This window comes from Salipiger sp. H15, assembly GCF_040409955.1.
Classification (GTDB): Bacteria; Pseudomonadota; Alphaproteobacteria; order Rhodobacterales; family Rhodobacteraceae; genus Salipiger.
On sequence record NZ_CP123386.1, the window covers coordinates 338,297 to 395,690 of the forward strand.

The following is a 57,394-nucleotide window of genomic DNA, read 5'->3' on the forward strand; positions in this document are numbered from 1 at the left end:
ACGATCTATGGCAACGGCGGGGACGACTTCATTGCTGGCGGGCTCGGCGATGACAAGCTCTACGGCAATGCCGGGAACGACACGCTGCTCGGACAGGGCGGCGACGACCTGCTGACCTCGGGCAGCGGGCACAACACGCTCGTCGGCGGCGCGGGCGCCGACCGCTTCGCCATCACCGGCGAAAGCGCGGCGGACAAGGTGATCTACGCCGGAGCGGCCTATGACAGCATCTCGACGATCGAGGATCTGTCCTTCGGCGAGGGCGACGTGCTGGTCCTGCGCAACGCGTTCGGCAGGGTGATCTCGGAGATGGGCCGCGGCTGGTTCGCGACCTTCGACACGCTGAAATCGCTCGTCGATCGCTACGCAATCGACGGTCAGCCCGCCGTCCTGCTGACCGCCGACGACGGCACCCGCCACGTGATCGATCTGTCGGGCTACGGGGATCTGGACGCGCTCTTCCCCGAGCTGCCGCCGCAGGATCCTTACGCGATCCCCGAGGACGCGCTGAAGGTCGAGGATCGCGCCTTCGGCACCAGCGGGGACGACGTCTACCTAGGCTCCGCCGCCGCCAACGTGATCTTCGGCGGCGCGGGCAACGACTTCATCGCCGGTGGCGACGGCGCGGACAGGCTCTTCGGCGACGCGGGCGACGACACGCTGCGCGGCGGTGCCGGGGATGACGTGCTCAAGGGCGGGGACGGGCGGAACGTGCTGATCGGCGACGACGGCGCGGACCGGTTCTGGTTCGAGGCCGCGACGAGCGAGACCCGGACCGAGCTGGCGGGGCAGATGTTCGACAGCGTCACGCTGCTGCCCGATCTCGACTTCGGCGAGGGCGACAACCTCTACTTCGCCAGCGGCTTCGGGCAGGCGCTCGCCGCCGCCGGCCTTTCGGGCACCAAGGTCTCGACCGCGCAGCAGCTGGACAAGCTCGGCACGCTGGGGACGGTGTCCGAGGACGGGACCACCTACGTGGTGCTGACCGGCGACGACGGCAGCCGCCACGCGGTCGAGCTCGCGCTCGACACGCTGCTCTGACGCCGGGGGTCCGGGCCGGATGGCCCGGGCCCGCCCACCCTCAGGCGAGCCGCCCCCGCAGGCCTTCGATCGCGTAGACCAGCGCCGAGACCGTCATGCTCGAGCGGAACTCGAACTGCACGAGGATCGGCACCTCGATCATGCTGTGCAGGATCGACATGGCGCAGAGCGCCGCGAGCAGCATGACCCCGCTCGACCGCGTCCGCACCGCAAGCACGAAGGACGCGAGGAACCCGCCGTAGAGCAGCAGGATCTGCATTGCCACGCCGACGACGCCGATTTCCACGGCGTTCGAGATGTAGAGGTTGTGGAAGTGGAAGCCGGTCCGCGCCTCGATGCCGAAATCGCGCCAGATGGTCTCTGCGGGCCCGTAGCCCTGAACCCAGAAGGCCTGGTAGCCGACGCCGAGCAGCGGCCGCTCCGAGATCAGCTTCAGCGCCTCGCTCCACAGCACGGTGCGCCCGGTCAGGGTGATGTCCTTCTGCAGCAGCGTGAGCACGTAGTAGATCACGTCCGAGAGGTTGAGCAGCACGAAGGTGACCACGATCGCGACGACGAGCACGAAGATCACGATCTGCACGACGCGGGTCAGCGGCGACACCGTCGAGAAGACATAGCCCATCCAGACCACCGACAGGACCATGGGCACCAGCACCCAGGTTCCCGCCGATTTCGCCAGGATCACCGCGAGGGCCGAGCTCAGCAGCGCGAGCAGGGCCAGCGCCTTGCGCCAGCGGGATTCCTCGGGGTCGATCAGCAGCAGCACAGCGGCGACGAGCAGCACGGCGGTCGCCCCGGCCAGCGCGTTCTTGCTGCCGTAGACCCCGATCAGCGCGCCCGTGTAGGGGTTGATGTTGCCCGAGGCGAGGCTCAGCAGCGTCGTTGCAAGGAAACTGCCGACGATCAGGAAGCGGATCTGCCGGACGCTGAGGTTGCGCGCCGCGAGGATCGCGAAGATCACCGTCACCAACAGCTGGATGCCGTGGCGCAGGCTGGCCGAGGGGTGCAGCGACCAGAGCGTGCTGGCCACGCAGTAAAGCGGCAGCACGAGGATGAACCAGTAGCGCAGCAGGAAGTTGGTCGAGGCCACCGGCCGCGACAGCAGCATCCCCATGCCGCAGGCCAGCAGGCCGACGGCAGCGAGCTGGCCCACCGCGTAGGTCAGCGCCACCGAGACGACGTAGCCCGAGGCGAAGAGCTGCGGTGCCGAGGGCATCGCGACCCGTCCCTCATCGGTCAGCGCAAGGTCCGTCACGTCCGTTCCTCCGTCCGCGGCACCGGCTCAGCCCGGCTCCGCGGGGGTGATGCTGATGCGCTCGATGCGCACCTCGCGCCCCTGCCCGCGGCCGCCGGTAACGACCACCACGCGGATCTCGCCCGGGCCGTCGGTCGTGATCGTCCCCAGCAGGTCCTCGCCCTCGGCGCCGTCGATCAGCACCGCGCCGTCGGCATCGGTCACCGCCACGTGCCCGGGGTCTTGCCCCTGCCTCAGCCGGACGTCGACGCGCCACTCGCCCGCCGGAAGCTGCACGGGAAAGGCGGCGATGCCGCGCGCCCGACTGCCGTTCGAGACCAGCGCCCGCCCCTCCTCGCGGCGGAAGCGCGCGTCGTTGAAGAGTTCCATGCGGCCATGGACCGGGCCGGAGAAATCGCCGCCAAGGAAGAGTTCCGGCAGCGCCGCGGCGCCCTCCGCCTCATCCGAGGCGATCTCGTAGGCCGCGGCCCAGTCCACCTCCATCCGCACCGGCAGCGCGGCGGGATCGACGCTCCCTGGCCAGCGCCCGCCGATCCCGAGGTTGAGGATCATCTGCATCGGCTGGTCCAGCTCGCCCGGAAGTGAGACGGTGGTGGTCGGCTTGCGGTCGATGAAGAAGGTGACCTGCTCCTCGGTCCAGAGCACGCCGTAATTGTGGAAACCCTCGTCGAAGCCGTCGAAGCGGAAGCCGCCCATCCCCGCCGAGGCGTGGGTGGTGCCGTCGCCGGTGCCGTAATGCACGGCTTGGTGGATGTCGCCGCGGACCATCTCGAGGAAGTCGATCTCGCCCACCTCGGGCCAGCGCACCACCGGGCCGTCCTCGGGCTTGTAGTTGAGCCCGACGAGCCAGAGCGCGGGCCAGGCCCCCTCGAAGCGCGGGATCTTCGCCCGCACCTCGAAGAAGCCGTGCTTCTGGGTGAAGCTGGGCCAGGACGAGAGCTGCCCGCTGTAGTAGTCGAGCGCGCGGCCGTCGCCGGTGTCGCCGATCATCCCGGGCGTGATGCCCGCCGGGACGCGGTCGGCGGTGATCGTCAGGATCGAGTTCTCCACCGAGAAGGGATCGAGCCCCAGCGGCGCGCCCGTTGTTCCCTCGAAGGCGGGATCGGCGTAGAAGGCCTGCTGGTCATTGAGCAGGCGCAGGTGGATGCTGTTCTCGGGATCCTCGGGCGGATAGGGCCGGTAGGCGCGGTGCGCCCACCTCCCCTGCCCCGGTTCGAGACTGTCGAAATCGTCGAAGAAGGTCCGCCGCAGCTCCACCCGGCGCGACACGCCCGGCGCGGCGGTCATGACATCGGGGCGGAAGCCGGTGTCGGGAGCGCCCAGCGACAGCTGCTCGGGCGCCTCGGCAATTGAGGTCTCGGCGGCGCGGCCCGGAAGCGCCCCGGCGCAGCAGAGCCCCAGCACCGCGACCAGTCGCGCAAGTCTTCGGAAGCGCATCAGAGATCCCCCATGAAGGCTTCGTAGCCACCGGCCGAGTAGGTCCGCAGCTTGCGCAGGTTGGCGCGGTTGAGCACCAGCCCGTCGACGTGATCGGCGAACTCCGGGCTGAGCTCCATGTACTTGTCGATCAGCTTGCGCGGCGTTGCGCCCCAGGCCGCGACGAAGAGCAGCGTGTCAAAACGGTCGACGTTGAGCCGCGCCTCGTTCGAGATCACCAGCGACGGAAGGTCGACGATGATCAGGTCGTGATCCTCGAGGCTGAGCTCGACCTGGTCGAGCACGTCGCTGCAGGTCTGCGGCAGCGGCAGCTCCGCGTCGTCGAAGCTCTGGTGGGTGATGGCGCTGAAATCGCGCCCCTCGAAGCGCCGCAGCACGCTGTTCCTCAGCGCGAGGTCGGCCTGCGGTGCGGGGGCGCTGTCGATCAGCTTGCCCTGAAGCAGCGTGCTGAGCCCGGCGCGGTGTCGGTCCGCGTCGACGACAAGCGCGCTCAGGCCGCGCTCGACCGCGCGCGTCGCGAGGCAGGCGGCGAAGGTCGACTTGCCGTCGCCGTCCAGCATCGACGTCACCCCGACGACGTGCCCGCGCGACGTGCCGGCAAGGCGCGAGCCGATCAGCGACAGCGTCTGGTCCAGCGTCTCCTCGACCAGCAGAACGGCGCGGCGGTCGCCCTTGCGCGCGGCGCGGCGGCCCGGCAGGCAGAGATCCATGACGCGGGCCATCGACGGCACGTAGCCGAGGAAGGGCGCGTCGAGCTTGCCCATCAGCTGCTCGGCGGTGCGCAGCTTGTCATCCAGCAGCTCGCGCATCGCCGCGACGAAGACCGCGAAGAGCATCCCCACGAGCGTGCTGAGCACCACCCACTTGGGCAGGCTCGGCGCCGAGGGCGAGGTCAGTTCCTTCGGCGCGTCGAGCACCTTCACGCCGCTGAACGGAACCGCCTGCTGGCTGCTCACGAGGCTTTCGTAGGCCTCGGAGGACGAGGTCTGGAGCTGTTCGATCGCCGCGCGCCGGCGCAGCAGCGCATCCACCGCCGCCGAGGCCTGCCCGCCGCCGGTCCGCCGCTCGATGATCTGCCGGTCGATGTCGGAAAGCGTCTGCTGCAGCATGTTCTGGCGCTGCTCGAGCCAGGCCAGCGCCTGTTCCGCGGCCTCTTCGCTCGCGTTCACCGGCGCCGCGATATAGGCCGACAGGAAGGCGCGGAGGATCTGGGTCGCCAGCGCCGGGTCGTGGCTCTGGTAGCTGATGTTGATCGCGTAGCCGCGCCCCACCTGAACCACCCGCAGCGCGCTGCGCAGGTCGTCGGCGGCCTGCGCCTCGAGCGCCTCGCGCGTCGGCGGCGCGGAACCCGCCCCCTCCGCGTCGGAGCCGGAGGGTTTCAGCACCGAGATGAGGCCCGAGATCGCCGACTTCAGCCGCGCGGCGCCCGACACCGGCGGGGAATTGAAGGCCGCGTTGTCCACGAGGTCGAGATCGCGCACCACCCGCAGCGCCAGTTCGCGCGAGTTCAGGACCGCCACCTCGTTGAAGAAGCCGGTCTCGTCGCGCACGAAGGAGGGCGCCACGTCGATCTGGTCGGCCAGCTGGCTCAGCCGGTCGTCGACCAGCACCATCGCCTCGGCCTCGTAGCTGTCCGGGGTGGTTGTGTAGATGAAAAGCCCGAGTGCAAGGAACAGCGCCACGGTGGCGCACATGGCCCGCCACTGGCGCCGCACGGCTCCGAACAGGCGGACGATCGTCAGCTCGTCGTCGTTCGCGTCGCGCCGCCTGCGGCGGCGTTGCACCGAGAGCGAAGGCGCGGCGCGTTCGTTCTGCCCCGCATCAAGGCGCGCTATCGTTCCGCGCTTCTCCTGGGGGCTGGCCGCTTTGCTCTCAATAATCATGTCTTCGTGCTCCTGGGGAGGGGCCAAGTCTACCGTTGGTCAAAACTCGTGAGGGTGCGCCGACCGCGCGCTTGGAGCCGGGGCGCATGCCCGGCCCGGCCTGTCAGAACGAAGGACTTCCGCGGAACGCGCAGCGGCCGCAGCGGCGATGAAACGCCCCTGCGCCCGCGGGTCCGCTGGTCCGGTTCAAGCTCATCCGGGCTCAGTACCCTGACCGGAAGAGGACTGCGCCGACGGTCCGCGACAGGATCGAGAGATCCGAGCGCAAGCTGAGCGTGTGGAAGTACTCGCTGTCGAGATCGACCCGCTCGTCGTAGCTGACCTCGTTGCGACCGGAAACCTGCCAGAGGCCGGTCACGCCGGGGCGCAGCGCGAGATAGACCCACTTGCGGCTGCGGTAGCGCTCGAGCTCGGGCTCGGTGATCGGGCGCGGACCGATGAGGCTCATCTCGCCGCGCAGCACGTTCCAGATCTGCGGCAGCTCATCGAGCGAGGAGCGGCGCAGGAAATCGCCCATCGGCGTCACGCGCGGATCGCAGCGCAGCTTCTGGTCGCGCTCCCATTCGGCGCGGGCCTCGGGGTCGGTCGCCAGCAGCTCCTCGAGGCGTTCCTTCGCATCCGGCACCATGGTGCGGATCTTCCAGCACTTGAACAACTCACCGTTGCGGCCGACGCGGGCGTGGCCGAAGAAGCCCGGCCCTCCGTCCATCCGCGCAGCCACGTAGAGGCACAGGATGACCGGCGCCAGCATGGGCAGCATCAGCAGCGAGAGGACAACGTCCAGCCCACGCTTGACCGCGTCGCGGTAGGTGACCGACTGACCAATCGCCGGAGAGAGCATCGACGGAGCGTCGCCGGGGTTTTGGTCGTAGGGGGCTTTGGGCATCTTGCGTATCCCTGTCACTGAAAAAGGTCTTTAGTTCCAAAAAATCACGCACTCACAAAACTCACCGGAGGAAGCTGCGTGGCACCGCCACCGCGATCTAGCCGCCTCCAAGCCTCGGCCGTACTTATTACGGGTTAACCTCATTTCCATGACAACCCGTCGGAAGAGCAAGGTCCCGCCCACCGTGGCACGTCCCTGTTCGACCAGAGTTCGCGTGAAATTACCACGTGATATAAGACCGTTACTCCAACTGTGGCGGCATCCCGCCCAAGTCGTGGCGGAGATTTTTCTGCACTGCAGTATCTTTTCATGCGTAAATTACCCGCAACGACCAAAATATAGCCGCTGAGTGTACGTGCGGGCTCAGGGAGGGCCCCCCGGGGCAAAAGAAAACCCTGCCCGCAGGGTCTCTGCAGGCAGGGTGAGTCGTTCACGGGCGAATCAACCTAAGGGGTAGCTCCCCGCGGCTGCTCCGAAATCAGGCGCCGATTTCCTGCGCCGAGATCTCATAGGCGAAGCTCGGCGCGTCGAGCTCGTCCTGCTCCACGCCGTCGATCTCGGCCTGCGGGTACATCAGGAAGCCCACCGAGTCCCGCGACGAGCCGGGCAGCACGACGTCATGGCCGAAGTTGAAGCCCGCCCAGTTGCCTTCCCAGGCGCCGAAGAGCGCGGCGCGCACCGCGCGCACCTTCGGATCGTCGAGCGCCAGATCCTTCGGCGGCTCTTCGAGCATCACCTTGCGGACATCCGCCGGGTCGACCGCGACCCAGCCGTAACCATCGAGGAAGACCTCGGCCCGGCAGTGCTGCGACTTGGTCACGTCGGACGACCCCGCGCCAAGGCTCTTGTAGCCGAAGGCCGAGGGCGCCACGCGCAGGCCGTAGACATCGCGTGCCGGAAGCCCCGCCGCGCGTGCCAGCCCGACGTAGAGCGCGTTGAGGTCGGCGCACTTGCCGGTCAGGTCGCCCATCTCGAGCATCGAGGCCACGTCGCCGATGCCGCAGCCGCGGGTCTCGGGGTTGCGCTCGGTGCTCTCGACCACCCACTCGTAGATCGCGCGGGCCTTGGCGAGATCGCCATCGGCCTCGGCGGTGATCATGTCGGAGGTGGCCTTGACGATGCCGTCGGTCGGGATGAGCCGGGTCGGCGCGGTGTAATGCGCGCGCTCGGCCTCGGAGAGCGTGGCCCCCTGCCCCGGCTTGTCGAGGTCGGTCGCGCGGTCCCGCGTCGAGACCACGGCCGCGACCTCCAGCTCGGCGCTCGGCTGGCCGCCGTTCCAGATCGCGTGCACGAACTGCGCGCCGCTCTCGGGGTCGGTCTTCAGCTCGGCGCTGTCGGCGTTGCCGGTGAAGCTCGGCGCCTCGGACTTCATCCACTCGGCCTCGTTGACCGAAGGCACCGGGATCCAGGCCTGCACGGGCTTGCCGTCGGCCGGGATCGCGACCCGGGTGGTGATCTCGAAGCGCCGCCAGTCGGCGGGCGTCGGGGTGAACGCGGCAGACGCGCCGCGCGGCAGCAGGGCCGACAGCGAAAGCGCCGCGCCGGTGCCGATGAAATGTCTCCGATCCATGTGCATCGCGTGCCTCCATGTTCGTGGGCTGGTTGGTGGGATCCGCCGTCCCGGTCTTGATGCCCGCAGATACCCCTTTGCCCCCAGCGGCTCAAGAACCAAGCAGGCACGGAATCGCCCAACTTCAGCGACGGAAAGAGAAAGCACAAAAATTTTGACGGACCGCCGTTCTCCCCGCGTAAATTGCGGTCTATTTGGAACCCATGGATGTCGTCATTGTCACTGCGGTCATTGCATCGCTCTTTCTCGTCATCGCCGCGGCCGAGCCGCTGGCGGATCGTCTCCGTCTGCCCTACAGCGCGATCCTCGCGCTTCTGGGCATATTCATAGGCAGCGCCGCGATATTCCTGCTGCGCACCGACATCACGGATGCGCTCAATCCCTTCGCGGCGGCGATCATCAACCTGCCGATCAGGTCCAACGTCTTCCTCTACGTGTTCCTGCCCACCCTGCTCTTCCAGGCGACATTGGGCATGAACCTCAGGCGGATGCTCGACGACTGGGTGCCGATCCTCGTGCTGGCCATCGTCGCGGTGGTCGCCGCCACGCTCTTCGTCGGGCTGGCGCTGTCGTGGACAAGCTCGCTGCCGATCATGGCCTGCTTCCTCGTCGGCGCGATCGTCTCGACCACCGACCCGTCGGCTGTTGTCGGCATCTTCCGCTCGATCGCCGCGCCGCGCCGGCTGGTGCGCATCATCGAGGGCGAGAGCCTGCTGAACGACGCCGCCGCCATCGCGCTCTTCGGCCTCTTCATGGGCTTCGTGATGGAGGGCGTGCCCGACCCGACCGCGCTTGGCGCCATCGCGCAGTTCCCCAAGCTGCTCGGCGGCGGGGCGCTGGCCGGCTGGCTGGTGGCGCAGGGCGCCATCGGCGCCATGGCCCTGCTCGCACGCTACGAGAAGGCGCAGCTCTCGGTTTCGATCGCCCTGCCCTACCTCGCCTACATCGGCTCCGAGCAGGTCTTCGGCGCCTCGGGCGTGATCGCCGTGGTTGTCTCGGGCCTGACGCTGAACCTCGTCGGCCCCGGGAAGATCCCGCCCACCGCCTGGGCCAACCTCAAGGACGTCTGGGACATCCTCGCCCACTGGGCCGGGGCGCTCATCTTCATCCTCGCCGCGCTGCTGATCCCGCGACTGCTCGAGGATGTCCATTCCCGCGATTTCGTGCTGATCCTCGTGGTCGTCGCCGCCGCAATGGCGGCGCGCGGGGCAATCCTCTCGGGGCTGCTGCCGATCCTGCGCATACTCCGCCTCTCGCCCCGGATCGAACGCCCCTACCGCGTCGCCATCCTCTGGGGCGGGCTGCGCGGCGCGCTCACCCTGGCGCTGGCCCTCGCGGTCACGGAAAGCTTCCGCGTGCCGATCGAGGTCAAGCGGCTCGTCGGCATCCTGGCCACCGGCTTCACCCTCTGGACGCTGCTGGTGCAGGGCACGACGCTCACCTGGGTGATCAAGAGGCTCGGCCTCGACAAGCTGGCCCCGCTCGACCAGGCGCTCAGCAACCAGGTCGTCGCCGTGGCGCTGCAGAGCGTGCGTGAACAGGTCTCGACCACCACCGACACCTACGGGCTCGACCGCGAGATTGTCCGCGCCGAGGCCAAGCGCTTCGGCAGCCGGCTCGACAAGGCGGTCAAGGCCGCCGAGGAAGGCGACGAGATCCTCGACCGCGACCGCATCACGCTCGGGCTCATCGCCCTTGCCGGTGCCGAGCGCGACGCGACCACCGCCCGCATCCGCGAGCGCACGCTCTCGCTGCGGCTGGCGCAGAAGGCGCTGTCGGATTGCGACCGGCTGATCGAAGGCGCGCGCAGCGAGGGCCGGACCGGCTACCAGCGTGCCGCCCGCGCCAGCACCCGCTACGGCGCCCCCTTCCGGGCCGCGCTCTTCGCCCACAACCGCCTCCACATCTCGGGGCCGCTCGGCCGGATGACCGCGGACCGCTTCGACCTGCTGCTCTCGCAGCGGCAGATCCTGCGCGACCTCGACAGCTTCATCGACGGGCGCATCCGGCGCATCCACGGCCGCCGCGTCGCCGACCTGCTGCGCGAGCTCCTCGCCCGCCGGCGCGAGGCCGCCGAGACCGCGCTCGAGGGCCTGCGCCTGCAGTATCCGGGCTACGCCGAGGAGCTCGAGCGCCGCTTCATCCGCCGCACCGCGCTGCGGCTCGAGGAAGGCGAATACGAGACCATGCACGACGACGGGCTCATCGGGGCCGAGCTCTACACCGCGCTCAAGCAGGACCTGTCCCGCCGCCGTGCCCGCGCCGAGGAACGCCCGCCGCTCGACCTGTCGGTGCAGCGCACCGAACTCGTTCGGCAGTTCCCGCTCTTCGCCGATCTCGAGGAGAAGGAAATCCGCTCTCTCGCCCGCACCCTGCGCACCCGCTACGCCGCGCCCGGCGACATCATCATCCGGCGCGACAGCACCGCCCGTTCGGTCTGGTTCATCGCCTCCGGCGCGGTCGAGCAGCAGGCCGGCGGCCAGAGCTTCCGGCTTGGCCGCGGCGAGATGTGCGGACAACTCGCGTTGCTGATGCCCATGCGCCGCCGCCGCTCCGAGGTGCGCGCCATCGCGCCCTCGACCCTGCTGCGGCTCGACGAGAGCCGGTTCAAGCGGCTGCTGAAGCGCTCCGAGAAGCTGCGCGAAGCCGTGCGGCAGAGCGCCGAGCGTCGCGGGCTCGACGTATCGTCCATCCTCGGCGAGGACGCCTGAGGCCGGACCGCCGAAGGGCGACGGCCCGCGGAAGCACCGGACAACGGGCTTTCCGCGGGCCGCCCCGGACGGGCCATCTTTCAAAAAACCGAGCCTCCGCCTGACGGGCCACATGGCTGGACAATTAGTTCAGCCATGTTAACTATCTTGCTTACCCATCGGGCTGTGCCTGCCCCGCGCTTTGGTGTTCCAGCATTGGCCTCGGACAACGTCGCTGCCGCTGCCGCGCCCCACGCGACCGGAACACCTGGGGTCGCGTTCGCCGATCCTGCCTGACGGCCTTAGGCCACGACAAAGGAGACCGCGACATGCCGAGACGCCCCACCGATCTCCAGCCCGAGGCCGCGCGGCTCACCGAGACCCTGTCCGATCTCTGGGCGGCCATCACGACGGCGTCCCGCTCTCGCGGCCAGCCGTCTCACCTTGCCCCGACCCAGGCCCGCGCGCTTCAGATGATTGCCGAGAACGACGGCATCACCCCGGCGGCGCTCGCGGCGCAGCTCGAGATGTCCCGCCCCCAGCTCAGCGAGGTCCTGCGCAGGCTCGAGGACGGAGAACTTGTCCTGCGCATGAAGTCCTCGACGGATGGCCGGTCCTTCATCCTCACGCCCACCACCGCGGGACTCGCGGCACTGGGCCATCTGCGTCACGGCCCGGCCGGTGCGGTGGCCGAGGCGCTGTCGTCCCTGCGGGAAGAAGATGCGCGGAAGATCATCGCCAGCCTCCCCGCGCTGTCGCGCCTCGCCGCGGCGTTGTCCGGTATCGTCGACGGGGATGTCGCTTCCTAGGTCACGCCCTCGCGGCGGCATGATGTGGAAGGACCTGGGAACCGTTGTCCGCGGACAATCTTATATTTGGGGACTCGGGTTCACTGCCCTGCTTCGGAACGGGGGTTTGCGCAACCTTTGGCGTTCGACGCATTTCCCGGACGGTGCCTTCATAGCTCGAACCCGAAATGACTATCTCGCCTCAGTCTAGTCGAGCGCTCTCCTAGCGGCAGAAGATGGCAGACCCCGCTTCGCAGTTCGGTTGTTCGCAGCGGCATCGCGGGAACCCGTTGATGTGGTCTCCGGATTCCAGAGTGGTCTGACCACAAGCGATTCCTGAACGCAAAACCCTCAAATTGTCCGCGGACAACTCGGCGCAGTCTGCCTCGCCAGGGACCGGATCAGGCGCGCAGGGTCGAAGCCCGCGCTGCGCGGTCCAAGCGTCAGGCTCCGGAAATAGGCTCCGAACCTGCCGATCCGGTCCTGCATCTGCACCATGGCCCAAATCGTCAGCGCGGCCGATCGAATGCCGATCCGCTTCTCGGCCTCGGCGTAAAGCTCGGGGCTGATCCCCAGCATCGGGGCAAGCGTGCGTCCATGGCGGACGAGCTGGTGCTCGTCCTTCACCGGCTCCTGGGCAAAGGCCGCTGCCTCGGGACAGGCCTCGACGACATCCTGTGCCGAGATCGTCCGGGCCTTATCAATATTTTCTTTTGTTGACCTATGATGGTGCCGGACATTCTGGCCGTCATTGCCGGTCATTTCCTCGGGTTGTGCAGCGTCTTCGAGGGCGTTTTCCACAGGGCTTTCGGACAGCTGATCGAGCAGGGCCGCGCAGTCCTCGACCGTCAGCTTGCGGCGCAGGGCGCGGAGCGCGGCGAGGGCGGAGGTGTCCTCGGCATCCCGCGCAAGGGACAGGTGTGCCGCGGCACGAAGCTTGGCGCGCAGGTAGTCGAGCCGCTCGCGCAGCTCGTCCATCTGCGCGGCGATGCGGGCGAAGTCACCGAGCCTGGAGAAGAGCGGGGCGAGGTCGAAGCCGAAGCGCAGGCAAAGCCCGTCGGTGCGGTTTCTGCGGGTGAAGCGCTTGCGGTTGGGGCTGTCCCGGCGCGCGATCAGCCCGGAGTCGACAAGCTGCTCGACGTGGCGGCGGATGGTCCGCTCCGACAGGCCGTTGAGGCGCGAGACGAGCGACTCGTTCGAGGCAAAGACCATGTGATGCCCGCGCTGCGGCGGCAGGAAGGACAGCATCGCGTCGAGCGTCGCGAGCACCGGGGGCTTCAGCCCGAGCGCCGGCGCGGCCTTGCGGAGAATCGACAGGACGATGTGACGCTCCGGCGGGTTGTCCGCGGACAACAGATCACCGGGCCGCTGCCCGGCGGCAGCGGAGAGATGGTGTACGGCCATGGCAAATTCACGGCGTCCGAAGGTCAAAACACCCGGTCACGCCAAAAAAGGCATGACTTTCCCGCCAACCGAATCGGTTGCTGTTGACTGTCGCGGAGAAGCTGGTAAATCTGAGGGTGCTAAGCACAGATTGGGCCTCTCCGAGTTTATCTTGGGGGGCTCTTTCTCTTTTCGGCCTGCGTCGTGCTCCTTCTTTGGTTGCTGCTCGAGTTTTGTTGTCCGGTCAGCCCTGCTTGGCCTTCCAGAGGTCGTAGATGCGCAGGAGTTCCGCCTCGGCGTTCTCCTCCAGCCAGTCGGCGAAGCCGGGGACCTCGGTCCGCGACAGCTTCAGCGTCAGGGCGCGTGCCGTGGGGCGCAGCTCGGCGAGGCGCGTGCCATCCTTCAGAAGGATCGGCAGGGCAGGGGAGGTGCCGGTCGCCTGTGCGGGGCCGCGCAGGCGCGTCGAGACGGCCTGCGCCAGCTGTTCGAACCGCGCGTCCGACGAGGGGATCGCGGCGAACTGCACGCCATTTGCGAGCGCGTCGAGGTCAAGCTCGTTGTCCCGCACCGCGTCGGCCATCTCTTCCCAGCGCCGCCGGCCGATCCCGTGTGCCGGGCCGACCTGCTGGATCACGTTCGACGAGATCACCCGCGCCACCTTGTTCATCCGCGACAGCATCGGCTTGTCGATCGCCAGCGCGTCCATGACGACGTCGGATGTGTAGCCCGCGTCGCTGAGCTCGCGGATGAACAGCGCCTTCTCGATGAAGGACGGATCGAGCCGCTGGCTGTTCTCATGGCCCTGGGCGAGGATCGCCTCCTCGTCGGAAAGCGACCGGACAAGCGCCTTGGCGGTCAAACCGAGGCTGCGCAGGGCGCGCAGGCGGCGGCGACCATAGACGACCTTGAAGCGCCCCGGCTGCTCGGGCAGCGGGCGCACCATGATCGGGACCTGCTGGCCATGCTCGCGGATGCTCGCGGCGAGTGCCGCGACCTCGGCATCGCCGAAGGCGAGCCGGTCGTTCGGCCCGCCGTCGTCGATCAGGTCGGGGGAAATCTCGCGCACCGCATTGGCCGACAGGTCCTTCAGCGTCGAGCGCACGCCGCTCATCGCGCCGGTGTTCGGAAAGCGCGATTTCTGCGGTTTAGACTCTTCCGAAGGCGGCGTGGCCGGCGGGGGAGGGGGCTGGAAAAGGTTGCGGCGTGCCATCAGTCAGTCTCCCGTCCCCAGGCCGCCTGGATCACGGCCTCGAATTCGTCCGCGACCCCGTTCACACTCTCTAAGATGCGGTCTAGGGTCTTTTTCACGACCTGCGCAGGGTCTATTTCGTAGATCGTCTGCTGCGTCATCCCGGCGTCGGAGATCGCCGTCGACTTCAGCATCGGGTTGGTCAGCACCTGGTCGAGCAGGATCGACCGCAGGAAGCCCGCCATCTGCGATTGCGGAACGTCGGTCGGCTCGTAACGCGCCACGAGGAACTTCAGGAAGTCCCAGTCGATGGTGCCCGCGGCCTCTTCCAGCGCGCGGATCGTCTCGCCCGCCATCTCGAGGAACTGCGCCATGGACGCGACGTCGAGCATCGAGGGCACGACGGTGATCAGCAGGCCGGTCGAGGCCAGAAGCGCCGACATCGTGGTGAAGCCGAGCTGCGGCGGACAGTCGATGATGACGAGGTCGTAGTCGGCCTCGATCTCGTCGAGCGCGATGGCGAGCCGCTGGGTGAAGGGCGGCTCGAGCCGGTGCTGCAGCGCGTAGGCGGTCTCGGTCTCGTATTCCGAGAGCATGAGCCCCGCCGGAGCGATGTCGAGATTGTGGAAATAGGTCTTTCGGACGACATGGCTCAGCGGCACCGGGTCCTCGTAGCGCAGCGCGTCGTAGACGGTGCCGCCCTCGGCGAACTCGATCTCGGGCCTATAGCCGAACATGGTGGTCAGGCTCGCCTGCGGGTCCATGTCGATGGCCAGCACGCGGTAGCCGCGCAGGGCGTAGCGCTGCGCGAGATGCACCGCGGTGGTGGTCTTCGAGCTGCCGCCCTTGAAGTTGACGATGCTGATCACCTGCAGCTTGTCGCCCTCGCGGCGGCCGGGCAGGTAAGCCTCGCCATTGCGGCCGGTGCGCGCCATGACGTGCCGGATCGCGTCGATATCCGCCGCGCTGTAGAGTCTTCGGCCGCGGCTATCCGTCTCTACATCGGGGAAATCGCCCTCCTGGTGACGGGTGCGCAGGTTGGACATGCTGATCCCGGTCAGCTCCGAGACTTCCGACGCGTTGAACCGGCGCAGCAGCTTGCGGCTGTCCGGCTGGAAGCTGTTGCGCATGTGTTCGTTGAGCGCGCTGGACAGGCGCTCGGCATTTGCCGAAATTGATGCGGCAACGGAACCTGCTGCGGACAGGGTATCGGTCGAAGTCATACTGCGCTCGTCCTCGGGTGGCCTCTTGTCGGACCTGTTGGTCGCCGACGCCAGATTGCGCAAAAAGCGCCATTCAGCGTCGACACAATAGATCGCACGCAACTCTTCAATTCTCAACAGTTTTTTCTCCGGCGGCCGGGCCAGGTGCGCGCGGAGCCGGGCACGATGCGCGGGATCTGACGTCAAGGCATTGAAAACTATGAGGCTTATTGATCGCCTGAATTGCCGTCATGCCACAGTGGGGATGCCTCCGCGCGCGGCGGGAGCGGGGGATTCAAGAATCGAGGCGCCGGTCAGACCGGATAGGCCGATGAAAAACCGCGATGAATCGGCAGGTAAGGCTCTGGATCGGCGACTCCGCCGCCTCAGCGCGCGCCCTGCGCCAGTTTCACGGATTCGGGGCGGCGGCGCAGCAGCAGCATGGCCGTTGCACCCATGGCCGGGCCCGGGACGAGGAAGAGGAAGGCCCAACGCCAGCCGCCGATCGCCTCGGCGACGAGCGGCATGGCCCAGATCGTCAGCACGGTGAGGCCGAAGCCGATTCCCATCTGCAGGGCGAGCGCGGTGCCGACGAAATGCGACTCGGCGAGCTCGGTCACCGCGGCGGAGAACTGCGCGCTGTCGCCGACCACACTGATTCCCCAGACCAGCACCAGCGCCGCCAGCAGCAGCGACGGGCCGTCGAAGGCAAAACCGATCAGCGCGGCGCAGCTGCCCGAGACCAGCATCATGCCGGCGCAGGTCAGGCAGCGGCCGATCCGGTCCGAGAGCCAGCCGCCGAGAAGGCAGCCGATGACGCCGCTCGCCACCACGACGAAACTGAGCATCGAGGCGGTGCCGAAGGGGAAGGGCGAGAGGCCCGCGTTCTGCGCTGCCATGGCGAAGGCGAGGAACCAGGCCCACATGGCGTAGAGCTCCCACATGTGGCCGAAATAGCCGAGATTGGCGAGCAGCAGCGGCCGGTTGCGGAAGACGAGCAGCGACTGGCGCGGATCGAAGGTGGCGCGGCCGAAGGCGTGCGGGCCCTCGCGCAGCGCGAGGCCGAAGAGCAGGGCCGCGGCCAGCGCGGCCCCGGAGGTGCCCCAGACCACGCTGCGCCAGTCGACGCTGCCGGTCAGGGCGCGGATCAGGTGCGGCATCGACGAGCCAAGGGTCAGCGCGCCGATCAGGAAGCCGAGCGCGAGCCCGCGCCCGCGCACGAACCAGGTGGCCATGAGCTTGAGCGCGGGCGGATAGACCCCGGCAAGCGCGATGCCGGTGACGAAACGCGCGGCGATGGCCCCGGCGGGGCCGGTCACGAGCAGCATCGCGTTGGCACCCATGGCAATCAGCGCGGCAAGGGTCATCAGGCGCTTCATCGGCACGATGTCGGGCAGGTTCACGAGGCTCGAGCCCACCGCGCCCACCACGAAGCCGAGCTGCACGGCGTTGGTCAGCCAGGCGGCCTGCGCCCGCGACAGTTGCCATTCGTGGATCAGCTCGGGGATGATCGCCGTCGCCGAGAACCAGGTGGTCAGCACGCCGACGACGCCGATGCAGATCACCGCGAGCATCGGCCAGCGGCCCGGGGCAGGGGGGGTGAGGGCGGTGGTCATGCTGCGGCCTTCCGGATGCTGTCCTGCGCACACACTCTGCCGGAGGGAGGGAAGCCGCGCAATCGCCGAGCATCACTTGCAAAAAGGGCCGGAAGCGTGTGCTTCCGGCCCTCGTGCCTCGGCGATCGACCGGGGCTCACGCGTTCCAGGGGCGGTCGCCCTCGGCATCCTTGATGCGGGTCGGCAGGCCGATCGCGTCGAGGATGGTGAAGAAGGGCTTGGGGTCGAGCTCCTCGACGTTCTTCATCGCCTTCGCATCCCACTCGCCCGTGGCCACCAGCATGGCGGCGGCGACGGGGGGCACGCCGGCGGTGTAGGAGATGCCCTGCGATCCCACTTCCTCGTAGGCTTCCTTGTGGTCGGCGACGTTGTAGACGAAGATCTCCACGTCCTTGCCGTCCTTCACGCCCTTCACCAGGTCACCGATGCAGGTCTTGCCGGTGTAGTCGGGGGCAAGCGAGGAAGGATCGGGCAGCACGGCCTTCACCACCTTCAGCGGCACGACCTCGAGCCCTTCGGCGGTCTTGATCGGCTGCTCGGAGAGCAGACCCAGCGACTGCAGCACGGTGAAGACGTTGATGTAATGCTCGCCGAAGCCCATCCAGAAGCGCACGTCGGCCTGCGGGTAGTTGGCCGAAAGCGAGTGCACCTCGTCGTGGCCCGACTGGTAGGCGCGCTGGGTGCCGACGACGGGCAGGTCCCAGTCCTTGCCAGAGGCGAACATCTGCGTCTCCTTCCACTGCTGGTCTTCCCAGTAGTAGACGGTGCCCGTGAACTCGCGGAAATTGATCTCCGGGTCGAAGTTCGTGGCGAAGTAGCGGCCGTGGCTGCCGGCGTTGATGTCGACGATGTCGATGCTCTTCACCTCGTCCATGCGGTCGATGGCGAAGCGGGCGAAGGCGTTGACCACGCCCGGATCGAAGCCCGCGCCGAGGATCGCGGTGACGCCCTTCTCGGCGCAGAGGTCGCGCTTCTTCCACTCGTAGTTGGCGTACCAGGGCGGGGTCTCGCAGATCTTCTCCGGATCCTCGTGGATCGCGGTGTCGATATAAGCGGCACCCGTCTCGATGCAGGCATCGAGCACGGTCATGTTGACGAAGGCGCTGCCCACGTTGATCACGATCTGCGCGCCGGTGTCGCGGATCAGCTGGGCGACGGCAGCGGTGTCCATCGCATCGACCTGGTGCGCCTTCAGGACGCCCTCAACCTTCATCGCGCCCTTTTCGCGGACCGACTCAAGGATCGCTTCGCATTTCGAGAGCGTCCGGCTGGCGATATGGATCTCGCCGAGCACATCGTTGTTCTGAGCGCATTTATGCGCCACGACCTGAGCGACGCCGCCTGCGCCGATGATGAGAACGTCTTTTTTCAACTCACTGGACCTCCGTCTTTTGTCCGTCTCTTGTGTCGCGCGGGCTCAGGAGAGCGCCGCGCTGAAATCGTCGTAGGTGAAGTCGCGCACCAGCCGCTCGGTGCCGTCGAGCTCGCGGATGGCGATCGAGGGCATCTGCACCCCGTTGAACCAGTTCTTCTTGACCATCGTGTAACCGGCGGCGTCCTGGATGCTCAGCCGGTCGCCGGGGTTCAGCGCCTTGGGGAAGTTGAACTCACCGAAGATGTCGCCCGCCAGGCAGGACTTGCCGCAGATCATCCAGGGCTGGTCGCCGCTCTCGTTCATCTTGGCGCTCTCGCGGTAGATCAGCAGGTCGAGCATGTGCGCCTCGATCGAGCTGTCGACGATCGCGAGGTTCTTGCCGTTGAAGAGCGTGTCGAGCACCGTCACCTCCAGCGTGGTCGATTTCGTGATCGTCGCCTCTCCGGGCTCAAGATAGACCTGAACCTCGTTCTCGCCAGCAAAACGCTTGAGCCGCTCGGCCAGCCGGTCGAGCGGGTAGCCCTCGCCGGTGAAGTGGATGCCGCCGCCGAGGCTGATCCAGCCCATCTGCCGGATGAGGTGGCCGAAGCGCTGCTCGATGCTGCCGAGCATGGCGTCGAAGCGGTCGAAATCGGCGTTCTCGCAGTTGTTGTGGAACATGAAGCCGCTGACCTGGTCGAGCACCGGCTCGATGTCCTTCGGATCATGCTCGCCGAGGCGCGAGAAGGGGCGGGCGGGGTCTGCGAGATCGAAGCTCGAGGTCGATACGCCCGGGTTCACCCGCAGCCCGCGGGTGTGCCCGCGGCTGACCTCCTCGAAGCGGGTCAGCTGCGCGGCGGTGTTGAAGATGATCTTGTCCGAGCTCGACAGCACCTCGGCGATCTCGTGGTCGGCCCAGGCCACCGAATAGGCATGGGTCTCGCCCGGGAATTTTTCCCGCCCGAGCTTCACCTCGAAGAGCGACGAGGAGGTGGTGCCGTCCATGTACTCGCTCATCATGTCGAAGACCGACCAGGTGGCGAAGCACTTGAGCGCCAGCAGCGCCTTGGCGCCGGAGGCCTCGCGCAGGTGGGCGATCTTCTCGAGATTGGGCAGGAGCCGGGCTTTGTCGATCAGGTAGTAGGGCGTCTGCATCGGTGGTCACCTCCGGACAGCGAACACGGGGAAACCGTGCCAATATAGTGCAAGCGGGCCAAGAACAATGCCCCCCAAATGCCGCAGGTCCCTGACAGGGACATGACGGCGCCGCGGGCAAAAGCCTTCGAAGGCTTTTGCAAGTCTCTTCGAAGAGACTTGCCCCTTGGCCCGTGGAAGCGAAAAAGGGGCAGCCCCTCGGCTGCCCCCAGTTGGTCGCTCTCCCTGTCGGAGACTGCAGGTTCAGGCGGCTGTCTTCAGCTTCGCCTTCGCCTGCGGGGAAACGAAAGCGCCGTGCAGGGCGGCGATCACCGGCTCGAGGTCGCCCCGCTCGAGGATGAATTGCACGTCCACGTTGCGCGGACCTTGTGTGGCGCCGATCGACTCGAACCCGGCCTCGGCGATGGCCTGCAGGCCGCGGGTCAGCACGCAAAGCGTGCTGAGGTCCCGCCCGATGACCGAGGCCATGGCCAGTGTGCGCGAGCTGATCTTGGCCTGCGGGTAGAGCTTCGCGAGGTCGTCCTCGACGCGGCGCATCGTCTTGAGCGAGCCGTCGAGGTAGTGGGTGATCGTGTTGGCGTTCGACACCTTGGACACGATGCGCACGCCATGCCGGGTCAGCACGTCGAGGATCGCGGCGTCGTAGCCCTTCACCCCCACCATGTCCTGCTCGAAGACCTCGAGCGCGACGATGTCGAGCCCGGTGACGATCTCGACCGCCGGGGTCTCGGCGGGCTGGTCGTCGATCAGCGTGCCCGGATCGCCCGGCTCGAAGGCGTTGGTGACGCGCAGCGGCACCTGCGCCTGGCGCAGCGTCTTGGCGGCCTTGGGGTGGATCGCCTCCATCCCCATGTTCGAGAGCTGGTCGGCCACGTCGTAGTTGGTGCGGCCGAGCTTGCGGACGTTCTCCGCGCCCACCAGCTTGGGGTCGGCCGAGCTGAGGTGGAACTCCTTGTGGATGATCGCCTCGCGCGCTCCGGTAAGGGCGGCGAGCCGCGAGAAGGTCACCTCGGAATAGCCACGGTCGAACTCGCGCATGAGCCCCTCGGCGCATTGCGCGTAGCCGGTCACGATGGGCATCTCGGTCGCCGGATCGACGCCGTCCATCGCCCTGGTGATCCGCTCCTCGAGCGAGACATGCCCGTCGTCGCGCCAGCCCGAGAGATCGACGTAGCGCGCGCTCACCCCGGCGCGCTGCAGCATCAGCACGGTCACATAGGCCGAATGCGCCTCGCCGAGGCCGGAGAGCAGCTCGCGGATCTGCAGCATGTGCTCCGACAGCTGGAAGTGCCCGTAGGAGCAGAGCCGTTGCAGGTCGATCAGGCAGTTGCGCGCGCCCTCGATGCGGTTGCGCACGAAGTCGGTGGCCTGCTCGACGTCGCCGGGATGGTCCAGCACCGCCTCGTGGGCGGCGATCATCGCCTGCGACACCTCGGTCAGCGCGTCGTGCCAGCCGTGGCCGGTGTCGGAATTGGCGAACTGGCCGTAGACGCCCGGCTTGCCCGATTTCTTGTGCTCGAGCAGCAGGTCGGTGATGCCGCCGAAGGCGGAGACCACGAAGACACGACCGTAGAGATCCTCGCCCTCGCGGCCGCCGATCAGCAGCGTGTCGCGCAGTTCGCTGAGGCGGGACATGCTCGTCCCGCCGATTTTCTCGACGGTGTGGGTCATGGCTTACGCCGCCTCCCCGGCCGGTGCGTAGGACCCGTCCGCGCGGTGCACCTCGGTGCCGGTGACGGGCGGGTTGAAGCAGCAGGCCATGTGCAGTTCCTCGTCGGCGCGCAGCACGTGCTTGTCGTTGAGGTTGAGCGCGTACATCACGCCCGGCCTGATCGCGTGGGTCTCGCCGGTGGCAAGGTCGGTGATCGAGCCCGAGCCCTTCATGCAGTAGACGCTCTCGAAGTGGTGCTTGTAGTGGAACGTGTGTTCCGAGCCCGCTTCCAGAACGGTGATGTGGAACGAGAAGCCCATGCCGTCATCCGCCAGCAGCATCCGGGTGGAGGTCCAGCGCGCATCGGCCACGTGCTTGTCGGTTTTCTTCAGCTCGTTGAAATCGCGTACAATCATGGTGTCACTCCGCGGCAATCTTGTGGTTGTTGAGGCAGGCGGCGGCGCTGTCGCGCAGGATGCCGAAGCCCTTGCGGAAGGTCTCTTCCGAAGTGGTCAGCGGCGCGAGCACCTTGACGACCTCGTCATTCGCGCCCGAGGTCTCGATGATGAGACCGCGCTGGAAGGCCTCGGCGCAGATCTCGCCGGCCAGCTCGCCCGAGCCGACGTCGACGCCGCGCATCAGGCCGCGCCCCTTGAGGTAGGCGCCGGGGATCATCTCGGCGATGGTGCCGAGCTCGTCCTCGACCAGCTTGGCCTTCTCGCCCAGCGAGCGCTGGAAGCGGCCATCGGACCAGAACTTCTCGAGCGCCACGCGCGCCGTGATGAAGGCGTGGGTGTTGCCCCGGAAGGTGCCGTTGTGCTCGGCCGGTTTCCAGACGTCGAGCTTGGGCTTCACCAGCAGCGCGGCGAAGGGCAGGCCGAAGCCCGACAGCGACTTCGCGAGCGGGATGAGATCCGGCTCGATGCCCATCTCCTCGAAGGAGAAGAAGGTGCCGGTGCGGCCGATCCCGGCCTGGATGTCGTCGGCGATGAGCAGCGCGCCGTGTTTCTTCGCAAGGCGCGAGATGCCGCGCAGCCACTCGGCCGAGGCGGCGTTGAGCCCGCCTTCGCCCTGCACCGGCTCCACGAGGAAGGCGGCGGGGGCGTCGAGACCCGAAGAGGGGTTCTCGAGCATCATCTCGATCTGCGCGAGCGTGTCGACATCGGGGCCGAAGGCGCCCTCGTAGGGAAGGTGCGTCACGCCCTGCAGCGGCATGCCGGAGCCGCTGCGCTTGCCCTTGTTGCCGGTCGCCGCCAGCGCGCCCACGGTCATGCCGTGGAAGCCGTTGGTGAAGGCGACGATGTTGGTGCGCCCCGTCACCTTGCGGGCAAGCTTCATCGCCGCTTCGACGGCGTTGGTGCCGGTGGGGCCGACCATCATCACCTTGTGGTCCATGCCGCGCGGCTCGAGGATGATCCGCTCGAAGGCCTCGAGGAAGGCTTCCTTGGCATCGGTGTGCATGTCGAGGCCATGGGCGATGCCATCGCTCATGATGTGCTCGACCAGCGCCGCCTTCATGTGCGGGTCGTTGTGGCCGTAGTTCAGCGAGGAACATCCGGCGAGGAAGTCGATGTAGGTCTTGCCCTGGTCGTCGGTCAGTTCCGAGCCGCGCGCCGAGGTGAAGCTCACCGGGAAGGAGCGGCAATAGGAACGTGCCTCGCTCTCGCGGCGGGCATAGATGCTCGGGCCGTTAGACGTGTCTTTCGGCATGACGAAATCCTTTCTAGGAATTCTCGGAAAATTGGAGTTGGCGGAGATCAGGCGGCCTTGCGCAGCGCCTCGTCTTCCCGTGGCAGCGCGATGGTCACCATGTGCTCGGTCGCGTGCTGCCCGTCGAAGTGGTCGTCGCGCGTGTAGTGCGGCGCGTCCGACAGCACGCCGCCGATGGTCCGGGCGAAGCTGCGGAAGAGACCCCAGGAGGCGTCGTTGTCGCGGGTGATCGTGGTCTTCAGCGCCGTTGCGTCGGTGCAGACGTCGCGATCGATCAGATGCGCCAGCATCTTGCGGCCGAGACCCAGCCCGCGCGCCGCGGGGCTCACCGCCACCTGCCAGACGAAGAGCGCGTCCTCGTTCGGGATCATGTGGCCGGAGATCCAGCCCACCGCCTCGCCATCGAGTTCGGCGAGCACGCAGGTGTCGCGGAAATGCTCGGCCTGGACGAGGTTGCAGTACATGGAGTTCTCGTCGAGCGGCTTGCAGGCGCGCACGAGATCCCAGATCGCAGCCCCGTCCGTCGCGTCGGGCTTGCGCAGCACCGGGGTGCGCACATCGGGCTGTGTCATGTCTTTCGGCATTGATCCGGGGTCCTCCGTTTGGTTCGTCAATCTAACTAATGCGGGAGCTCTAAAGTTTCAACCTTCGAAGCAGTATTTGCGCTAATGGAGGAGCATTCGTTGATTTATGGTGATATTTTTCAGAAGTTAGTGAAGCAATTCCGCTTAGCTTCGTGAATGATTTCGTCAAGTGCTTCGATGATTGAAGCTTTGGCGGAAACCTGCCAAAACCTTGGCATGGCTGAGCATGTCCCAGATCGCACCGACCAGAGCCTGATCGCGCTGCGCCGCATCCTGCGCGCGACCGAGCTTTACGAGCGCAAGCTCGCGCAGGCCGCCGGGCTGACCCCGGCGCAGCTGCGGGTCCTGCAGATCGTCGCCAAGAAGGAGGACGGCGCCACGACGCCGAAGGCGCTGGCCACCCAGATGGGGGTCAGCCAGGCGACGGTGACCGCGCTGGTCGACAAACTGGTTGCGCGCGAGATGGTCACCCGGCACCGCTCGGACGTCGACCGGCGGCAGACCGACGTGGCGATCTCGGCCAAGGGGCGCGAGGCGGTCAGCCAGTCCCCCGACGCGCTCCAGCAGAAATTCGTGAAGAGCTTCGAGGCGCTGCGCGACTGGGAGCAGGCGCAACTCGTCGCCTCGCTCGAGCGGGTCGCGGCGATGCTCGACGCGCACGAGATGGATGCCTCGCCGGTGCTGACCATCCGCGACATCCGCCAGGACGATCACTGAGCACGACGCAGGGCGGCGGGCTGGCTAGGCCTCGTCGCCGCGCAGGGGCGCGGGCGCGCGCAGCGCCGCTTCCAGCGCCTCGGCATCGTCGAGATCGCGGCTGCGCTGTCCCGGGGCAAGCTCGGCCAAAACCGCGCTCAGCGCTGCGGGCCCGCCGGTGGCGCCCTCGGTCCGGGCAAGATCCATCGCCGCCCGCAGCGCGAGCAGCGTCGCGCCCGAGCGCCGTGCGCTCTGCAGCGCGCCGGTGAGCAGGGCCTGAGCGTCGCCGCCGCAGCGGGCGAGCAGGCGCTGCAACTCGGCGTCGAAATAGGTCACGCCGCTTTCCTCGGTGACCCGCCGGGCCTCCTGCAGAAGCGCACGGGCCTCCTCGCGCTGCCCGTCGCGCAGCCGGGTCTCGGCCAGCCAGGCGCGGGCGTAGGGCAGGGCGAGGCATGCCCCGGTGTCGAGGTAGGCGGCCGTGCCGCGTTCGAGTTGCAGGGCGCCCTCCGGATCGCCCTTCAGGGCGCGGGCATGGCCGGTCACCATGTCGGACTGGGCCAGCCATTGCGCATAGCCATGTTCCGCCGCGATCCGCGCGGCGATCTCGCCATGCCGCTGCGCTGCCTCGGGGCGCCGCAGGAAATGCTGCATGACCCCGGTGAAGACATGCGCGAAGGTCATCGAGAAGACGTGTTTCAGCGCCGAGGAGGTGGCGATCGCCCAGGCACTGCTGAGCTCCGCCGCCTCGACCTCGCCGCGCAGCGCGTGCAGCCAGCCGAGGTAGCTGCGGGCACAGACCGAGAGGTCGAGCCCGTAGCGCTCGATCTCCTCGAGCGCGAGGTCGGGAAGGTGCTGTTCGAGCGCCGCCTCGAAGGCGCGCTGCGCCGGGCCGAGATCCCCCGCGTAATACTGCGTGACGCCAAGCGCGTAATGCCCGGCGACGATGCCGACCTCGTCCTGCGCCTCCTCGCAGAGCGCCAGCAGCTTGCGGGCGATGCGCAGCGCGGTGGCGATGTCGGCGCGCACCACGTAGAAGCTCCAGAGCCCCCAGTGGACATGCGCGCGTTCCATGGGATCGCCGGAACTGTCGGCGAGGGTCAGCGCCTGCGCATAGGTCTGCGCGACCTCCTCGGCGGCGAAACCGTGCAGGGCGATCAGCTGCGGGCCGCGCAACAGCAGGAACTTCAGCTCGAGCGCGGCGGCCCCGGCCCGGTCGGGCTGCGTGCGGGCGAGGGTCAGGGCGCGGCCGAAATGCGCCGCGGCCTCGGAATGGGCGGCGACCCGGAGCGCCTGCTTGCCGGCCGTCTCGAGCCGCGCGATGGCGTCGAGCGGGCGACCGCCAAGCTCGAAATGCGTGGCGACGAGTTCGGCCGGGGCGGGAACGGAGGCCTCGGCCAGGATCGTGCCGAGCCGGCCGTGAAGCTCGGCGCGCTCGGCCAAGAGCAGGGTCTGGTAGGCCTGTTCCTGCACCAGCGCGTGCTTGAACTCGTAACGCGCGTCGGGCGCGGGCCCGAGCCGGTAGACGAGGTCGTGCCCCTGCAATTCCTGCAGCGCCGCCTCGAGCGCCTCGGGTGCCCGACCGGTGAGCCGCGAGAGCGTTGCGGTGTCGAAGACCCGGCCGATCACCGCGGCCTGCTGCAGCACGCTGCGCGCGCCGTCGAGCCGGTCGATGCGCGCGGTCAGCGAGGCGTGCAGGCTGTCGGGGATGGCGCCGTCACCGCCCTCGGCGGCGGTGCGCACCAGCTCCTCGAGGTAGAGCGGGATGCCGTCCGACCGTTCGACGATGGCGTCGATGCGCGCGGCGGGCCAGTCGGGCGGGCAGATGTCGGTGACGAGCGCACGCGCCTGCGCCCTGTCGAGGCGGCGCAGGGTGATGTTGCGCATCGCCGAGGGCGCCGGAACCGCGATGCCGGGCGGCTGGCGCGAGCTGCCGAGCATCATCAGCGGCAGGTTGGCGAGCTCGGTCGCGAGCCGGGCGAGCAGCAGCTGCGAGGTCGGGTCGAGCCAGTGCAGGTCCTCGACGATCATCAGCACCGGCCGTCCCTCGCGGACCGCGGCGCGCAGCAGGGCGGCGACGGCGGCGATCAGCACATCCTGATCGATCGGCGTCGCGTCCGGCGCGCTCGACAGGCCCAGCAGCGCCACCAGCACCTGCTCGACCTGCGCGGTGTCGAGCCCGGACCGGGTGGCGAGCCAGTGCCGCAGCGCCCGCTGCCGCTCCTCCGGCGAGGGCAGGCGGGCGAAGCCGAGCATCTCCTGCAGGTAATGCACAAGCGGGTAGAGGGCGCTCTGCCGGTGATGCGGCGAGGACTGGAACTGCAGGATCTGCGGATCGTCGGCCATGGCATGTTGCTTGAACGCCGCGAGCAGCCGCGACTTGCCGATGCCGGCCTCGCCGCGCAGCACGGCGACGCGGGTCTTGCCGCCGGTCACCTCGGCCCAGAGCGCGGCAAGCGCGCCCAGCTCCTCCGCGCGCCCGGTCAGGGCGGTGAGCCGGCTGGCGGCGCCGGAGGCAAGGAAGCGGTCGGCGTAGAGGCTCTCGCCCAGCACGATCTGCGCGGGGTGGCTGCCCTCGCCGCCGGGCACGGGAATGGTTCGGAAGCGGTCGCGCAGGCTGCGGCGCATCGCGCCCGAAATGCGGACCTCGCCGGGACCGGCCTGCAGCTCGAGGCGCGAGGCGGTGATCACCGCCGGCCCGGCCACGGACATCAGCATCCTGTCGTCGTTCCGGGTCACCACCGTCTCGCCCATGGCAAGGCCCGCGCGCAAGTCGACGGCTTGCCCCGCGGCGTCGGTGAAGCCGCGCTTGACGAGGTCGAGCGCGGCATAGACCGCGCGTTCCGGATCCGCCTCGTCGGCGCGCGGGTGGCCGAAAAGGGCCAGCACCCGCCCGTCCGCCTGCACCAGCACCTTGCCGCCGGCGGGCTCGACGCGCGCGCGGCAGACCTCGGCAAGCCGGGTCAGCAGCGCGACGATGTCCTCGGGATCGCGCTCGAGCTCGTCGGCCGAGGCAAGGCCGATGGCGGCGACGGTCATCTCGCGCCGTTCCGGCACCGTCGCCTCGGCGCGCGGCGCCGGATGCACCGGCGGTCGGGCGGGGCCGGGGCCGGCGGTGTCGCGGATCTCCTCGTAGAGCTCGAACGTGTCCTGGTCGGGCTCGGCGTCGAGCTCGCGCCGCAGCGCCTCGACGCAGCGCTGGTATTGCTGCAACGCCTCGCCGCGCCGTCCCGACTGCCACAGGTGCCGCATCAGCGTGCGGTGCGCCTCCTCGTTGGTCTCGTCGATGCGCAGCAGCGTGCGGGCGATCCCGGGCTCGGCGGGGGCGTAGAGCAGCGCCGCGTGCAGCCGCTCGAGCACCCGGTCGCGGATCTGCTCGCGGCAGAGCCGCCGCCACTCCTCGAAGGCCTCGGAGCGGATGTCGAGCCCGGCGAGGAACTCCCCCCGGTAGAGCTCGGCGACTTCCGCCGCCGCCTCGGGCGTGGCGGTGGCGCAGAGCGTCTCGACCCGCTGCACGTCGAGGAAAAGCTCGCGCGTGTCGAGCAGCACGGCCTCCTTGCTGGCCTCGATCACCTCGAGCCCGACCCGGCTGAGCGTGCGGCGCAGCACCGAAAGCTCCTGCCGCAGGCTGGCCCGGGCCTGGTCCTCGGTGCGGTCTCCCCAGAGCAGCGTGGCGATCTCTTCCCGGGGCACGGCGCGGTCGGCGCGCTCGGCCAGAATGGCGAGCAGGGCGAAGGACTTGCGCGAGCTGAGGCGCAGCAGGCTGCCGTCCGCGACGCGCAGCTCGCAGCCTCCCAGCAGTCTGAGCTCGGCTTTCGTCATTCAGCGCTTCCGTTCCCGCGAAGGCGGGCGCGGCTCGTGGTGTTTTGCGGCAAAAGCGCCGCGAGGGTCACGATCGAGAAAGTTTTGCGAGGGGCCATAAGCGTCGCGATTACATGAGACTCGGAAATAATTCTGAAATTTAAGTGAAAACGGTCCGCGCTTGCGGATCAAATTGCAAGCGTTTCCGGCAGGAACCTTCAACATTTCCCGTGGACTGGGTCGCGCGCGATGCTGCCGAAGCGTGTCGCCGCGGGCGCGCTTGCCGGATGGCGCGGGTTTCGCACTTGTAACCTCCGCTGCGGTAAGGGCAGATGGGCGCGACCCGCGCCGCCACGGGAGGGACCGCCCGCGCGGTCAGTCGGCGCCCAAGATCGTGACCCGGCGCAGGGCGGGCGCGCGCCACGAACGGAGCCCCTTCTCATGCGGCAGCAGATCGCCATCAACATCAAGACTCAGGCCTATCACCGCATGCTCGGCGAGCATTTCACGCTGCACGATTGCACCGGGGGCTACGCGCACCTGACAGGTGAGGAGCGGGCCGAAACGCGGGTGCTGATCACCGCCGGGTTCAAGGGCGCGACGGGGGCCGAGATGGACGAGCTGCCGAACCTCGGGCTGATCTGCTGCGTCGGCACCGGCTACGAGGGGATCGACGTGCAGGCCGCCATCGCGCGCGGCATCCGCGTCTCGCACGGGGCCGGGGTGAACGCGGGGGCGGTGGCCGATCACGCCATGGCGCTGCTGCTCGCGGCGGTGCGCTGCATTCCGCACCAGGACCGGCTGACCCGCTCGGGCGCGTGGAACTATACCGAGACGCCGCGCCCGCTGGTCTCGCGCAAGAAGATGGGCATCTTCGGCATGGGCGGCATCGGCGCGGCGCTGGCGCGGCGGGCTTCCGCCTTCGACATCGAGGTGCGCTACCACAGCCGCACGCCCAAGGCCGATCTGCCCTATGCCTACGTGCCCTCGCTGCTGGAGCTGGCGCAGCAGGTCGACTACCTCGTCGCCTGCGTGCCGGGCGGGGCGGGGACGCAGCATGCGGTGAACGCCGAGGTGCTCGAGGCGCTGGGGCCGAAGGGCTACCTCTTCAACGTCGGGCGCGGCTCGGCGGTCGACACCGGGGCGCTGATCGCGGCGCTGCGCTCGGGCGGCATCGCCGGGGCGGGGCTCGACGTCTTCGAGAACGAGCCCGAGGTGCCCGCCGAGCTCTGCGCGCTGGAGAACGTCGTGCTGACGCCGCACATGGCGGGCAACGCGCCCGAGGTGCAGGAGATGGCGTCGGATCTCATGCGCGAGAACATCGCCGCCTTCAACGCCGGCCAGCCGCTGGTCACCCCGGTGCCCGAGATGAAGGTCTTCGCCTCGGCAGGATAGGGCAGGGGGCTTTCAGCCGTCCCCTCAGCCGCCCCGCGCGGGGTGCTCGGCGGCCACCGCGATGAGCTCGTCCACCAGTCCCTGAAGCAGCGCGTCGGGGGGCACCCCGTCGCGCAGCGATATCCCGACCGGCCCGCCGAGAAGCTCGTTGCTGACCGGCAGCACGGTCAGCTCGCCGCTTTCCAGCTCGGCCCGGACCACGCCTGCCGAGATGAACCAGATCGTGTCAGACTGCGCCACGACGCGCCGGCCGAAGGCGTGGGAAACATTCTCATATGCGGGAATCGGCTCTCCGAGCCCCAGCGATTGCAGGTAGGACCGGACCGAGCCCGAGATCACCGCCCCCGCCGGCGGCAGCATCAGCGGGTAGCGCAGCAGCTCGGCCGGCTCCCAGTCCTCACCCTCGAGCGGGTGGCCCGGCCGGATCACCGGCACCACGCGCTCCCAGTAGAGCTGGCGGAAACTGAGCCCCTCGCCGGTGCCGGTGACCGGCATCCTCCCCACCACGAGGTCGAGCGCCCCCTCGCGCAGCTGCGACAGCAGCAGCCAGTTCGGCCCGGTCGAGACGCGCAACGTGCAATCGGGATGGGCGGCGCGGAAGCGGGCGGCGGCGTCGGGGAAGAGCCCGGTCGCGGCGGTCGGCAGCACGCCCACGGCGAGCTTGCGCTGGCGCTGCGGCAGGTCGTGCAGCAGCCGTTGCCCGCGTTCGAGATCGGCCAGCGCCGTGCCCGCGTGCTGCTGGAAGATCTTGCCCGCCCGGGTCAGCGCCAGCCGCCGCCCGCTGCGGTCGAAGAGCTGCGCGCCGAGGATGTCCTCAAGCTCGCGGATGGTCTTCGAGGCGGCGGGCTGGCTGACGTGCAGCGCCTCGGCGGCGGCGCTGAGGCTGCCGAGCCGCGCGGTCTCGAGAAAGCAGCGCAGGTGCCTCATGCGCAGGTGCGGGTGGATCATTCATAACCTCGAAGTTATGGGTCATGCCTCTACTTATATTTTCCAACGGCGATTTGCCATGGCAGAAGGGCGGCAAGGCCCGGCCGGGCCCCGAGGAGGCACCATGCAGACACTTTCCGTATCCGGCGTCAGCCTGAACATCCGCGACGAGGGGCCGAGGGACGGCCGCGTGCTGATGCTGGCGAACTCGCTGGGCACCGACCTCCGGGTCTGGGACGCGCTGATCCCGCTCTTGCCCGAGGGGCTGCGCGTCGTGCGCTTCGACAAGCGGGGGCACGGGCTCTCGGACGCGCCCGCCGCGCCTTACGCGATGGAGACGCTGGTCTCGGACGCCGAGGCGATCTGCGAGGCGCTGGGGCTTTCGGACGTGACCTTCGTCGGCCTGTCGATCGGCGGGCTGATCGGGCAGGGGCTGGCGGCGAAGCGACCGGATCTGGTCCGCGCGCTGGTGCTGATGGACACGGCGGCTAAGATCGGCACGCCCGAGATGTGGCAGACCCGGATCGACGGCATCCGCGCGAACGGCGTCGGCTCGCTGGCAGATGCCATCCTCGAGCGCTGGTTCACCCCCGGCTTCCGCGCGAGCGACCCGCAGTTCGCGGCGTGGAAGAACATGCTCGTGCGCACGCCGGTCGAGGGTTACGTCGGCTGCTGCGCCGCGATCGCCGGGGCGGACCTGACCGAGAGCACCCGCGCGCTGACCCTGCCGGTGCTGGCGATGGCCGGGGCCGAGGACGGCTCGACCCCGCCCGAGCTGGTGCGCGGCACCGCCGAGCTTTGCGGCGCCGAGTTCGCGCTGATCGAACACGCGGGGCACATCCCCTGCGTCGAGCAGCCCGAAGCCACCGCCCGGCTCATCACCGATTTTCTGGAAAGGACCGCCTGAATGGACGAGCTTTACGAACAGGGCATGAAGACGCGCCGCGCGGTGCTGGGCGACGCCCACGTCGACCGCGCCGAGGCCGCCAAGACCGCCTTTGACGAGCCTTTCCAGACGCTGATCACCCGCAGCGCCTGGGGCACGGTCTGGTCGTCGGACGCGATCAGCCAGCGCGAACGCTCGATGCTGACGCTGGCGCTGCTCGCGGCGACCGGCAACTTCGAGGAGATCCCGATGCACATCCGCGCCACGGCGCGTACCGGGGCCAGCAAGCAGGATGTGCTGGAGGCCTTCCAGCACGTGGCGATCTACGCCGGCGTTCCGCGCGCCAACCACGCGCTGAAACTCGCCAAGGCGACCTATGCCGAGATGGAGGCGGCAGCCGAATGAGCAATTTCGTGACCACAGAGAAGGGGCCGCTGATCCCGCGCAACCGCGACGCGCATCCGGTCGCCTATGATCCCGGCTACAAGACCAGCGTTGCCCGCTCGCCGAACCTGCCGCTGCTGTCGATGGAAAGCTCGCCATCGGAAGAGACCGGCCCGACCTTCGGCCATGGCAGGTTCGGCGCGCTCGACAACAATCTGATCCTGAACTGGACCAAGGGCGCGGCCCCGGCCGTCGGCGAGCGTATCCTGATGCACGGCCGCGTGCTGGACGAGAACGCGCGCCCGGTGCCGAACACGCTGATCGAGATCTGGCAGGCCAACGCCGGCGGGCGCTACCGTCACAAGAAGGACACCTACCTTGCGCCGCTCGATCCGAACTTCGGCGGCTGCGGCCGCACGCTGACCGACGAGAACGGCTACTACCAGTTCCTGACCATCCGTCCCGGTGCCTATCCCTGGCCCAACCGCGGCAACGACTGGCGGCCGATGCACATCCACATCTCGGTCTACGGTCACAGCTTCGGCCAGCGGCTGATCACCCAGATGTATTTCGAGGGCGATCCGCTGATCAACCATTGCCCGATCGCCGCGACGATCAAGAACCGCGCCCAGCTCGACGCGCTGGTCGCCCCGCTCGACCTGGCGCATTCGCGCCCGCTCGACTACCTCGCCTACAAGTTCGACATCGTGCTGCGCGGCCGTCGCCAGTCGATGTTCGAGAACAAGCTGGAGGGCATGTGATCATGGTGCAGAAACTCGACACGCTGGTGGAAACCGCCTCGCAGACCGCCGGGCCCTATGTCCACATCGGCCTCATGCCCACCTATGCGGGCAATGCCGGCTACTACGACGAAGAGATCGGCACCTCGCCGATCGAGGACGGCTGCGAGGGCGAGATCATCGAGATCACCGGCTCCGTCTTCGACGGCACCGGATGGGCGATGCGCGACGCGCTGATCGAAAGCTGGCAGCCGGATGCCAAGGGCGTCTTCCCGGGCCAGGACGGCGCGGATCCGAAGGTCTCGGGCCTCTGCCGCTTTGCCGCCCATGCCGAGACCGGCGAGTTCACCCTGCGCACGGTCAAGCCGGGCAAGGTGAAGGGCCGCGGCGGCGTGGTCAGCGCCCCGCACATCTCGCTCTGGGTGGTCGCGCGCGGTATCAACATCGGGTTGCAGACGCGCATCTACTTCGAGGACGAGGACAATTCCTCGGACCCGCTGCTGGCGCGCATCGAGCAGCGCCCGCGTGTCGACACGCTGATCGCGAAGAAGACCGGCGAGGGCAAGTACCGCTTCGACATCCGCCTGCAGGGCGAGGGCGAGACGGTCTTCCTCGACATCTGAGGCAGGGTCCGTAAGAAAATGACAACGGGGGCGGCCGTATGGTCGCCCTTTCGGCATGCAAGAGGGACGAGGCAACATGAGCGCGAGCGTTTTCGATCACCCCTGGCTGGGCGGGCTCTTCGGTGATCCGCAGATGGCGGAGATCTGGTCGGCCGAGCGGCAGATGGCGCATATGCTCGCCTTCGAGGCCGCCTGGAGCCGGGCGCTCGGCGCCTGCGGCCGGGTCGATGGGGATCTGGCCGAAACCGCGGCGAGCCGGATCGCGGCGGCGCGGATCGACCTCGAGGACATCCGCGCGGGCATGGCGCAGGACGGCGTGCCGGTGCCGCGGCTGGTCAAGCAGTTGCAGGCGGTGGCCGGGCCCGATGCGGCGCCTGCCGTCCACAAGGGGGCGACCTCGCAGGACGTGGTGGACAGCGCGCTGGCGCTCACGCTGAAGGACAGCACGGCGCTGCTGGCGCGGCGGCTCGCCGAGCTCGAGGCGGCGCTGATCGAGCTCGACGCGCGGCAGGGCGAGACGCCGCTGATGGGCCGCACGCGGATGCAGGCGGCGACCGGGATCACCGTCTCGGACCGGCTGCGCCCCTGGCACCAGCCGCTCGCCGCGCATCTTGAGCGGCTGGCCGAGATCGCCCCGCGCGTCGAGCGGGTGCAGGTCGGCGGCGCCTCGGGCGACCGCAAGGCGCTGGGGCAGGACGCGCAGGCGGTGGCGGATCACGTCGCGGCCGAGCTCGGCCTTGCCAGCGCCGGTGCCGCCTGGCACGCGATGCGCGACGGGATCGCGGACTATGCTGGGCTGCTCTCGCTGGTCACCGGCACGCTCGGCAAGATCGGGCAGGACATCTGCCTCATGGCGCAGCAGGGGCTGGACGAGATCAAGCTCTCGGGCGGCGGCGGCTCCTCGGCCATGCCGCACAAGCAGAACCCGGTCGGGGCCGAGCTCTTGGTGACGCTGGCGCGGTTCAACGCGGTGCAGCTTTCGGCCATGCACCTTGCGCTGGTTCACGAACAGGAACGCTCGGGCGCGGCCTGGGCGCTGGAATGGATGATCCTGCCGCAGATGGCGCAGGCGACGGCGCGGGCGCTCGCCACGGCGCAGGGCCTCGTCGCGGGCATCGACCGGATCGGCACGCCGGAGCGGCGCACCGACTGAGTGGCGGGTCCGCCCGTCCTCCTGTAACTGGGTCGGGAGCAGTTTCCCTCCCCGACCCAGTTGCAGGACCCTTCCATGACCCAAGACGTTGCCCGGATCATCGCCTCGGACCGTTTCAAGCGCGCGCAGGAGGACCTTGCGCAGGGGCACGAGCGCTTCGTCGACGAGATCATCGAGCTGACCGAGATCCCCGCGCCGCCCTTCAAGGAAGAGGTGCGCGCCGCCGCCTACGAGGCGAAGTTCCGCGCGCTGGGGCTGCAGGAGGTCGAGCTCGACGGCATCGGCAACGTGCTCGGCCTGCGCCGCGGGCGCGGCAACGGGCAGGTGGTCGTCGTCGCGGCGCACCTCGACACGGTCTTCCCCGAGGGCACCGACGTCACCGTGCGGCGCGAGGGCACCAAGCTCTTCGCGCCCGGCGTCGGCGACGACACCCGCGGGCTTGCGGCGCTCCTGGCCTTCATTCGCGCGCTGGGTGCGGCGGGGATCGAGACCGAGCAGGATCTCCTCTTCGTCGGCGACGTCGGGGAGGAGGGCAAGGGCGACCTGCGCGGCATCCGCCACCTTTTCGAGGAAGGGCGTTACCGCGAGAAGATCGCCGGCTTCTTCACCATCGACGGGCTTGAACTGGGCGAGATCACCACCGGCGCGGTCGGCTCGCTGCGCTACCGCGTGACGTTCCGCGGACCGGGCGGGCATTCGCTCAACGCCTTCGGCACGGTGAACCCGGCCTATGCGCTGGGATCGCTGATGGCGGGCATGGCGCGGATCGAGGTGCCGAAGGCGCCGCGCACCACCTTCTGCGCCTCGGTCATGGGCGGCGGCAGCTCGATCAACGCCATCCCCGAGGAGGTCTGGCTCGAGATCGACCTGCGCTCGGTCGACGCGGGCGAACTGGCGAAGCTCGACGCCACGCTGCTGGCGCTGGTGGACGAGGCGGTCACGGCAGAGAACGCGCGCGGCGACACCAGCCATGGCGCGATCCGCGCAGAGATCACCCGCATCGGCAACCGCCCGGCCGGGCAGACCGCGCAGGACAGCGCCATCGTGCGGGCTGCCTTCGCCGCGCTTCCGGCCTTCGGCTTCACCCCGACGACGGGCGACAGCTCGACCGATGCCAACATCCCGATGAGCCTTGGCGTGCCGGCGATCTGCCTCGGCTCGGGCGGCACCGGCGGGCGGGCGCACACGCTCGAGGAATGGATCGACGTCGCGCCCGAGCTGTCGCTGCGCGGGCTCTGTGCCGGGCTCGCGGCGATCCTCGGAACGGCGGGCATGGTCGAGGACTGACGCCCGCCGGGCAGGCAGACAGTCGCGCAGCCACGTGTTTGCGCCAACACGATGTCGGGAATTGCTGTCTCGGAACGAATGTCGATGTACACTCGCGCTGGGAGGATGCCATGCCATACACCGATCTTGCACGCGGGCCCCGGCCGCCGACCGGCCCCCGCCGCCGAACCGAGGAACAGGCCGAAATCACCCGTCTCGAGAACGAGTTGCGCGCCTTCGTGGCGATCGCCCTGCAGCACGGGCTGCGCGACTATTGCGAGATTCGCCACCCCGAGCTGACGCGCGAGCTCGAGGAGGGGCTCGAACGGGCGCGCCACCGCGCCGAGGTGAAATACACCTACGTGATGGAGCGGCTCTCGCGGGTTCCGGGGCTCATGGCCTCGACCGGCGAGACCGGCGAGCGGACCTATTACCGCAATGCCGACGAGAACGTCGCCTACATCGAGCATTCGCTGTGGAACAAGCGCTTCATCCTCAGCGGCATCTGGGTGGCCCCGGCCTATCGCGGGCAGGGGTTCGCCCACCGCATCTTGCGCCAGCTGGTCGAGGCGGCGGACGAGGCGGAACTCGGCATCGAGCTGCACCACGAGCCCTTCGGTGAGGAGGGGCTCGACAAGCCGGCGCTCGAGGCCTTCTACAGTCGCCACGGATTCCAGCACCACGAGCTGACCCCGGGGGCAATGTTCCGCATCCCGCGCTCGCCGCTCGACCATCACGTCAGATCCTGAGGCGGCGCGCCCCGCGGGGCGCGCCCCTTCACCAGTCTTCCGCGCGAAGACGTCCCGGGATCCGGGGGCAGCGCCCCCGGTCTATCCCGTGGCAAGCCTCGGCAGGGCCACGACTTTCGCTGGCTTATGCCGACAGGGATCCCGAAAGCTTTCCCTCTTCTTATGTGCTGCGCGCGGAGCCTGACTCTGCGCCCATGAGCGCCCGAGGGCCGTGCGGCACCCGGCGACGGACGCTGCGTCCGGCGCTCTGACGGGAAATCCGCGCCCGGCGCGTGCTGCGGAGGCCGGCGGGACCGCAGCGCCAATATTGCCCCGGCTATAGCTAGAAATTATGGGATTCCACGCCGAATGTATTGGAAGCTTCGGCGCGATGGCGGCAGAGCAGGGGGGCACATGGCCCGCCGTGCGGGCGGGCGAGATCTCGGGAGGATTAGCATGCGCTCAGTCAGTCTTGCGACGGATCCCGGCACGGGCCGGACCGCTGCCACCGCTGGAGACCTGGAATGCACCGGCGCGCCCCTGCGGGGGGGCGCGTGATGCGCCAGCTGACCAATGCCCTGTCGCGCGTCACCGACCGCGCCACCGCCGTGCTTGCCCTGATGGGCGGGGTGGCGCTGCTGGCGCTCGTGGCGCTGATCTTCGTCGGGGTGGTGCTGCGCTACGCCTTCGGCCAGCCGATCCTCGGCTCGAACGAGATCATCCAGCTGACCGCCGTGGCGCTGGTGATGTCGGCGCTGCCCTATTGCACGCATCTCAACGGCCACGTGAGCGTCGACGTCTTCGACCGCATGCTCGGGCGCTTCGGCCGGTGTGCCGGAGACGTGCTGGCGCGGCTGCTGTCGGGCTTCGCGCTCGGGGTGCTTTGCCAGCGTGCCTTCTACAAGGCGCTTGACGCGGCCGAGTTCGGCGACACCACCAACATGCTGGGCCTGCCGCTCTGGCCCTTCTACGGAATTCTTGCCCTCGGCTGCGGCTTCTGCGTGCTGGTCTTCGCCCTGCAGATCCTGAAGGTGCTCGTGCTTGGAGAAGAACAATGACCGACGTCTCCGCGGGCCTGCTCGGCATTGCCGCGCTTTTCGTGCTGATGATCCTGCGCACGCCGGTGGCCTTTGCCATGCTGCTGGTGGGCTTCTTCGGCTACTGGGGCCTTTCGGGCTTTCGCAGCGCCGGGGCGATGCTGCTGACCGAGAGCTACTCGGCGGTGGCCTCCTATTCGCTGATCGTCGTGCCGATGTTCGTGCTGCTGGGCAACATCGCCTCTGCCGCGGGCTACTCGCGCGGGCTCTATGATGCCGCCTACGCCTGGGTCGGGCGCTTCAAGGGCGGGCTGGCCTCGGCCTCGGTGATCGGCTGCGCCGCCTTCTCGGCGGTCTCGGGTTCGTCGGTCGCGACCGCGGTAACGCTGGGCAAGGTCGCGCTGCCGCAGATGAAGCGCCTCGGCTATGCCGACAGCCTTGCCACCGGCGCGGTGGCCGCGGGCGGCACGCTCGGCTTCCTGATCCCGCCCTCCACCGGCTTCGTGCTCTACGCGATCCTCACCGAGGAATCGATCGGTCGGCTCTTCATGGCGGGGATCCTGCCGGGCATCCTGCTCTGCGCGCTCTTCATCGGGGTGATCTGGCTGCAGGCGACGCTGCGCCCGCAGGACGGCCCGCAGGGCGAGAAGATCGGCTGGGCGGAGAAGTTCCGCATCTCGGCGGAGGCCTGGCCGCTCTTCGGGGTGATCCTCGTGTCGATCGGCGGCATCTACCTCGGCGTCTTCACCCCGGTCGAGGCCTCGGGCATCGGGGCGGGGCTGGTGATCCTGCTGGCGCTGGTGCAGCGCCGCATCGACTGGGCCGGGTTCAAGGACGCGGTGCTCGACACGCTGAAGACCAGCGCCATGCTCTACATGGTGGTGATCGGCGCGAACGTGCTGAATCCCTTCCTTGCCATCACCCACATTCCGGCGACGCTCGGCGCGCAGCTCGAGACGCTGGGGCTTGGCGCCTATGGCACGCTGATTGTCATCCTGCTGGCCTACGTGGTGCTCGGCATGTTCATGGACGGGCTGTCGATGCTGGTGATCACCATCCCCATCGTCTTCCCGGTCATCACCGGCTTCGGCTTCGATCCGATCTGGTTCGGGGTTGTGGCGGTCATCGTCATCGAGATGGGCATGATCACGCCCCCGGTCGGCATGAACGTCTTCGTGGTGCGCGGCGTGGCGGGGCCGGACGTGCCGCTGACCACGGTCTTCAGCGGGGTCGCTCCCTTCCTGCTGGCGATGGTGGTCGGGCTGATCCTGATCATCCTCTTCCCGTCGATCGCCACGATCATTCCGAACACGATGTTCGGCTAGGAAAACAAGAGCCGGATCACCGGCGGGGCACGAGGGACGTGCCGGGGAAGGGGCCCGCCGGGAGATCGGCGGGGCCCTTTGCCTTTTGCCGCAATCCGCGATTGCAGACGCGCCGGCGAATCATCGCCCCGGCGAGTTCGCGAAAGCGTCGAACCCGTCCCGCTTCTCGACTTCACTTTTTTGAATACGACCGGCGCCGGTGCAGGAAGTGGCGCGGATCGGGGCAGAGGTGGCGGTTTGCTGCCAAGAAATGCCCCATTTCAGGGGAGTTGGTGCAACCATGAGGAGAGTGGAGGTCTTCAAAGCGTGGTCAGGCTGGGAAATATCGTGTAATAGGATTCGGGTGGTTTTGTTGTGTCTCACCCACAAGTCACCGATTTTACGCGACTATTTTCTGGGGGCCCCGGATTTTCGAGGGTCCTGACCGGAGGTGCTTTTCATATGCGAATTGGAACGGAGAATCCGATGAATATTGTTATCCTAGGATGCGGGGGCTTTATCGGCAGCCATCTGCTCGATCGCCTTCTCACCACGACCGATCACAAGATCATCGGATGGGACCCGGAGAGCTCGAAAATTCGGAAGCACCTGGATCATCCGAATTTCACTCTTCACCAGCGTTACGTCGACGATCCTGACACACAGCAGGATCTTCGGGACGCCGTGGCAAACGGAGACGTGGTGATCAACCTCGCCGCGATCTGCAACCCGTCCGAGTACAACACCAATCCGATCAGCGTGATCAAGTCGAACCTGTTCGACGTCTACCCGATCGTCGAGCTCTGCGTGGAATACAAGCGCTGGCTCATAAGCTTCTCGACCAGCGAATGCTACGGCCGCACGCTGTCGAGCTACGTGGGCGACACGAATTACGAAGACCCCGCCCTCTACGAACTCAAGGAAGACGAGACGCCGCTGATCATGGGGCCGATCGTCAACCAGCGCTGGACCTACGCCTGCGCCAAGCAGATGGTCGAGCGGCTCGTCTACGCGCATCACAAGGAAGACGGCCTGCCGTTCACCGTGGTGCGTCCGCTGAACTTCTTCGGCCCGCGCATGGACTACATTCCCCAGCGCGACGGCGACGGCGTTCCGCGGGTCCTCGCCTGCTTCATGGGCGCGCTGCTCAACGGCGAGCCGATGAAACTGGTCGATGGCGGCAAGGCGCGCCGTACCATCGTGTCGATCTACGAAGCCGTCGATGCCATCTGCCGGATGCTCGACAATCCCGAGAAGGCGAATGGTCACGCCTTCAACATCGGCAACCGCAACAACGAGGTCACCATGGCCGAGTTGGCGGACATGATGCGCAAGACCTACGCCAAGATCACCGGCGATCCCTCCTACGAGAATTATCCGATCATCGAGGTCTCGGCGCAGGAATTCTACGGCGAGGGCTACGAGGATTGCGACCGCCGGATGCCCGACATCTCCAAGGCCAAGGAGCTTCTTGGCTGGGAGCCGAAGATCGATCTTGCAGACGTGCTGCTCGATACGATGACCTATTTCCACCAGGAATACGCCGGTACCATGGCGCCTGCGCAAGTGGCCGAATAAGGCCGCTCGCTTCCACGGTTCTTCCTCCCATGCCGCGCCTGATCCCGGGCGCGGCATTTCCGTGCGGGGGCGTTTTGAGCCCTTCGCGCCGTGCCGCCGCTCGCCTATAAGCGCGGCATGGACATCGGTCGCCTTCCGCCCCTGCGCAGCCTCATCGCCTTCCAGACCGTCGCGCGCTGCGGCAGCTTCACCCGCGCCGCCGAGCTTCTGGCGCTGACCCAAAGCGGCATCAGCCGGCAGATCGCGCAGCTCGAGGACCACGTCGGCGCGGCCCTCTTCGAGCGCCAGCCCGCGGGGGTCGTGCTGACCCGCATCGGCGAGGAATACGCCAAGGAGGTCGGCCGCGCGCTCGACGCGCTGCAGTCGCTCGAGGCCGGGCAGATCACCCGCCGCGGGCAGGATCAGGTGACCATAGCCTGCTCGCGCGCCGTGGCCGACCTCTGGATGCTGCCGCGCCTCGCCCGGCTGCGCGACGCTTTCCCGGGGCTCGAGCTGAAGCTCATCGTCAACGACTTCTTCCAGCAGCTGCGCCACGACGAATACGACCTGGCCATCTACTACCGCCCCAACCGCCCCGCCGATCACGTGGTCGATGCGCTGGGGCCCGAGGAGATGCTGCCGGTGATGGCGCCGGGCGGCACGCCGCTGGCCGAGGCCGCCGCGCCGATGCTGCTGACGGTGGAAGAGACCCACAAGGAATGGACCGACTGGGGCAACTGGCTCGCCGCCATGGATCTCAAGCTGCCCGGGGCCACGACCCGCTGGAAGCTCGGCGACTACCACCTCTCGGTCGAGGCGGCGCGGCGGGGCGTCGGCTACGCCATGGGCTGGACCTGGTTCATCGCCGACTACCTCGAAGGCGGCGTGCTGGTCCCGGCCGACGTGCGCCCCTTCCGAGGCCATGGCGAGTATTACCTCATGCGCCCGACCACCCGGCACCAGCGCCAGATCGCCCGGCAGGTGGGCGATTGGCTGGCCGAGAGCAACCGCCGCTGGCGGGCAGGCTGACACCCCGGGGCCAAGGGTCTGATTCCGTTAGGGAAGTTTTCCGCTTGCGAGGCTCTCAGAGGGGTATGACGAAAAATCATTTGTACCTCGAAACATTCCCCGGAATGTTCTGCGGCAAGCTGGCCATGAGCCGCGTACAAAGAAAAATCCACAGGAGAGACGACATGACGAAACTTCATGACATGTCCGGCATCAGCCGCCGCGGGCTTCTCGCGGGCGCGGCGGGCATGGGCCTCGTCGGCCTCAGCGGCCTGCCGCTGCGCGCGCAGGAAACGCCGCGCCGGGGCGGCACGCTGAAGCTCGGGATCAGCGGCGGCTCGACCACCGACGATTTCGACATCCGCAAGCTCGCCGACTGGGTGCCGGTGAACCAAGCCTACATGGTCATGAATGGCCTCGTCGAGATCGACTCCGACAACATCGCCCAGCCCGAGCTCTTCTCGGCCTGGGAGGCAGAAGAGGGCGCCGCCTCCTGGGTCTTCGACATCCGCGAGGGCGTAACCTTCCACAACGGCAAGAGCCTCACCGCCGATGACGTGATCTACTCGCTGAACCTGCACCGCGGCGAAAGCTCCTCGGCGGCGCGCTCGATCCTTGCGCCGATCACCGGGATCGAGAAGCTCTCGGACCTGCAGATCCGCATCACGCTCGAGAGCGGCAACGCCGACCTGCCCTACCTGCTGTCGGACTACCACCTGCTGGTCGTGCCCGACGGCTTCGACGACTGGTCCAACCCCGTCGGCACCGGTCCGTTCGTTCCCGAGCGCGTCGAGCCCGGCGTGCGCGGCCGCTTCGTGCGCAACGAGAGCTACTGGAAGCCCGGCTGCGCCAACGTGGACGCCGTCGAGGTGGTGGTGATCAACGACGTGACCGCCCGCACCAACGCGCTGATGTCGGGGCAGGTGCACGCGATCAACGCCGTGGACTTCAAGACCGTGAACCTGCTCGGCCGCAACCCGAAGCTGGAAATCGTGCGCTCGGCCGGTGGCCAGCACTTCACCTTCCTGATGGATTGCACCAAGGCGCCCTTCACCGACGTGAACGCGCGCCTCGCCATCAAGTACGCCGTGGACCGCGAGCAGCTCCTGAAGACCGCGCTCGCCGGCTTCGGCCAGCTCGGCAACGACCACCCGATCCCGCAGACCGACCGCTTCTACAACTCCGAGCTCGCGCAGCGCGCCTACGATCCCGAGAAGGCGCAGTTCCACGCCAAGAAGGCCGGGTTCGACCCGCTCGCCGTCACGCTCTCGGCCTCGGACGCGGCCTTTGCCGGCGCGGTCGACGCGGCGGCGGTGTTCCGCACCGCGGCCAGCGGCGCGGGCGTCGACGTGACCATCAAGCGCGAACCGGCGGATGGCTACTGGAGCGACGTCTGGATGCAGGTGCCGTTCTGCATGTCCTACTGGGGCGGCCGTCCGACCGCCGACCAGATGCTGTCGATCGCCTACGAGTCCACCTCGTCCTACAACGACACGCGCTGGAGCAACGAGCGCTTCGACGCGCTGCTCAAGGAAGCCCGCGCGCTGCTCGACGAGGAGAAGCGCCGCGAGATCTACTGGGAGTGCCAGGCGCTGATCCACGAGGACGGCGGCGCGATGATCCCGATGTTCGGCGACTACCTCGACGCGGTGTCGAAAGACGTGAAGGGCGTGAAACCCCATGCGATGTTCAACCTGATGGGCGCGCGCATGGCCGAGAAGGTCTGGCTGGACGCCTGATGGGGTCGCTGATCGCAAAACGTGCCGGCCTCGGGCTGCTGACGCTCTGGCTGGTCTCGGTTCTGGTGTTTGCCGGGACCGAGATCCTGCCGGGCGATGTGGCCGGCGCCATCCTCGGGCAAAATGCCACGCCCGAGTCCCTCGCCGCGCTGCGCAGCGAACTGGGCCTCGATGCGCCCGCGCTGCAGCGCTACCTCGACTGGCTGGGCGGCATCCTCACCGGCGACATGGGCCGCTCGATGGCCTCGGGTCAACCGGTCGCGGAGCTGCTCTGGCCGCGTTTCTGGAACACCATGGCGCTGGCGGCCTACGCCGGGGTCATCGCCGTGCCGCTGGCCGTGGGGCTCGGCATCCTCGCCGCCGCCAAGCGCGGCACGGTGTTCGACCGGGCCGCCAACATCGCCGCGCTCGCCTTCGTGTCGCTGCCCGAATACTTCCTCGGCCTGCTGCTGGTGCTCTGGCTCTCGGTGCGGACAGGCTGGCTGCCGAGCCTTGCCGACACCTACGAGGGCATGGGCATCGGTGCATGGTTCACCGCCACCACCCTGCCGATGCTGGTGCTGGTCATGGTCACCATGGCGCAGATCCTGCGCATGACCCGGACGACGGTGCTGGGCGTCATGGACCAGCCCTATATCGAGACTGCCTTTCTCAAGGGGCTGAAGAACGGCCGGGTGGTGATGCGCCACGCCGCGCCCAATGCCGCCGCGCCGATCGTCAACGTCTTGTCGTTCAATATCGCCTATCTCATCACCGGCGTGGTGCTGGTCGAGGCGGTGTTCAACTACAACGGGCTGGGCCGCTTCATGGTCGATGCCGTCTCGAAGCGGGATCTGCCGATGGTGCAGGCCGCCGCGATGATCTTCGGCGCCGCCTACGTGATCCTCAACATGATCGCCGACATCGCCGCCATCGCGCTCAACCCCCGCCTGCGCCACCCGCGCGGAAAGGAGGCGTAGGATGTCCCGCCTCTCCAACATCCCGCTGACCGGCTGGATCGGCATGGCGCTGATCGCCGCAAATGTGATCCTGTTCCTCTTTGGCCCGATGCTCGCGCCCTTCGGGCAGGAAGAGATCGTCGGCATGCCCTTCGACATGCCCCAGCCGGGCCACCCGCTCGGCTTCGACCAGAACGGGCGCGACATGCTCTCGCGCCTGCTCTACGGCGCGCAGATGTCGATCGGCATCTCGCTCGCCGCCGTGTGCCTCTCGTTCGCCGTCGGCGTGCCGCTCGGCATTCTTGCCGCGATCCGCGGCGGCTGGCTGGATCTGGTGCTGTCGCGCGTCGTTGATACGGTCATGTCGATCCCGGTGCTGATCTCGGCGCTGGTGGTGCTGCAGGCGCTCGGCGCGTCGCTGCCAGTGCTCATCGTCACCATCGCGCTGCTCGACAGCACCCGCGTCTTCCGCCTTGCCCGGCTGGTGGCGCAGGGGATCAACGTGATGGAATACGCCGAAGTCGCCCGGCTGCGCGGCGAGGGGCTCGGCTGGATGATCCGCCGCGAGATCCTGCCCAACGCCCTGCCGCCGCTGGTGGCCGAGTTCGGCATGCGCTTCTGCTTCACCTTCCTCTTCGTCGCGGGGCTGTCGTACCTCGGGCTCGGCGTGCAGCCGCCCTTCGCCGACTGGGGCGGGATGGTGCGCGACAACCAGCAGGGCATCCTCTACGGGCTTTACGCGCCGCTCTTCCCCGCCGCCGCCATCGCGCTGGTGACCATCGGGGTGAACCTCACCGTCGACTGGCTGCTGGCCGGGCGCACCACCGTGCAGGGAGACAACCGATGAGCGACATCCTTCGCATCCGCGACCTGCGCGTCGCCACCGCCGAGGGGGTCGAACTTCTGCACGGCGTCTCGCTCGACCTCGAAAAGGGCGAGATCCTCGGCCTGATCGGCGAGAGCGGCGCGGGCAAGTCGACCATCGGCCTTGCCGCCATGGGCTACGGCCGTGGCGGCTGCCGGATCACCGGCGGCACAATCGAGCTGGCCGGCAGGGACCTTGCCTCCGCCACCCGCCCCGAGCGCGAAGCCGTGCGCGGCGCGCGCATCGCCTACGTGGCGCAGAGCGCGGCGGCGGCCTTCAACCCGGCGCACCGGCTCGAGCGGCAGATCATGGAAGGACCGCTGCGGCATGGCCTCATGACCGCGCCCGAGGCCCGCGCCTGGATGATCGAGCTCTTCACCGCGCTCGGCCTGCCGGAGCCCGAAACCTTCGGCCGCCGCTTCCCGCACCAGGTGTCGGGCGGGCAGCTGCAGCGGGCGATGGTCGCCATGGCCATGTCCTGCAAGCCCGACATCCTCGTGCTCGACGAGCCCACCACGGCGCTCGACGTGACCACGCAGATCGAGGTGCTGCTGCTCCTGCGCGAGACGATCCGCACCTACGGCACCTCGGCGCTCTACATCACCCACGACCTCGCGGTCATCGCGCAGGTGGCCGACCGGCTGATGGTCCTGAAGAACGGCGCCGAGGTCGAGACCGGCACCACCCGGCAAATCCTGAGCGCCCCGCGCGAGCCGTACACGCAACGGCTGGTCTCCGAGCGGCAGGCGAGCCTCAACGCCGAGGCCGGGGCGCATCACCGCACCGGCGAGGACGTGCTGCGGGTGAAGTCGGTCTGCGCCGCCTATGGCAAGGCGCCGGTGCTGCACGACGTGACGTTGAACGTGCGACGCGGCGAGACCGTCGCCATCGTCGGCGAGTCCGGCTCCGGCAAGTCCACGCTGGCGCGGCTGGTCGCGGGCCTGCTGCCGCCCTCCTCGGGGCAGGTCGAGTTCGACGGCGAGCCCTTGCCCGAGAGCTACCGCAAGCGCGCGCCGGGGCTGCTGCGCCGCATCCAGCTGATCTACCAGTTGCCCGACGTGGCGCTGAACCCGCGCCAGACCGTGGCCGAGGCGATCGGCCGCCCGCTGCAGACCTTCCGCGGCCTCGGGGGCAGGGCGCAACGGGAAGAGGTGGCGCGTCTGCTGGACATGATCGGCCTGCCCGCCGAGATGGCCGGGCGCCTGCCGGGGGCGCTCTCGGGCGGGCAGAAGCAGCGCGTCTGCATCGCCCGGGCCCTCGCCGCCGAGCCCGACCTGATGATCTGCGACGAGGTCACCTCGGCGCTCGATCCGCTGGTCGCCGAGGACATCCTGCGCCTTCTGCGCAAGCTGCAGGACGAGCTCGGGATGACCTATCTCTTCATCACCCACGACCTTTCCGTGGTGCGCCGGCTCGCCGACCGCACCGTGGTGATGCAGAAGGGCCGGATCGTCGAGGAGGCGGACACCGCCGACCTCTTTGCCGCGCCGCGCGATCCCTACACCCGCAAGCTGCTGGACTCGGTGCCGCAGCTCGACCCCGGCTGGCTCGACAAGGTGCTGGAAGCCCGCGCCTCCTGACCAGAACAAACACCTGAATAAACACGATAAACGGACGTCATCATGGCCACCGAATTCATCGAACACGTCTGGATCCCCATGTCCGACGGCACGCGGCTCAGCGCCCGGCTGTTCCTGCCCGAGGGCGCGCGCAGCCATGCAGTCCCGGCGGTCCTGGAATACATCCCCTACCGCAAGCGCGACGGCACCCGCGGCCGCGACGAGCCGATGCATGGCTATTTCGCCGAACAAGGCTATGCCGCCGTGCGCGTCGACATCCGCGGCACCGGCGAATCCGAAGGGCACCTCGCCGACGAGTACCTGAAGCTCGAGCAGGACGACGCCTGCGAGGTCATCGCCTGGATCGCCGCGCAGGACTGGTGCGACGGCAACGTCGGGATGATGGGCAAGAGCTGGTCCGGCTTCAACGCGCTGCAGGTCGCGGCGCGGCGCCCCCCGGCGCTCAAGGCGATTATCACCTGCTATTCCACCGACGACCGGTTCAAGGACGACATTCACTTCATGAATGGCTGCCTCTTGAACGACAATCTCTGGTGGGGCTCGATCATGATGGGCTACCAGGCCCGCCCGCTCGATCCCGAAATCGTCGGCGAGAGTTGGCGCGAGGACTGGCAGGAACGGCTGGAAACGCTGCCCTTCTTCCCGGCAATGTGGGCCGAGCACCAGCGCTACGACGACTACTGGAAACACGGCTCGGTGCAGGAGGACTATGCCGCCATCGACTGCCCGGTGCTGGTCGTCGGGGCCTGGGCCGACAGCTACACCAACTCGGTGCCGCGCCTGCTCGAACACCTGACGGTGCCGGCGCGCGGGATCATCGGGCCCTGGGGCCACGTCTACCCGCAGGACGGTGTGCCCGGCCCGGCGATCGGTTTCCTGCAGGAGGCGGTGCGCTGGTGGGACCAGTGGCTGAAGGGTCGTGACACCGGCGTGATGGACGAGCCGAAGCTGCGCGCCTACATCAACGATCCGGTCGCGCCCGAGACCTCGCGCCCCGACCAGCCGGGCCGCTGGGTCGGCTCGGACTGGCCGCTGGCCCAGCCCATGCGTCGGATGCACCTGTCGCCCGGCGCGCTCGCCGACACCGTGGGGGAGGGCGGGCTGCTGCCGATCCGCTCGCCGCAGAGCCATGGTATTGCTGCCGGGGAATGGATGGGCGTCGGCTGCCCGGGCGAGATGCCCGCCGACCAGCGCCTCGAGGACGGCGGCGCGCTGGTCTTCGAGACCGGCGTTCTGGAGCAGGACCTCGAGATCCTCGGCGTGCCCGAGATCGACCTGCACCTCGCCTCGGACAAGCCGGTGGCGCAGGTGGTGGTCCGCCTCGGCGACGTCGCGCCCGATGGCCGCGTCACGCGCGTCAGCTACCAGGTGCTGAACCTCACGCATCGCAATGGCCACGAGACCCCCGAGGCGCTGGTGCCCGGCCGGTTCGAGACCGTGAAGATCAAGTTCTCGGCCTGCGGTCACCGCTTCGCCGCGGGTCACCGGCTGCGGGTCTCCGTCGGCACCGCCTACTGGCCGATCATCTGGCCTTCGCCCGAGGCGGCGACGCTGACCATCGACACGGCGCGCAGCGTCCTGCACTTGCCGCAGCGCGCGGGCGGCGATGCGCATCCGGGCTTCGAGCCGCCGGCGCATGGCCCGGCCTGCCCGATCACCATGGTCCGGCCCGCCAAGCTCGAGCGGCACGTCACCACCGACTTCCTCACCGGCGAGGTCACCTACGTGACCAATGGCGAGGGCGGGCTCTTCGGCGAGGGCGTGCTGCGCTTCGACGAGATCGGCACGGTGCTCTCGCACAGCCTGCGGCGCGAGCTGACCATCCACCCGGACGATCCCGCGACCGCGCGCTACCGGCTCAACCAGGTCTACGAGATGGGCCGCGAGGGCTGGCAGACGGTGTCGGTGCTGGACAGCGAAATGACCTGCGACGCCGGGAACTTCCACCTCTCGGCGCGCATGACGGTCACGCTGAACGGCGACCAGGTCTTCGCCAAGGACTGGTCGCGGACCATCCCGCGCGACCTCGTCTGAGATCGGGGCGAGGCTGAGGAAGACGGGCGTGCCATCGGCGCGCCCGTCTTTCTGTGCGCGGCTTGAGGCGCGGCGCAGGAAACACAGGGCGGAAATTATTCCTGCATGCGAAACGGCATGTTTCCGAAGTAAATGGAAATGTGGCGAAATTCCGGCATAGACTGTCCGGGCGTTTCCGCTTCGGGGCCGCTTTCCAAGAGTATTTTTTCAAGCGGTGTTTCCGATGCCCACGCTTTATCTCCTTTCGCTTCTTCTCGGCGGGCTCATGATCGGCCTTGCGACGACCTCGTCCACCTCGGACGACGACGACCCCAAGGAGGACGATGGCGGCGAGGATGTGGTGATCCCGGAAAATCCCTCGGGCGGCAGCCTCTACCTCGGGACCGAGGGCAATGACCTGCTGCGCGGCAGTTCGGGGAACGACACGCTGGACGGCGGCCCGGGCAACGACCGGCTGCTCGGCAAGGGCGGGAATGACCTCATCGTCGACACGCTCGGCTCGGACACGGCGGAGGGCGGTGCGGGCACCGACTTCATCGCGCTGGTCGACGACCTGCCCGGCGCGCCCGACGTGATCGACGGCGGGGCGGGGGTGGACCTGCTCTGGGGCGACGACGGCGATACGGTCACCGGCGGCGCCGGGGCCGATCTCTTCATCGTGCCGGTGGGGCAGGCGGGGGCCGAGCCGGTCACCATCACCGATCTCGACTTCACCCGCCTCACCGAGCAGGACGTGCCCGACCGCGTGGTCTTCGTCACCCCCGAGGGCGAGATCATCCCCCGCGCCGCCTTCTTCGACGGATCGCTCGCGGCGGGGATCGGCGATCTGCCCGACGGCAGCGGCGCGCAGGTCTACATGAACGGCGAGGTGGTCGCGATCATCGAGGGCTATACCGCCGAGGAGCTGTTCTACGAGACGATCTGGATCGGCAACTTCTCCTCGGCGCTCAACGCCACCTTCGACGGCGACGACGTGCTTGTTGGCACCGAGGCGCGCGACGACTTCTTCGGCGGTCCCGGGTCGGACGTGCTGATCGGCCGGGGCGGCGGCGACTACCTCGACGGCCAGACCGGCGACGACTACCTCAGCGGCGTCGACGCGCCGGGGGCCGGGATGATCGGCGACACGCTGGTCGGCAACGAGGGCGACGACGTGCTGCGCGGGGACGAGGGCGACCATCTCGCGGGCGGCGCGGGCACCGACGTCTACGAGATCGTGGTGCCGCAGGGAGACGGGCCCTTCGCCCCGCTGACGCTGCACACCTACGAGCTGACCGGCTACGAGGGCGGGCCGGAACTCATCACGCTGGTGCAGCCGGACGGCACGCTGCTCTCGGCGGCCGAGGCATACGACCACCTCTCGGTGGTCGAGGCGGCGGATGGCAGCGGCGCGGCGCTGGTCTACGACGGCATCGTGCTGGCGGTGGTCGACGGGGTGGACGCGGCGGAGCTTGGCGATCCCTCGGGCTGGCTCGGCAACCTCACGCAGCTGACCCCGCTCGGGGCCGCGCCGCCCCCCTTCGAAGGCACCCATGTCTCGGTCACCGCGGCCACCGGCACCGGCGCGACGCTCGAGGGCGCGTTCTTCGGCGGCAACCTCGTCTTCAGCGTCAACACCGACAACGGCCTGCCGCTGGACAACTTCGGTGCGGCGGCGGATGCGCTCGACATCACCCACCTGCGCTTCCCGGCCGGGCAGGGCGACAGCGGCGATCTCGAGGTGGACGGCGACGGCTTCCTCAACGTGCTGCAGATGGAGCGCGTGGACGGCGAATGGGAGCTGCGGCAGGAGGTCACCGACATGCTCGACTGGGCGCGCGAGAACGGCGCGCAGGTCACGCTGGTGCTGCCGACGAAGAACTACACCGTCGCCGAGTACGAGGCGCTGGACGGGGACATCGCCCGCTTTGCCGAGACGGTGATGCGCGACTATTCGGACGTGGTCGAGGCCTTCGAGATCGGCAACGAGTACTGGAGCATGGGCGAGACCGCCTATGGCGCCAAGGCCGATGTCGCCGCTGTGGCGCTGGCACGGGGCATGGAGGACGCGGGTTTCGCCGAGGCCGACCAGGCGGCGATCCTCGTGCAGATGGCCTCTCCCTTCGCCGGGTCGGAATACCACGTCTCGGTCGACGACCGGCCCTATCTCGAACGGGTGCAGGACGCCAACCGCGCGATCATCGACCAGCTCGGCACCGGGGCGCGGGACGCGATCGACGGGGTGGTGGAGCATTACTACTACGACAAGACGGTCACCGAGTTCGACGGCAGCAGCGGCGAGATGAACTTCATCAACCGAGACTACGCGGTGTGGGAGGAAGAGTTCGACAAGGACCTGGACCTCTACATCACCGAATGGAACGTGCGCACCTCGGACACCACCGAGACCGGGCTGCGCTCGGCCTCGGTCATGGTCGAGATGACCTCGAACATGACCGAGCTCGGCGTCGACGCGGCGCATGTCTGGCCGGTGCAGCACAACACGCCGACCGACCTTGCCGGGCGCCAGACCGAGGACGTGATCACCGATGCCGAGGGGCGGGTGCTCAACACGATCAACGGCGCGACCTTCGATCTCATGAGCTCGAGCCTGCCGGGGCTGGAACTGCTCGACACGGACCTCTCGGTCGAGGACGGCAGCTTCACCTTCCACGCCTGGCAATCCGAGGACAGCACCGTGGTCTACGTCGCCTCGCGTTCCACGGATACGATCGAGCTCGAGCTCGACCTTTCGACTCTGGTGCCCGGCTACACCTCCGCCTCGGCGGCGAAGATCGGCGCCGATTTCTCGGCCAACTCCAGCGACGGGGTGCATTACGTGCCGGGCAGCGGCTTCGAGGAGGCCGACAGCCTGCTGATCAACGGCCAGCGCTACTACATCAACGAGAACGACGTGCGCGCCGAGCTGACCGACCTCGCGGTGCGAAGCACCACCGTTCAGATCACGCTCGACCCGTTCGAGGTCATCGAGATCACCTTCGACACCACGGGCGTCGACGTGACCACGCCCGATCCCGGCGGGGTGCCCGGCGACCGCCTCACCGGAAGCACCGGACCGGACACGCTCGAGGGCGGCGACGGTGACGACACGCTCGACGGGCAGGCGGGGGATGACCGGCTGACCGGCGGCAAGGGGGACGACGATCTCAACGGCGGCGAGGGTGACGACCGGCTGATGGGCTGGGGCGGCGACGATTACCTCAAGGGCGCCGAGGGCAACGACCTCATTTCGGGCAACCAGGGCAATGACACGCTGGTCGGCTCCGAAGGTGACGACACGCTCACCGGCAACGAGGACGACGACGAGCTCAATGGCATGACCGGCAACGACAGCCTCTCGGGCGGGCCGGGGGCCGACACGCTGACCGGCTGGGCCGGGCGCGACATCTTCGCGCTGGCCGAGGGCGACCTGACCGGCGGCGACGTGATCACCGACTTCACCCCCGGCAAGGACGTGATCGAGGTGGACCTGCCGGGCATCGACGACCTGTCGGACATCAGCTTCAGCGCCGGCGAGGATGGCATCACCGTCCGCTTCGGCGCGCAGGGCAGCCTGCTTCTGCAGGGCGATCTGCGCATCGCGGACGTGAACGCCGCGCGCAACTTCGTCTTCGTCTAGGCGCGGAAAAAGGGCTGTCCCCGCGGGGACAGCCCTTCCGTTCAACAGCCCTCGGGTTCAGAAGGTCGCGCGGATGCGGAAGCCGATCTGCGTGTAGTCGTCGTAGTTCTCGAAGCTCGGCTTCACCCACATGAGGTTGCCGCCGAGCCGCCAGTTCTCGGTCAGGGCGGCCTCGTAGAAGGCCTCGACCGCCGACTCGTCGCGCAGCTTCACGCCGTAGGCGTCGAGCGCCTCGCCGAGCTTGTTCGACCAGTTGTACTTGCTCCAGGCAAGGCCCCAGCGGTCGCTCTGCCGGCCGTAGAGCGGCGAGTTGCCCCCGACACCAAGCAGGAACATCTCGTCCAGCGGGTTGGGATTGCCGTCACCGAAGCCGATCTGGCCGAAGACGCCCCAGCCGACCATCGGGTTCTGCGGATCGCTCCAGAGGTACTGCTGGAAGCTGACCCCGGCCCAGTTCACCCCGTCCTTGGTGCCGGCGAAGGAGTCGTCGCTCGGGTCGAGCAGGAGCGACTCGTAATCCGTGCCCTTCTTGGTCGAGTGGGCGATGTTGAGGCTGTAGAAGCCCGGCATGCCGTTGATCTGGGTCGTGTAGGTCGCGGTGCCGTTGTAGACCACGCCCTCGTCGAAGAGATCGTCCCAGAAATCCTCGCCCTGCGCGTTGTTCGCGTCGTAGATCATCAGCGTGTAGATCATCGGCGCGTAGTTCACCGTCAGCATGCCGCCGAAGATGTAGGGCGGCAGCACGAAGTTGCCGGGCGCGCCGATGCCGAGATACTGGAACCCGCCCTGACCCTGGCCGCCGACCAGCGGCGTCGCCTCGGCAAGGTCGATCACGTTGAACTTGCCGAAGCTCACGCTGGTGGTGTTGTTGAACTGCTGCGTGAGGCTCAGTGACAGCGTGGTCTGGTTGTCCGAGGTGGCCGAGGGCAGCGTCGCGAAGGTGTTGGTCGGCCAGACCAGCCCGCCCTCGCCGAGACCCACGTAGCCGTCACCGTCGTTGTACTCGAAATGGCCGCTGATCGAGCCGCCGGACCAGATCTCGGGCAGGCTCAGCTTCATGTCCGCGCGCCAATTGTAGAGCGCGTCGTCGTCGGCATCCCCGGAGATCTGCGCGTCGGCGAAGGTCGTGAGGCCGAAGGTGAACTTCGCGCCGTTGTCCTGCGCCGCGGCGGCAAGCGGCAGGCTGGCAGAGGTCAGCAGGACGGCGATCGTGGTCGGGCGGGTGAAAAGACGGACCGGCATGGATGAAATCCTCGTATCGGAGGTGAACGTTCCTTGGGAAATCATGGCTCCGGTCACATGCCGCGCCCTGAACAGCCGCGCGGCCCCGAAGCGGCACACACTCAAACGCATTCTCGAAAAAGCTCTGATTTCACGGCCAGAAAATGCGCCGGAAACCCTTGGGAAAAAGCCTTCCACAGGCGCGCGACAAAAGCAATTCTTGATCTACCCCAGCGTGAAGCGGGGGCTCGACTGTGGCCGTGCTGCCCAGCCCATGGGCCGAAGCCCTTGATTATCCGCCGCTTGGCGGCAGGGGCAGCGGCGTGTCGGGCAGCGGGGCCTCCCCCAGCGCGGCGCGCTGTGCGGCCGCGCCGGCGGGAAGGCGGGCAAGCTCGGCGAGGGGCAGCGGACGGACCGGTGTGCGGAAACGCAGGTGGCCAAGCTCGGCCGGGGCGCGGCCGGTCTCGTCGGCCATGATCTCGGTCACGCTCGCGGCGCACATGCGGCCCTGGCAGGGGCCCATGCCGCAGCGCAGGTAGGTCTTCAGCTGGTTCGGCCCGGGTGCGCCGAGCCGCGCGGCGGCGCGGATCGCCTCGGCGGTGACCTCCTCGCAGCGGCAGGCGAGCGTGTCGCCGCGCGGGGCGAGAAGGGCGGGGGGCGGGGCGAACCAGCGGTCGAGGAAGGCGCGGCCGCGGTCGGCCTTGCGCCACTGCGCGTGGGCCTCGTCCCGGCGCGCGGTAGATGGCGCGTGCCCGAGAAGCGCGAGCGCCGCCTGCGCCGCGCGGCGGCCCGAGGGCAGGGCGCGGTCGGCGCCGCCGATCCCGGCACCATCCCCGGCGACGAAGAGGCCGGGGACGGCCGTGGCGCCCATGGCATCCGCGTCGGGCTCGAAGCAGCGCAGGGCCTCGTTCCAGCGCGTCGGGATCCCCGCGGCGACGGCAAGGTGGAGCGACGGCACCACGCCCGCGTGCAGCAGCACGAGGTCGGCGGCGATCTCGTGCCACGCCCCGGCGCGGCGGTAGCGCAGCGCCTCGGCGTGGGTCTCTCCGGTGATCTCCAGCGCCTCGGCCCCGGGGATCACCGGCACGTGGCGGCGCACCCGGGCCATGAGCCCGGCGCCCTTGCGGAAGGCGGGCGAGCGCAGAAAGCCCGGCAGGTGGCGAAGGGCGGCGCGGCGGTTCGGCGAGGGCGTCTCGACCAGCGCGGCGGGGGTGATCCCGGCGCGCAGCAGCTGGTCGGCGAGCAGGTAGAGCAGCGGCCCGACCCCGGCGAGCACGCAGCGCCCCTCGGGCAGCAGCCCGCCGGACTTCAGCGCGATCTGCGCCGCGCCAGCGCCCATGACGCCGGGCAGGGTCCAGCCGGGCAGGGGCAGCGGGCGCTCCTGAGCGCCGGTGGCAAGGATCACCGCGCGGGCCGCGACCAGATGCGCGGCGCCGCCGTGGCTGACGCCGATGCGGATCGGCCCCGCGGCCCCGGGCATGACGCCCCAGACCGAAGCGCCGCTGACATGTCGCGCGCCGCAGACGGCAAAGCCGGCCACGTGCGCGGCCCCGGCGGCATAGTCCTTGCCGAGCAGCGTCTTGCGGGCCTCTGGCGCGGTGCCGATGCCGCGCCAGATCTGGCCGCCGGGCGCCGGGGTCTCGTCGACGAGCAGCACTTCGACGCCCGCCGCCCTCGCCTCGACGGCGGCGGCCATGCCGGCGGGACCGGCGCCGATGATCACCAGATCGGCGGTTTCGGGCAGTGCGCTCATGCCCCGGCCTCCGGCAGCAGCTGCGGCGCACCGGACTGGCGCTCGATCCGCATTCCGGGCGCGACGGTCACGAGGCAGGCCTGCCGGTTGGGTGCGCCGTCGATGGTCACGAGGCAGTCGAAGCAGCTGCCCATCAGGCAATAGGGCGCGCGGGGTGCGCCGCTGACCACGCTGCCGCGAAAGCGGGTGACCCCGGCGGCAAGCAGCGCGACGGCGACGCTGTCGCCGCGCCGGGCCGTGAGGGGGGCTCCGTCGAGCAGGATCTCGACCGCCTCGGCGGGCGGAATGGGGTCACGCCGGAACATGGAACCTCGCGGAGGAAAAGGCCGCCGGGCCGATCTGCGCCGCGCCCTCGGCGATCTGCGGCGCGATGCGCCGCGCGTGGAGCGCGGCCAGCGTCACGCCGCTGTGGCAGAGCACGACGTGGGCGCCGGGATGGGTGGCGGACCGGCCATAGATGGGAATGCCGTCGAGCGGCTTGACGCGGAAACCCGTCCAGCTGCGCACCACGTTGAGCCGGGCGAGGGGCGGGTAGACCCGGATCGCGCGGGCGGCGAGCAGCGCCGCGATCTCGGGATCGCCGGGGATGGTATCGGTGTCATTCTCGTCGCTGTCGCCGATCAGCACGCTGCCCTCGTCGGTCTGGCGGACGATCGCGCTGAGGAAGGGCAGGCGGCCCGACACCCGCTCGGTGACGAGGATCTGGCCGCGGCTGTGGCGGAGCGGCGTGGCAAGGCCGACCATCGGGGCCAGCGCCTCGGTCGCGGTGCCCGCGGCCAGCACGAGGCGGGGCGTTGTCATCTCGCCCCACGCGCCGGTCAGGCGGAAGCCGGAGCCAAGCGGTTCGATACGGCTCACGACGTGGTGCGCGCGGTAGGTGACGCCCAACGCCGCGCCGGCGCGGTGCAGCGCATGGAAGAGGCGCAGCGCGTTGAGATGGCCGTCGGCGGCACCGTGGACCGCGCCCACCACGTCGGGGCCGATGCCAGGGATCTCGCGCTCGAGCTCGGCGCGGGAGACGGCGCGCCAGGGCGCGGCCGCGCCGCCGGTCTCCTCGGTGATGCGGGCCATGTCGGCGACGATCCCGTCGAGCTCGCGCGGGGAGAGCGCGAAGCTGTAGCCGCCGGGCTGCTCGAGCGACAGCGAGAGGCCGGAGCGCGCCTCGAGATCACGGGCAAATTCGGGCCAGAGCCGCGCCGCCTCGAGCGACCAGCGCGCGTAGTCGGGGCTGCCGAGTCCCTTGCCCGAGACCCAGACGAGCCCGAAATTCGCCCGCGAGGCGCGGCGTGACAGGTCTTCGCCGTCGAGCACCAGCACGCGCAGCCCGGCATCCGCCAGACCCAGCGCCAGCGCGCTGCCGACCAGGCCGCCGCCGATCACGGTGATGTCGTGCTGGGTCATGGGTCTGTCCTTCTGGCGCGGGCGGGCGTCCGGGGTGCCGTGATTTGCCCGCCCGGCGCCGGACTTGTCCAGCCCCTCAGCGGTTCCAGCGCAGCAGCGACAGCTCGTCCTGCGCATCGGCCTCGCGCTTGGCCTGTGCCTCGCGCTCCTCGGCGAGGCGCTTCAGGCGGAGGATCTCGTAGGTCTTCTGTTCGGCCAGCGCGGCGCGGAGCTTTTCCTCGGAGCGGGCGAGCTCGGGTGCGAGCTTGGCCGCGTCGATCGAGATCCGGTCCACCTCGGCGCGGATCGAGCGGATGAACCGGCCAAGGTAGGGTGCGCCCTCGAGCCCGTCGATGTGCGACTCGCCCGAGAGCCGGTCGAGCAGCGCCTTGCGGTCGCCGTCGAGCTTGTCCATGCGGGCGCGGAGCGCGCCGGTCTCTGCCGCCTGCCGTTCGGTCTCGAGCGACTTCAGCCGCTCCATGACCTGCAGCGCGCGCAGGCGCCGACGCGCCGCCTCAGTGGCCACCGGAGGCGCCCCCGGTCGCCGCGCCGGCCTGCGGTTCGGGGCGGAGCGGGCGCTCGCCGCCGAGCTTCATGCGCATGTTGGCGAGGATGTCCTCGGGATAGGCGTTCGAGGTGGGGGGCAGCGCGGGGAAGGCGCCGGGTTTCGCCGCCGAGATGTAGCCCAGCGACTTGAGATCCTCCTCGGCGGTCGTCGGCCCCTCGGCCGAGGCCATGCCGGCGAGCAGCAGCAGGGATAGCGCCGCGAGCCGCCTCATGCCGCGGGCAGTTCCTTCTGCGCGGCCTCGACCTCGTAGAAATCGGGCTGCATGCGCGTGGGGATGTTGCCGCGGCCGATCTCGACGCAGATGCTCGGCGGGTGGTCGGCGACCATGGCGACGAAGATGTCGCGGATGATGTGGTAGAAGGCGGCGTCCTCGTCCTCGATTTGCGTCAGGCGGCCGGAGATCGGCTGCACCATGCAATAGGCGATGAACACGCCGAGGAAGGTGCCGACCAGCGCGCCGCCGATCATCCCGCCGAGGATCTCGGGCGGCTGGTCGATCGACGACATGGTCTTGATCACGCCCAGGACCGCCGCGACGATGCCGATCGCAGGCAGGCCGTCGGCCATCTGCTGGATGGCGTGGGCCGAGGCCATTGACTCGTGGTGGTGCTTCTTGATCTTGCGGTTGATCACGTCCTCGGTCTGGTACTTGTCGTCGAACTGCATCGACAGCATGCGGAAGCTGTCGCGGATCAGGTCGATGGCGAAGTGGTCCGCCGCGATGCGCGGGTAGCGCGCGAAGATGTCGCTCTGCTGGGGGGACTCGATGTGGCTGTCGAGCGCGAGGATGCCCTTGGCCTT

At 68.6% G+C, this 57,394-nt stretch carries 47 protein-coding genes (2 of these 47 cut by a window edge); 23 read left to right on the forward strand and 24 right to left on the reverse strand.

Annotated features, from left to right (window positions below; genetic code table 11):
* Positions 1–1,041, forward strand: the 3' end of a protein-coding gene (locus PVT71_RS24130) for a family 16 glycosylhydrolase (RefSeq protein WP_353475673.1). 3,006 nt of this gene lie to the left of the window's left edge; the window shows 1,041 of its 4,047 coding nt (coding positions 3,007–4,047); the start codon falls outside the window, past its left edge; its stop codon occupies positions 1,039–1,041.
* A 40-nt stretch (positions 1,042–1,081) separates the two neighbouring features.
* Here the strand turns inward: PVT71_RS24130 and PVT71_RS24135 are convergent, their stop codons facing one another.
* From PVT71_RS24135 to PVT71_RS24155, 5 genes are all read right to left on the reverse strand, one after another.
* Complete coding sequence (locus PVT71_RS24135; RefSeq protein WP_353475674.1) at positions 1,082–2,296, reverse strand: O-antigen ligase family protein; 1,215 nt, start codon at positions 2,294–2,296, stop codon at positions 1,082–1,084.
* 27 nt (positions 2,297–2,323) lie between these two features.
* Positions 2,324–3,733 carry a glycoside hydrolase family 16 protein gene (locus PVT71_RS24140; protein WP_353475675.1) on the reverse strand — a complete coding sequence of 470 codons (1,410 nt, stop codon included), beginning with the start codon at positions 3,731–3,733 and terminating at the stop codon, positions 2,324–2,326.
* Positions 3,733–5,616 (reverse strand): Wzz/FepE/Etk N-terminal domain-containing protein, encoded by a 1,884-nt coding sequence (locus PVT71_RS24145; RefSeq protein ID WP_353475676.1) that lies wholly within the window; start codon positions 5,614–5,616, stop codon positions 3,733–3,735. Before PVT71_RS24145 ends, PVT71_RS24140 begins: the two co-directional genes overlap by 1 nt.
* A gap of 202 nt (positions 5,617–5,818) precedes the next feature.
* Positions 5,819–6,502: a sugar transferase gene (locus PVT71_RS24150; protein WP_353475677.1), complete on the reverse strand. Its 684-nt coding sequence runs from the start codon at positions 6,500–6,502 to the stop codon at positions 5,819–5,821.
* Positions 6,503–6,980: 478 nt separating this feature from the next.
* A complete protein-coding gene (locus PVT71_RS24155) occupies positions 6,981–8,072 on the reverse strand; it encodes a transglutaminase-like domain-containing protein (protein ID WP_353475678.1) in 1,092 nt (363 codons plus the stop codon).
* Positions 8,073–8,275: 203 nt separating this feature from the next.
* Here PVT71_RS24155 and PVT71_RS24160 point away from each other — a divergent pair, with 203 nt between their 5' ends.
* Both PVT71_RS24160 and PVT71_RS24165 read left to right on the forward strand, forming a co-directional pair.
* Complete coding sequence (locus PVT71_RS24160) at positions 8,276–10,783, forward strand: cation:proton antiporter (RefSeq protein WP_353475679.1); 2,508 nt, start codon at positions 8,276–8,278, stop codon at positions 10,781–10,783.
* Between the two features lie 308 nt (positions 10,784–11,091).
* Complete coding sequence (locus PVT71_RS24165; protein ID WP_353475680.1) at positions 11,092–11,571, forward strand: MarR family transcriptional regulator; 480 nt, start codon at positions 11,092–11,094, stop codon at positions 11,569–11,571.
* Positions 11,572–11,901: 330 nt separating this feature from the next.
* Here PVT71_RS24165 and repC read toward each other — a convergent pair whose 3' ends face one another.
* The 10 genes from repC to ectA form a co-directional block, all read right to left on the reverse strand.
* Positions 11,902–12,981 carry a plasmid replication protein RepC gene (repC, locus tag PVT71_RS24170; protein ID WP_353475681.1) on the reverse strand — a complete coding sequence of 360 codons (1,080 nt, stop codon included), beginning with the start codon at positions 12,979–12,981 and terminating at the stop codon, positions 11,902–11,904.
* Positions 12,982–13,177: 196 nt separating this feature from the next.
* The gene (gene repB, locus PVT71_RS24175; RefSeq protein ID WP_353475682.1) at positions 13,178–14,143 is read right to left on the reverse strand and encodes a plasmid partitioning protein RepB; all 966 of its coding nucleotides are present in this window, start codon (positions 14,141–14,143) and stop codon (positions 13,178–13,180) included.
* Positions 14,143–15,345, reverse strand: a complete 1,203-nt coding sequence (repA, locus tag PVT71_RS24180) for a plasmid partitioning protein RepA (protein WP_353475683.1) — start codon at positions 15,343–15,345, stop codon at positions 14,143–14,145. The genes repB and repA overlap by 1 nt, the downstream gene beginning before the upstream one ends.
* Positions 15,346–15,710: 365 nt before the next feature.
* Positions 15,711–16,940 carry an MFS transporter gene (locus PVT71_RS24185; RefSeq protein WP_353475684.1) on the reverse strand — a complete coding sequence of 410 codons (1,230 nt, stop codon included), beginning with the start codon at positions 16,938–16,940 and terminating at the stop codon, positions 15,711–15,713.
* Between the two features lie 136 nt (positions 16,941–17,076).
* The gene (locus tag PVT71_RS24190) at positions 17,077–18,312 is read right to left on the reverse strand and encodes a saccharopine dehydrogenase family protein (RefSeq protein WP_353475685.1); all 1,236 of its coding nucleotides are present in this window, start codon (positions 18,310–18,312) and stop codon (positions 17,077–17,079) included.
* 45 nt (positions 18,313–18,357) lie between these two features.
* On the reverse strand, positions 18,358–19,449 hold the full coding sequence (locus PVT71_RS24195; protein ID WP_353475686.1) for a carboxynorspermidine decarboxylase: 1,092 nt from the start codon (positions 19,447–19,449) through the stop codon (positions 18,358–18,360).
* A 243-nt stretch (positions 19,450–19,692) separates the two neighbouring features.
* Positions 19,693–21,120 (reverse strand): aspartate kinase, encoded by a 1,428-nt coding sequence (locus tag PVT71_RS24200; protein ID WP_353475687.1) that lies wholly within the window; start codon positions 21,118–21,120, stop codon positions 19,693–19,695.
* A 3-nt stretch (positions 21,121–21,123) separates the two neighbouring features.
* Positions 21,124–21,516, reverse strand: coding sequence for an ectoine synthase (locus PVT71_RS24205; protein ID WP_353475688.1), 393 nt, complete (start codon positions 21,514–21,516; stop codon positions 21,124–21,126).
* A gap of 4 nt (positions 21,517–21,520) precedes the next feature.
* A complete protein-coding gene (gene ectB, locus PVT71_RS24210; RefSeq protein ID WP_353475689.1) occupies positions 21,521–22,810 on the reverse strand; it encodes a diaminobutyrate--2-oxoglutarate transaminase in 1,290 nt (429 codons plus the stop codon).
* A gap of 47 nt (positions 22,811–22,857) precedes the next feature.
* Complete coding sequence (gene ectA / locus PVT71_RS24215) at positions 22,858–23,394, reverse strand: diaminobutyrate acetyltransferase (RefSeq protein WP_353475690.1); 537 nt, start codon at positions 23,392–23,394, stop codon at positions 22,858–22,860.
* A gap of 216 nt (positions 23,395–23,610) precedes the next feature.
* Here ectA and PVT71_RS24220 point away from each other — a divergent pair, with 216 nt between their 5' ends.
* Entirely contained in the window at positions 23,611–24,111 is a 501-nt protein-coding gene (locus tag PVT71_RS24220) for a MarR family transcriptional regulator (RefSeq protein WP_353475691.1), read from the forward strand.
* A gap of 24 nt (positions 24,112–24,135) precedes the next feature.
* Here the strand turns inward: PVT71_RS24220 and PVT71_RS24225 are convergent, their stop codons facing one another.
* A complete protein-coding gene (locus PVT71_RS24225; RefSeq protein WP_353475692.1) occupies positions 24,136–27,909 on the reverse strand; it encodes an AAA family ATPase in 3,774 nt (1,257 codons plus the stop codon).
* Positions 27,910–28,329: 420 nt separating this feature from the next.
* Between PVT71_RS24225 and PVT71_RS24230 the strand changes: the two genes are divergently transcribed.
* A complete protein-coding gene (locus PVT71_RS24230; RefSeq protein WP_353475693.1) occupies positions 28,330–29,283 on the forward strand; it encodes an NAD(P)-dependent oxidoreductase in 954 nt (317 codons plus the stop codon).
* Positions 29,284–29,307: 24 nt separating this feature from the next.
* Here the strand turns inward: PVT71_RS24230 and PVT71_RS24235 are convergent, their stop codons facing one another.
* Positions 29,308–30,231 (reverse strand): LysR substrate-binding domain-containing protein, encoded by a 924-nt coding sequence (locus tag PVT71_RS24235; RefSeq protein ID WP_353475694.1) that lies wholly within the window; start codon positions 30,229–30,231, stop codon positions 29,308–29,310.
* 103 nt (positions 30,232–30,334) lie between these two features.
* On the opposite strand from PVT71_RS24235, the gene pcaD reads away from it, so the two are divergent.
* The 17 genes from pcaD (at position 30,335) to PVT71_RS24320 (ending at position 51,671) form a co-directional block, all read left to right on the forward strand.
* Positions 30,335–31,117, forward strand: coding sequence for a 3-oxoadipate enol-lactonase (gene pcaD / locus PVT71_RS24240; RefSeq protein WP_353475695.1), 783 nt, complete (start codon positions 30,335–30,337; stop codon positions 31,115–31,117).
* Positions 31,118–31,501: a 4-carboxymuconolactone decarboxylase gene (pcaC, locus tag PVT71_RS24245; protein ID WP_353475696.1), complete on the forward strand. Its 384-nt coding sequence runs from the start codon at positions 31,118–31,120 to the stop codon at positions 31,499–31,501.
* Entirely contained in the window at positions 31,498–32,241 is a 744-nt protein-coding gene (gene pcaH / locus PVT71_RS24250; RefSeq protein ID WP_353475697.1) for a protocatechuate 3,4-dioxygenase subunit beta, read from the forward strand. The genes pcaC and pcaH overlap by 4 nt, the downstream gene beginning before the upstream one ends.
* 2 nt (positions 32,242–32,243) lie before the next feature.
* Positions 32,244–32,843 carry a protocatechuate 3,4-dioxygenase subunit alpha gene (gene pcaG, locus PVT71_RS24255; RefSeq protein WP_353475698.1) on the forward strand — a complete coding sequence of 200 codons (600 nt, stop codon included), beginning with the start codon at positions 32,244–32,246 and terminating at the stop codon, positions 32,841–32,843.
* A 76-nt stretch (positions 32,844–32,919) separates the two neighbouring features.
* Positions 32,920–33,996, forward strand: coding sequence for a 3-carboxy-cis,cis-muconate cycloisomerase (locus PVT71_RS24260; RefSeq protein WP_353475699.1), 1,077 nt, complete (start codon positions 32,920–32,922; stop codon positions 33,994–33,996).
* A 75-nt stretch (positions 33,997–34,071) separates the two neighbouring features.
* Positions 34,072–35,283 carry a M20/M25/M40 family metallo-hydrolase gene (locus PVT71_RS24265; RefSeq protein ID WP_353475700.1) on the forward strand — a complete coding sequence of 404 codons (1,212 nt, stop codon included), beginning with the start codon at positions 34,072–34,074 and terminating at the stop codon, positions 35,281–35,283.
* A gap of 110 nt (positions 35,284–35,393) precedes the next feature.
* Positions 35,394–36,011 carry a GNAT family N-acetyltransferase gene (locus PVT71_RS24270; protein ID WP_353475701.1) on the forward strand — a complete coding sequence of 206 codons (618 nt, stop codon included), beginning with the start codon at positions 35,394–35,396 and terminating at the stop codon, positions 36,009–36,011.
* A 536-nt stretch (positions 36,012–36,547) separates the two neighbouring features.
* Positions 36,548–37,048 carry a TRAP transporter small permease subunit gene (locus PVT71_RS24275; protein WP_353475702.1) on the forward strand — a complete coding sequence of 167 codons (501 nt, stop codon included), beginning with the start codon at positions 36,548–36,550 and terminating at the stop codon, positions 37,046–37,048.
* Positions 37,045–38,352 carry a TRAP transporter large permease gene (locus PVT71_RS24280; protein ID WP_353475703.1) on the forward strand — a complete coding sequence of 436 codons (1,308 nt, stop codon included), beginning with the start codon at positions 37,045–37,047 and terminating at the stop codon, positions 38,350–38,352. Before PVT71_RS24275 ends, PVT71_RS24280 begins: the two co-directional genes overlap by 4 nt.
* Positions 38,353–38,817: 465 nt before the next feature.
* The gene (locus PVT71_RS24285; protein ID WP_353475704.1) at positions 38,818–39,909 is read left to right on the forward strand and encodes an NAD-dependent epimerase/dehydratase family protein; all 1,092 of its coding nucleotides are present in this window, start codon (positions 38,818–38,820) and stop codon (positions 39,907–39,909) included.
* Positions 39,910–40,026: 117 nt separating this feature from the next.
* Positions 40,027–40,917 carry a LysR family transcriptional regulator gene (locus PVT71_RS24290; protein WP_353475705.1) on the forward strand — a complete coding sequence of 297 codons (891 nt, stop codon included), beginning with the start codon at positions 40,027–40,029 and terminating at the stop codon, positions 40,915–40,917.
* Positions 40,918–41,081: 164 nt separating this feature from the next.
* The gene (locus PVT71_RS24295; RefSeq protein WP_353475706.1) at positions 41,082–42,635 is read left to right on the forward strand and encodes an ABC transporter substrate-binding protein; all 1,554 of its coding nucleotides are present in this window, start codon (positions 41,082–41,084) and stop codon (positions 42,633–42,635) included.
* Positions 42,635–43,594, forward strand: coding sequence for an ABC transporter permease (locus PVT71_RS24300; protein ID WP_353475707.1), 960 nt, complete (start codon positions 42,635–42,637; stop codon positions 43,592–43,594). Before PVT71_RS24295 ends, PVT71_RS24300 begins: the two co-directional genes overlap by 1 nt.
* A 1-nt stretch (position 43,595) precedes the next feature.
* Positions 43,596–44,420, forward strand: a complete 825-nt coding sequence (locus tag PVT71_RS24305; protein WP_353475708.1) for an ABC transporter permease — start codon at positions 43,596–43,598, stop codon at positions 44,418–44,420.
* On the forward strand, positions 44,417–46,018 hold the full coding sequence (locus PVT71_RS24310) for an ABC transporter ATP-binding protein (protein ID WP_353475709.1): 1,602 nt from the start codon (positions 44,417–44,419) through the stop codon (positions 46,016–46,018). Before PVT71_RS24305 ends, PVT71_RS24310 begins: the two co-directional genes overlap by 4 nt.
* A gap of 42 nt (positions 46,019–46,060) precedes the next feature.
* Positions 46,061–48,052, forward strand: coding sequence for a CocE/NonD family hydrolase (locus tag PVT71_RS24315; protein WP_353475710.1), 1,992 nt, complete (start codon positions 46,061–46,063; stop codon positions 48,050–48,052).
* A 223-nt stretch (positions 48,053–48,275) separates the two neighbouring features.
* On the forward strand, positions 48,276–51,671 hold the full coding sequence (locus PVT71_RS24320; protein ID WP_353475711.1) for a type I secretion protein: 3,396 nt from the start codon (positions 48,276–48,278) through the stop codon (positions 51,669–51,671).
* A gap of 57 nt (positions 51,672–51,728) precedes the next feature.
* Here PVT71_RS24320 and PVT71_RS24325 read toward each other — a convergent pair whose 3' ends face one another.
* On the reverse strand, positions 51,729–52,913 hold the full coding sequence (locus PVT71_RS24325; RefSeq protein WP_353475712.1) for a carbohydrate porin: 1,185 nt from the start codon (positions 52,911–52,913) through the stop codon (positions 51,729–51,731).
* Here PVT71_RS24325 and PVT71_RS24330 point away from each other — a divergent pair.
* Positions 52,912–53,184 carry a hypothetical protein gene (locus tag PVT71_RS24330; protein WP_353475713.1) on the forward strand — a complete coding sequence of 91 codons (273 nt, stop codon included), beginning with the start codon at positions 52,912–52,914 and terminating at the stop codon, positions 53,182–53,184. The genes PVT71_RS24325 and PVT71_RS24330 overlap by 2 nt on opposite strands.
* Here the strand turns inward: PVT71_RS24330 and PVT71_RS24335 are convergent, their stop codons facing one another.
* The 6 genes from PVT71_RS24335 to motA form a co-directional block, all read right to left on the reverse strand.
* Positions 53,185–54,645, reverse strand: coding sequence for an FAD-dependent oxidoreductase (locus tag PVT71_RS24335; RefSeq protein WP_353475714.1), 1,461 nt, complete (start codon positions 54,643–54,645; stop codon positions 53,185–53,187).
* Complete coding sequence (locus tag PVT71_RS24340; RefSeq protein WP_353475715.1) at positions 54,642–54,950, reverse strand: (2Fe-2S)-binding protein; 309 nt, start codon at positions 54,948–54,950, stop codon at positions 54,642–54,644. The genes PVT71_RS24335 and PVT71_RS24340 overlap by 4 nt, the downstream gene beginning before the upstream one ends.
* Positions 54,937–56,046, reverse strand: coding sequence for an FAD-dependent oxidoreductase (locus tag PVT71_RS24345; RefSeq protein WP_353475716.1), 1,110 nt, complete (start codon positions 56,044–56,046; stop codon positions 54,937–54,939). The genes PVT71_RS24340 and PVT71_RS24345 overlap by 14 nt, the downstream gene beginning before the upstream one ends.
* A 76-nt stretch (positions 56,047–56,122) precedes the next feature.
* On the reverse strand, positions 56,123–56,551 hold the full coding sequence (locus PVT71_RS24350) for a flagellar FliJ family protein (protein ID WP_353475717.1): 429 nt from the start codon (positions 56,549–56,551) through the stop codon (positions 56,123–56,125).
* Positions 56,541–56,804, reverse strand: a complete 264-nt coding sequence (locus PVT71_RS24355) for a hypothetical protein (RefSeq protein WP_353475718.1) — start codon at positions 56,802–56,804, stop codon at positions 56,541–56,543. The genes PVT71_RS24350 and PVT71_RS24355 overlap by 11 nt, the downstream gene beginning before the upstream one ends.
* Positions 56,801–57,394: the 3' portion of a flagellar motor stator protein MotA gene (gene motA / locus PVT71_RS24360; RefSeq protein WP_353475719.1), read on the reverse strand. The gene runs 273 nt beyond the window's last position; only the last 594 of its 867 coding nucleotides appear in the window; the start codon falls outside the window, past its right edge — the gene reads right to left on this strand; the stop codon is at positions 56,801–56,803. The genes PVT71_RS24355 and motA overlap by 4 nt, the downstream gene beginning before the upstream one ends.

What these genes read in the sequence shown, in the direction of transcription:
- PVT71_RS24140 (WP_353475675.1), bottom strand. Translation starts at nt 3,733, where the DNA reads ATGCGCTTCCGAAGACTTGCGCGACTGGTCGCGGTGCTGGGGCTCTGC.
- PVT71_RS24145 (WP_353475676.1), bottom strand. Translation starts at nt 5,616, where the DNA reads ATGATTATTGAGAGCAAAGCGGCCAGCCCCCAGGAGAAGCGCGGAACG.
- PVT71_RS24150 (WP_353475677.1), bottom strand. Translation starts at nt 6,502, where the DNA reads ATGCCCAAAGCCCCCTACGACCAAAACCCCGGCGACGCTCCGTCGATG.
- PVT71_RS24155 (WP_353475678.1), bottom strand. Translation starts at nt 8,072, where the DNA reads ATGGATCGGAGACATTTCATCGGCACCGGCGCGGCGCTTTCGCTGTCG.
- PVT71_RS24160 (WP_353475679.1), top strand. Translation starts at nt 8,276, where the DNA reads ATGGATGTCGTCATTGTCACTGCGGTCATTGCATCGCTCTTTCTCGTC.
- PVT71_RS24165 (WP_353475680.1), top strand. Translation starts at nt 11,092, where the DNA reads ATGCCGAGACGCCCCACCGATCTCCAGCCCGAGGCCGCGCGGCTCACC.
- repB (WP_353475682.1), bottom strand. Translation starts at nt 14,143, where the DNA reads ATGGCACGCCGCAACCTTTTCCAGCCCCCTCCCCCGCCGGCCACGCCG.
- repA (WP_353475683.1), bottom strand. Translation starts at nt 15,345, where the DNA reads ATGACTTCGACCGATACCCTGTCCGCAGCAGGTTCCGTTGCCGCATCA.
- PVT71_RS24185 (WP_353475684.1), bottom strand. Translation starts at nt 16,940, where the DNA reads ATGACCACCGCCCTCACCCCCCCTGCCCCGGGCCGCTGGCCGATGCTC.
- PVT71_RS24195 (WP_353475686.1), bottom strand. Translation starts at nt 19,449, where the DNA reads ATGCAGACGCCCTACTACCTGATCGACAAAGCCCGGCTCCTGCCCAAT.
- PVT71_RS24200 (WP_353475687.1), bottom strand. Translation starts at nt 21,120, where the DNA reads ATGACCCACACCGTCGAGAAAATCGGCGGGACGAGCATGTCCCGCCTC.
- PVT71_RS24205 (WP_353475688.1), bottom strand. Translation starts at nt 21,516, where the DNA reads ATGATTGTACGCGATTTCAACGAGCTGAAGAAAACCGACAAGCACGTG.
- ectB (WP_353475689.1), bottom strand. Translation starts at nt 22,810, where the DNA reads ATGCCGAAAGACACGTCTAACGGCCCGAGCATCTATGCCCGCCGCGAG.
- ectA (WP_353475690.1), bottom strand. Translation starts at nt 23,394, where the DNA reads ATGCCGAAAGACATGACACAGCCCGATGTGCGCACCCCGGTGCTGCGC.
- PVT71_RS24220 (WP_353475691.1), top strand. Translation starts at nt 23,611, where the DNA reads ATGGCTGAGCATGTCCCAGATCGCACCGACCAGAGCCTGATCGCGCTG.
- PVT71_RS24225 (WP_353475692.1), bottom strand. Translation starts at nt 27,909, where the DNA reads ATGACGAAAGCCGAGCTCAGACTGCTGGGAGGCTGCGAGCTGCGCGTC.
- PVT71_RS24230 (WP_353475693.1), top strand. Translation starts at nt 28,330, where the DNA reads ATGCGGCAGCAGATCGCCATCAACATCAAGACTCAGGCCTATCACCGC.
- PVT71_RS24235 (WP_353475694.1), bottom strand. Translation starts at nt 30,231, where the DNA reads ATGATCCACCCGCACCTGCGCATGAGGCACCTGCGCTGCTTTCTCGAG.
- pcaD (WP_353475695.1), top strand. Translation starts at nt 30,335, where the DNA reads ATGCAGACACTTTCCGTATCCGGCGTCAGCCTGAACATCCGCGACGAG.
- pcaC (WP_353475696.1), top strand. Translation starts at nt 31,118, where the DNA reads ATGGACGAGCTTTACGAACAGGGCATGAAGACGCGCCGCGCGGTGCTG.
- pcaH (WP_353475697.1), top strand. Translation starts at nt 31,498, where the DNA reads ATGAGCAATTTCGTGACCACAGAGAAGGGGCCGCTGATCCCGCGCAAC.
- pcaG (WP_353475698.1), top strand. Translation starts at nt 32,244, where the DNA reads ATGGTGCAGAAACTCGACACGCTGGTGGAAACCGCCTCGCAGACCGCC.
- PVT71_RS24260 (WP_353475699.1), top strand. Translation starts at nt 32,920, where the DNA reads ATGAGCGCGAGCGTTTTCGATCACCCCTGGCTGGGCGGGCTCTTCGGT.
- PVT71_RS24265 (WP_353475700.1), top strand. Translation starts at nt 34,072, where the DNA reads ATGACCCAAGACGTTGCCCGGATCATCGCCTCGGACCGTTTCAAGCGC.
- PVT71_RS24270 (WP_353475701.1), top strand. Translation starts at nt 35,394, where the DNA reads ATGCCATACACCGATCTTGCACGCGGGCCCCGGCCGCCGACCGGCCCC.
- PVT71_RS24275 (WP_353475702.1), top strand. Translation starts at nt 36,548, where the DNA reads ATGCGCCAGCTGACCAATGCCCTGTCGCGCGTCACCGACCGCGCCACC.
- PVT71_RS24280 (WP_353475703.1), top strand. Translation starts at nt 37,045, where the DNA reads ATGACCGACGTCTCCGCGGGCCTGCTCGGCATTGCCGCGCTTTTCGTG.
- PVT71_RS24285 (WP_353475704.1), top strand. Translation starts at nt 38,818, where the DNA reads ATGAATATTGTTATCCTAGGATGCGGGGGCTTTATCGGCAGCCATCTG.
- PVT71_RS24290 (WP_353475705.1), top strand. Translation starts at nt 40,027, where the DNA reads ATGGACATCGGTCGCCTTCCGCCCCTGCGCAGCCTCATCGCCTTCCAG.
- PVT71_RS24295 (WP_353475706.1), top strand. Translation starts at nt 41,082, where the DNA reads ATGACGAAACTTCATGACATGTCCGGCATCAGCCGCCGCGGGCTTCTC.
- PVT71_RS24300 (WP_353475707.1), top strand. Translation starts at nt 42,635, where the DNA reads ATGGGGTCGCTGATCGCAAAACGTGCCGGCCTCGGGCTGCTGACGCTC.
- PVT71_RS24305 (WP_353475708.1), top strand. Translation starts at nt 43,596, where the DNA reads ATGTCCCGCCTCTCCAACATCCCGCTGACCGGCTGGATCGGCATGGCG.
- PVT71_RS24310 (WP_353475709.1), top strand. Translation starts at nt 44,417, where the DNA reads ATGAGCGACATCCTTCGCATCCGCGACCTGCGCGTCGCCACCGCCGAG.
- PVT71_RS24315 (WP_353475710.1), top strand. Translation starts at nt 46,061, where the DNA reads ATGGCCACCGAATTCATCGAACACGTCTGGATCCCCATGTCCGACGGC.
- PVT71_RS24320 (WP_353475711.1), top strand. Translation starts at nt 48,276, where the DNA reads ATGCCCACGCTTTATCTCCTTTCGCTTCTTCTCGGCGGGCTCATGATC.
- PVT71_RS24330 (WP_353475713.1), top strand. Translation starts at nt 52,912, where the DNA reads ATGGATGAAATCCTCGTATCGGAGGTGAACGTTCCTTGGGAAATCATG.
- PVT71_RS24325 (WP_353475712.1), bottom strand. Translation starts at nt 52,913, where the DNA reads ATGCCGGTCCGTCTTTTCACCCGCCCGACCACGATCGCCGTCCTGCTG.
- PVT71_RS24335 (WP_353475714.1), bottom strand. Translation starts at nt 54,645, where the DNA reads ATGAGCGCACTGCCCGAAACCGCCGATCTGGTGATCATCGGCGCCGGT.
- PVT71_RS24340 (WP_353475715.1), bottom strand. Translation starts at nt 54,950, where the DNA reads ATGTTCCGGCGTGACCCCATTCCGCCCGCCGAGGCGGTCGAGATCCTG.
- PVT71_RS24345 (WP_353475716.1), bottom strand. Translation starts at nt 56,046, where the DNA reads ATGACCCAGCACGACATCACCGTGATCGGCGGCGGCCTGGTCGGCAGC.
- PVT71_RS24355 (WP_353475718.1), bottom strand. Translation starts at nt 56,804, where the DNA reads ATGAGGCGGCTCGCGGCGCTATCCCTGCTGCTGCTCGCCGGCATGGCC.